57 protein-coding genes and 1 tRNA gene (1 of these 58 only partly in view) are annotated in these 57,671 nt (G+C 34.0%); 24 read left to right on the forward strand and 34 right to left on the reverse strand.

Annotation, left to right across the window (positions count from 1 at the left end):
* Window positions 1-616, forward strand: the 3' portion of a protein-coding gene (gene mtgA / locus GR162_RS16845) for a monofunctional biosynthetic peptidoglycan transglycosylase (RefSeq protein ID WP_160783085.1). It extends 176 nt beyond the left edge of the window; the window shows 616 of its 792 coding nt (coding positions 177-792); the start codon falls outside the window, past its left edge; its stop codon occupies window positions 614-616.
* Complete coding sequence (locus GR162_RS16850; RefSeq protein ID WP_237421385.1) at window positions 591-1,562, forward strand: lipid A deacylase LpxR family protein; 972 nt, start codon at window positions 591-593, stop codon at window positions 1,560-1,562. Before mtgA ends, GR162_RS16850 begins: the two co-directional genes overlap by 26 nt.
* Before the next feature lie 200 nt (window positions 1,563-1,762).
* Here GR162_RS16850 and tnpA read toward each other — a convergent pair whose 3' ends face one another.
* From tnpA to GR162_RS16875, 5 genes are all read right to left on the reverse strand, one after another.
* On the reverse strand, window positions 1,763-2,215 hold the full coding sequence (gene tnpA, locus GR162_RS16855; RefSeq protein WP_066033399.1) for an IS200/IS605 family transposase: 453 nt from the start codon (window positions 2,213-2,215) through the stop codon (window positions 1,763-1,765).
* A gap of 119 nt (window positions 2,216-2,334) precedes the next feature.
* The gene (locus GR162_RS16860; protein WP_160783087.1) at window positions 2,335-3,057 is read right to left on the reverse strand and encodes a hypothetical protein; all 723 of its coding nucleotides are present in this window, start codon (window positions 3,055-3,057) and stop codon (window positions 2,335-2,337) included.
* 198 nt (window positions 3,058-3,255) lie between these two features.
* The gene (locus GR162_RS16865; RefSeq protein ID WP_160783088.1) at window positions 3,256-3,816 is read right to left on the reverse strand and encodes a hypothetical protein; all 561 of its coding nucleotides are present in this window, start codon (window positions 3,814-3,816) and stop codon (window positions 3,256-3,258) included.
* Between the two features lie 7 nt (window positions 3,817-3,823).
* Entirely contained in the window at window positions 3,824-4,462 is a 639-nt protein-coding gene (locus GR162_RS16870) for a hypothetical protein (RefSeq protein WP_202393960.1), read from the reverse strand.
* Window positions 4,459-4,902, reverse strand: a complete 444-nt coding sequence (locus GR162_RS16875; RefSeq protein ID WP_160783089.1) for a hypothetical protein — start codon at window positions 4,900-4,902, stop codon at window positions 4,459-4,461. Before GR162_RS16875 ends, GR162_RS16870 begins: the two co-directional genes overlap by 4 nt.
* 152 nt (window positions 4,903-5,054) lie before the next feature.
* Between GR162_RS16875 and GR162_RS22175 the strand changes: the two genes are divergently transcribed.
* A complete protein-coding gene (locus GR162_RS22175) occupies window positions 5,055-5,276 on the forward strand; it encodes a hypothetical protein (RefSeq protein ID WP_202393962.1) in 222 nt (73 codons plus the stop codon).
* 66 nt (window positions 5,277-5,342) lie between these two features.
* Here GR162_RS22175 and GR162_RS16880 read toward each other — a convergent pair.
* Window positions 5,343-5,416 (reverse strand) — tRNA-Ala (locus tag GR162_RS16880).
* Between the two features lie 264 nt (window positions 5,417-5,680).
* Between GR162_RS16880 and GR162_RS16885 the strand changes: the two genes are divergently transcribed.
* From GR162_RS16885 to GR162_RS16895, 4 genes are all read left to right on the forward strand, one after another.
* Entirely contained in the window at window positions 5,681-6,445 is a 765-nt protein-coding gene (locus GR162_RS16885) for an enoyl-CoA hydratase/isomerase family protein (protein WP_160783090.1), read from the forward strand.
* A gap of 89 nt (window positions 6,446-6,534) precedes the next feature.
* Window positions 6,535-6,711, forward strand: coding sequence for a hypothetical protein (locus GR162_RS22180; protein ID WP_008465178.1), 177 nt, complete (start codon window positions 6,535-6,537; stop codon window positions 6,709-6,711).
* Window positions 6,712-6,744: 33 nt separating this feature from the next.
* Window positions 6,745-7,197 (forward strand): 6-carboxytetrahydropterin synthase, encoded by a 453-nt coding sequence (locus GR162_RS16890; protein ID WP_008465176.1) that lies wholly within the window; start codon window positions 6,745-6,747, stop codon window positions 7,195-7,197.
* An 82-nt stretch (window positions 7,198-7,279) separates the two neighbouring features.
* Window positions 7,280-8,023, forward strand: a complete 744-nt coding sequence (locus GR162_RS16895; RefSeq protein ID WP_160783091.1) for a UDP-2,3-diacylglucosamine diphosphatase — start codon at window positions 7,280-7,282, stop codon at window positions 8,021-8,023.
* Here GR162_RS16895 and GR162_RS16900 read toward each other — a convergent pair whose 3' ends face one another.
* The 10 genes from GR162_RS16900 to GR162_RS16945 all read right to left on the reverse strand — a co-directional run bounded on the left by GR162_RS16900 (window position 8,024) and on the right by GR162_RS16945 (window position 17,365).
* Window positions 8,024-9,232 carry a cytochrome c3 family protein gene (locus GR162_RS16900; protein ID WP_160783092.1) on the reverse strand — a complete coding sequence of 403 codons (1,209 nt, stop codon included), beginning with the start codon at window positions 9,230-9,232 and terminating at the stop codon, window positions 8,024-8,026. It abuts the gene before it with no gap.
* Between the two features lie 83 nt (window positions 9,233-9,315).
* Window positions 9,316-9,672, reverse strand: a complete 357-nt coding sequence (locus tag GR162_RS16905; RefSeq protein WP_160783093.1) for a hypothetical protein — start codon at window positions 9,670-9,672, stop codon at window positions 9,316-9,318.
* Window positions 9,673-9,769: 97 nt separating this feature from the next.
* Entirely contained in the window at window positions 9,770-10,126 is a 357-nt protein-coding gene (locus tag GR162_RS16910) for a hypothetical protein (protein WP_160783094.1), read from the reverse strand.
* A 151-nt stretch (window positions 10,127-10,277) separates the two neighbouring features.
* Window positions 10,278-11,192 (reverse strand): alpha/beta fold hydrolase, encoded by a 915-nt coding sequence (locus tag GR162_RS16915; protein WP_160783095.1) that lies wholly within the window; start codon window positions 11,190-11,192, stop codon window positions 10,278-10,280.
* Window positions 11,193-11,204: 12 nt separating this feature from the next.
* Window positions 11,205-11,540: a hypothetical protein gene (locus GR162_RS16920; protein ID WP_160783096.1), complete on the reverse strand. Its 336-nt coding sequence runs from the start codon at window positions 11,538-11,540 to the stop codon at window positions 11,205-11,207.
* A 247-nt stretch (window positions 11,541-11,787) separates the two neighbouring features.
* Window positions 11,788-13,071, reverse strand: a complete 1,284-nt coding sequence (locus GR162_RS16925; protein WP_160783097.1) for an MFS transporter — start codon at window positions 13,069-13,071, stop codon at window positions 11,788-11,790.
* Window positions 13,058-14,761 (reverse strand): single-stranded-DNA-specific exonuclease RecJ, encoded by a 1,704-nt coding sequence (gene recJ / locus GR162_RS16930; protein WP_160783098.1) that lies wholly within the window; start codon window positions 14,759-14,761, stop codon window positions 13,058-13,060. Before recJ ends, GR162_RS16925 begins: the two co-directional genes overlap by 14 nt.
* Before the next feature lie 256 nt (window positions 14,762-15,017).
* Window positions 15,018-15,362, reverse strand: coding sequence for a HopJ type III effector protein (locus tag GR162_RS16935; RefSeq protein WP_008465164.1), 345 nt, complete (start codon window positions 15,360-15,362; stop codon window positions 15,018-15,020).
* Window positions 15,363-15,527: 165 nt separating this feature from the next.
* Window positions 15,528-16,244, reverse strand: coding sequence for a 16S rRNA (cytidine(1402)-2'-O)-methyltransferase (gene rsmI, locus GR162_RS16940; RefSeq protein WP_160783099.1), 717 nt, complete (start codon window positions 16,242-16,244; stop codon window positions 15,528-15,530).
* A 98-nt stretch (window positions 16,245-16,342) separates the two neighbouring features.
* Window positions 16,343-17,365 (reverse strand): hypothetical protein, encoded by a 1,023-nt coding sequence (locus GR162_RS16945; protein WP_160783100.1) that lies wholly within the window; start codon window positions 17,363-17,365, stop codon window positions 16,343-16,345.
* Between the two features lie 236 nt (window positions 17,366-17,601).
* Here GR162_RS16945 and GR162_RS16950 point away from each other — a divergent pair, with 236 nt between their 5' ends.
* Window positions 17,602-18,192 carry a thymidine kinase gene (locus GR162_RS16950; protein WP_035691333.1) on the forward strand — a complete coding sequence of 197 codons (591 nt, stop codon included), beginning with the start codon at window positions 17,602-17,604 and terminating at the stop codon, window positions 18,190-18,192.
* A gap of 43 nt (window positions 18,193-18,235) precedes the next feature.
* A complete protein-coding gene (locus GR162_RS16955; RefSeq protein ID WP_008465155.1) occupies window positions 18,236-18,655 on the forward strand; it encodes a hypothetical protein in 420 nt (139 codons plus the stop codon).
* A 248-nt stretch (window positions 18,656-18,903) separates the two neighbouring features.
* On the opposite strand, the gene rpoN is transcribed toward GR162_RS16955, so the two are convergent.
* The 3 genes from rpoN to GR162_RS16970 form a co-directional block, all read right to left on the reverse strand.
* Entirely contained in the window at window positions 18,904-20,364 is a 1,461-nt protein-coding gene (gene rpoN, locus GR162_RS16960) for an RNA polymerase factor sigma-54 (protein WP_008465152.1), read from the reverse strand.
* A 142-nt stretch (window positions 20,365-20,506) separates the two neighbouring features.
* On the reverse strand, window positions 20,507-21,952 hold the full coding sequence (gene asnS, locus GR162_RS16965) for an asparagine--tRNA ligase (protein ID WP_066033413.1): 1,446 nt from the start codon (window positions 21,950-21,952) through the stop codon (window positions 20,507-20,509).
* A gap of 382 nt (window positions 21,953-22,334) precedes the next feature.
* Window positions 22,335-24,701: an RND family transporter gene (locus GR162_RS16970; RefSeq protein ID WP_091135419.1), complete on the reverse strand. Its 2,367-nt coding sequence runs from the start codon at window positions 24,699-24,701 to the stop codon at window positions 22,335-22,337.
* A gap of 287 nt (window positions 24,702-24,988) precedes the next feature.
* Between GR162_RS16970 and GR162_RS16975 the strand changes: the two genes are divergently transcribed.
* The 3 genes from GR162_RS16975 (at window position 24,989) to GR162_RS16985 (ending at window position 28,816) form a co-directional block, all read left to right on the forward strand.
* Window positions 24,989-25,750: a sensor histidine kinase gene (locus tag GR162_RS16975; protein ID WP_066033415.1), complete on the forward strand. Its 762-nt coding sequence runs from the start codon at window positions 24,989-24,991 to the stop codon at window positions 25,748-25,750.
* Entirely contained in the window at window positions 25,713-26,432 is a 720-nt protein-coding gene (locus GR162_RS16980; RefSeq protein WP_160783101.1) for a LytTR family DNA-binding domain-containing protein, read from the forward strand. The genes GR162_RS16975 and GR162_RS16980 overlap by 38 nt, the downstream gene beginning before the upstream one ends.
* 113 nt (window positions 26,433-26,545) lie before the next feature.
* On the forward strand, window positions 26,546-28,816 hold the full coding sequence (locus tag GR162_RS16985; protein WP_160783102.1) for a cation:proton antiporter: 2,271 nt from the start codon (window positions 26,546-26,548) through the stop codon (window positions 28,814-28,816).
* Between the two features lie 233 nt (window positions 28,817-29,049).
* Here the strand turns inward: GR162_RS16985 and GR162_RS16990 are convergent, their stop codons facing one another.
* The 3 genes from GR162_RS16990 to pyrH all read right to left on the reverse strand — a co-directional run bounded on the left by GR162_RS16990 (window position 29,050) and on the right by pyrH (window position 33,094).
* Window positions 29,050-31,545, reverse strand: a complete 2,496-nt coding sequence (locus tag GR162_RS16990; RefSeq protein WP_160783103.1) for a DUF5686 family protein — start codon at window positions 31,543-31,545, stop codon at window positions 29,050-29,052.
* A 119-nt stretch (window positions 31,546-31,664) separates the two neighbouring features.
* Complete coding sequence (gene frr / locus GR162_RS16995; protein ID WP_160783104.1) at window positions 31,665-32,228, reverse strand: ribosome recycling factor; 564 nt, start codon at window positions 32,226-32,228, stop codon at window positions 31,665-31,667.
* Between the two features lie 158 nt (window positions 32,229-32,386).
* Window positions 32,387-33,094, reverse strand: a complete 708-nt coding sequence (gene pyrH / locus GR162_RS17000) for a UMP kinase (protein WP_008465141.1) — start codon at window positions 33,092-33,094, stop codon at window positions 32,387-32,389.
* A gap of 193 nt (window positions 33,095-33,287) precedes the next feature.
* Here pyrH and GR162_RS17005 point away from each other — a divergent pair, with 193 nt between their 5' ends.
* Window positions 33,288-33,905, forward strand: coding sequence for a thioredoxin family protein (locus GR162_RS17005; RefSeq protein WP_160783105.1), 618 nt, complete (start codon window positions 33,288-33,290; stop codon window positions 33,903-33,905).
* A gap of 336 nt (window positions 33,906-34,241) precedes the next feature.
* Here the strand turns inward: GR162_RS17005 and truB are convergent, their stop codons facing one another.
* From truB to GR162_RS17025, 4 genes are all read right to left on the reverse strand, one after another.
* Window positions 34,242-34,931, reverse strand: a complete 690-nt coding sequence (gene truB, locus GR162_RS17010) for a tRNA pseudouridine(55) synthase TruB (protein ID WP_160783106.1) — start codon at window positions 34,929-34,931, stop codon at window positions 34,242-34,244.
* Entirely contained in the window at window positions 34,931-35,728 is a 798-nt protein-coding gene (locus GR162_RS17015; RefSeq protein ID WP_160783107.1) for an undecaprenyl-diphosphate phosphatase, read from the reverse strand. The genes truB and GR162_RS17015 overlap by 1 nt, the downstream gene beginning before the upstream one ends.
* 102 nt (window positions 35,729-35,830) lie before the next feature.
* On the reverse strand, window positions 35,831-36,088 hold the full coding sequence (locus GR162_RS17020) for a DUF3098 domain-containing protein (protein WP_035691391.1): 258 nt from the start codon (window positions 36,086-36,088) through the stop codon (window positions 35,831-35,833).
* 84 nt (window positions 36,089-36,172) lie between these two features.
* Window positions 36,173-37,048 (reverse strand): ABC transporter permease, encoded by an 876-nt coding sequence (locus GR162_RS17025; protein ID WP_008465135.1) that lies wholly within the window; start codon window positions 37,046-37,048, stop codon window positions 36,173-36,175.
* Window positions 37,049-37,490: 442 nt separating this feature from the next.
* Here GR162_RS17025 and leuS point away from each other — a divergent pair, with 442 nt between their 5' ends.
* The 4 genes from leuS to GR162_RS17045 all read left to right on the forward strand — a co-directional run bounded on the left by leuS (window position 37,491) and on the right by GR162_RS17045 (window position 42,722).
* A complete protein-coding gene (leuS, locus tag GR162_RS17030; RefSeq protein WP_160783108.1) occupies window positions 37,491-40,355 on the forward strand; it encodes a leucine--tRNA ligase in 2,865 nt (954 codons plus the stop codon).
* A 460-nt stretch (window positions 40,356-40,815) separates the two neighbouring features.
* Window positions 40,816-41,664 carry an alpha/beta fold hydrolase gene (locus GR162_RS17035; protein ID WP_160783109.1) on the forward strand — a complete coding sequence of 283 codons (849 nt, stop codon included), beginning with the start codon at window positions 40,816-40,818 and terminating at the stop codon, window positions 41,662-41,664.
* A 1-nt stretch (window position 41,665) separates the two neighbouring features.
* Window positions 41,666-42,139, forward strand: a complete 474-nt coding sequence (locus tag GR162_RS17040) for an RNA polymerase sigma factor (RefSeq protein WP_129746544.1) — start codon at window positions 41,666-41,668, stop codon at window positions 42,137-42,139.
* Window positions 42,126-42,722: a hypothetical protein gene (locus tag GR162_RS17045; RefSeq protein ID WP_160783110.1), complete on the forward strand. Its 597-nt coding sequence runs from the start codon at window positions 42,126-42,128 to the stop codon at window positions 42,720-42,722. Before GR162_RS17040 ends, GR162_RS17045 begins: the two co-directional genes overlap by 14 nt.
* 69 nt (window positions 42,723-42,791) lie before the next feature.
* Here GR162_RS17045 and GR162_RS17050 read toward each other — a convergent pair whose 3' ends face one another.
* A complete protein-coding gene (locus tag GR162_RS17050; RefSeq protein ID WP_160783111.1) occupies window positions 42,792-43,193 on the reverse strand; it encodes a hypothetical protein in 402 nt (133 codons plus the stop codon).
* A 168-nt stretch (window positions 43,194-43,361) separates the two neighbouring features.
* Here GR162_RS17050 and GR162_RS17055 point away from each other — a divergent pair, with 168 nt between their 5' ends.
* From GR162_RS17055 to GR162_RS17065, 3 genes are all read left to right on the forward strand, one after another.
* Entirely contained in the window at window positions 43,362-45,350 is a 1,989-nt protein-coding gene (locus GR162_RS17055) for a sensor histidine kinase (protein ID WP_160783112.1), read from the forward strand.
* Window positions 45,351-45,364: 14 nt separating this feature from the next.
* Entirely contained in the window at window positions 45,365-45,994 is a 630-nt protein-coding gene (locus GR162_RS17060) for a response regulator transcription factor (protein ID WP_236940436.1), read from the forward strand.
* Between the two features lie 102 nt (window positions 45,995-46,096).
* Complete coding sequence (locus GR162_RS17065) at window positions 46,097-46,783, forward strand: zinc metallopeptidase (protein ID WP_066033427.1); 687 nt, start codon at window positions 46,097-46,099, stop codon at window positions 46,781-46,783.
* A gap of 247 nt (window positions 46,784-47,030) precedes the next feature.
* On the opposite strand, the gene GR162_RS17070 is transcribed toward GR162_RS17065, so the two are convergent.
* The 3 genes from GR162_RS17070 to GR162_RS17080 all read right to left on the reverse strand — a co-directional run bounded on the left by GR162_RS17070 (window position 47,031) and on the right by GR162_RS17080 (window position 49,290).
* Complete coding sequence (locus tag GR162_RS17070) at window positions 47,031-47,501, reverse strand: Lrp/AsnC family transcriptional regulator (protein WP_008465121.1); 471 nt, start codon at window positions 47,499-47,501, stop codon at window positions 47,031-47,033.
* 356 nt (window positions 47,502-47,857) lie between these two features.
* Complete coding sequence (locus GR162_RS17075) at window positions 47,858-48,607, reverse strand: uroporphyrinogen-III synthase (protein WP_008465120.1); 750 nt, start codon at window positions 48,605-48,607, stop codon at window positions 47,858-47,860.
* A 14-nt stretch (window positions 48,608-48,621) separates the two neighbouring features.
* Window positions 48,622-49,290, reverse strand: coding sequence for a DUF4271 domain-containing protein (locus tag GR162_RS17080; protein WP_111365825.1), 669 nt, complete (start codon window positions 49,288-49,290; stop codon window positions 48,622-48,624).
* 106 nt (window positions 49,291-49,396) lie between these two features.
* Here GR162_RS17080 and GR162_RS17085 point away from each other — a divergent pair, with 106 nt between their 5' ends.
* From GR162_RS17085 to GR162_RS17095, 3 genes are read left to right on the forward strand one after another with little or no spacing between them, the layout of a single operon-like run.
* Window positions 49,397-50,122, forward strand: a complete 726-nt coding sequence (locus GR162_RS17085) for a polyprenol monophosphomannose synthase (protein ID WP_008465116.1) — start codon at window positions 49,397-49,399, stop codon at window positions 50,120-50,122.
* A 10-nt stretch (window positions 50,123-50,132) separates the two neighbouring features.
* Window positions 50,133-51,473, forward strand: a complete 1,341-nt coding sequence (locus GR162_RS17090; RefSeq protein WP_160783113.1) for a dihydroorotase — start codon at window positions 50,133-50,135, stop codon at window positions 51,471-51,473.
* Between the two features lie 9 nt (window positions 51,474-51,482).
* Window positions 51,483-51,971 carry a DUF4296 domain-containing protein gene (locus GR162_RS17095; protein WP_202393961.1) on the forward strand — a complete coding sequence of 163 codons (489 nt, stop codon included), beginning with the start codon at window positions 51,483-51,485 and terminating at the stop codon, window positions 51,969-51,971.
* Here the strand turns inward: GR162_RS17095 and GR162_RS17100 are convergent.
* Window positions 51,968-52,963, reverse strand: coding sequence for an NAD-dependent epimerase/dehydratase family protein (locus tag GR162_RS17100; RefSeq protein WP_160783114.1), 996 nt, complete (start codon window positions 52,961-52,963; stop codon window positions 51,968-51,970). The genes GR162_RS17095 and GR162_RS17100 overlap by 4 nt on opposite strands.
* 229 nt (window positions 52,964-53,192) lie before the next feature.
* Between GR162_RS17100 and tyrS the strand changes: the two genes are divergently transcribed.
* Complete coding sequence (gene tyrS / locus GR162_RS17105) at window positions 53,193-54,488, forward strand: tyrosine--tRNA ligase (protein WP_160783115.1); 1,296 nt, start codon at window positions 53,193-53,195, stop codon at window positions 54,486-54,488.
* A 176-nt stretch (window positions 54,489-54,664) separates the two neighbouring features.
* Here the strand turns inward: tyrS and GR162_RS17110 are convergent, their stop codons facing one another.
* From GR162_RS17110 to GR162_RS17120, 3 genes are all read right to left on the reverse strand, one after another.
* Complete coding sequence (locus GR162_RS17110; protein ID WP_160783171.1) at window positions 54,665-55,645, reverse strand: acyl transferase; 981 nt, start codon at window positions 55,643-55,645, stop codon at window positions 54,665-54,667.
* A 199-nt stretch (window positions 55,646-55,844) separates the two neighbouring features.
* Window positions 55,845-56,183 carry a T9SS type A sorting domain-containing protein gene (locus tag GR162_RS17115; protein WP_008465102.1) on the reverse strand — a complete coding sequence of 113 codons (339 nt, stop codon included), beginning with the start codon at window positions 56,181-56,183 and terminating at the stop codon, window positions 55,845-55,847.
* A gap of 208 nt (window positions 56,184-56,391) precedes the next feature.
* Window positions 56,392-57,522, reverse strand: a complete 1,131-nt coding sequence (locus GR162_RS17120) for a hypothetical protein (RefSeq protein ID WP_008465101.1) — start codon at window positions 57,520-57,522, stop codon at window positions 56,392-56,394.
* Window positions 57,523-57,671: the final 149 nt, after the last annotated feature.

Consider the following 57,671-nt stretch of genomic DNA (forward strand, 5'->3'; position numbering starts at 1 on the left):
TCCAGTGCCATTTACGCCATTAATGCTCATTCGTGCCATCGAAAATAAAATGGCTGGTAAAGAAGTTTATTTTGACCACGATTGGGAACCGATTGATAAAATCTCAATGAATTTGCAAAAAGCTGTAATTGCAAGTGAAGACGGAACTTTTTTAACCCACAATGGTTTTGATTTTAAAGCACTTCAAAAAGCGTATAAAAGTAACGAACGCGGACGCCGAATTAGAGGCGGAAGCACCATTTCGCAACAGACGGCCAAAAATGTCTTTTTATGGCAAGGAAAAAGTTATTTCCGTAAAGGTCTCGAAGCTTATTTTACGATTCTAATAGAATTGATCTGGGGCAAAGAGCGCATTATGGAAGTGTATTTGAACAGTATCGAAATGGGTGATGGTGTTTACGGTGCTTATGCAGCTACAGAACATTGGTACCGAAGAGACGCTTCGAGTTTGACTCCAATGCAAGCAGCTGGAATTGCGGCGATATTGCCAAACCCAAGAAAATTTAAAGCTACAGGTTCTTCAAGCTATATTAATAGAAGAAAGGAAAGAATTGTGCGAGAGATGCGTTATGTTGGAAAAATCAATTACAATGGAAAAGAAGAAAAGAAAAAGTAAAAAAGCGCTTTTTGCTTTTCTGATTTTGACTGTAACGTTAACTTTTGGGCAAGGAAAAACAACAGAAATAGGCTTTATATCGGATAACGATTTGTACACATCGTCTAAATACGATATGTATTATACCAATGGCTTGGAACTCTTTTATCGATTTTTATCTAAAAACAACAGTGAGAAAATCAATAAAGAAATTACCGAATTTAGAATTGGGCAATATCTTTATAATCCACGTTTTCTAAACAAAGAGGCCATTACGATAAACGATCGTCCTTTTGCGGGTTATCTTTTTGCAGAAGTTGGAAAAAGCTTTTTTTATCAGAGCGAATCAGTTTTAAAGACTGATTTTCAAATTGGCTTTCTTGGGCCAAATGCATTTGGAGAGGAATTGCAAGAGGGTTTTCATAAATTGATCGGCTACAAAAAAGTATATGGTTGGGAAAACCAGATTCATAATGCTTTAGGATTGCAGGCGCATGTTATTTATTCAAAAAAAATGTTTCTTTCAAAACATAATGATTTTGTAGATCTTCATTGGCAGTCAGAAGGCAATCTGGGAACTATTTTCTCAGAAGTTTCTACAGGATTTATGGTGAGATTTGGATTTAAAAAACTCCTTCCAATTTACGATTCTAATATGCATAATGCTTCGGTAAGTGCAAATGAACAGCTAAATATTAGAGAGTTTTATTTCTACGCAGCGCCAAGCGTCAATTATCAGTTTTATGATGCGACGATTGAAGGCAGTATGTTTAATGATACAAGTCCAATCACTTTCGATTTGGAACCGCTTCGCTTCAACGCCGAAGCTGGTTTGAAATACCGACACAACAACTTCAACATATCTTATTCTTTCCTCTATCGCGGAAGAGAATTGAATGATCCTGGAATTGATACGAATTCGGGATATTTTTATGGGTCGATAAGGATGGGGTTTTTGCTAAGATAGGCTAAGCTATATATTCTGTAGTGCCTCTAGTTCATAGTGCTCATAGTGCGTTGCACTATCTTGATGCTGATAGGCTTTCAGCCTATAAAAAGATAGCTCTGAAAGAGCGCAACCACTAGCATAACGCAACTCGTTATGAATATGAATATGAATACGAATGCAAATTAATACAGTTAATCCAGCCCTGAAAGGGCGAAAGCCTAATCCCAAAGATAGCGTTCGTCATATTCAACCTTATATTTGTTTAGAAAGGCTAGAAGTTCTTTTTTGAATGTCTTTTTTCTATGATGTTCTTCTTGGTTTTTAATGTACTTTATAACGATATCTAATTGTGAAGGATTAACAGAAAAAATGCCATAACCATCCTGCCAATAAAAGTTAGAGTAACGCGGATCTACCGTTTTTACCCATTTTGATGATCGTTTTTTTACTTCTTCAACCAATTTCATTTGTGTAATCTTTTTAGATAACAGACATAGAATATGAACATGGTCATTATATCCTCCTACTTGAATAGGATTGCATTCTAAACCTTTGCAAATTCCTCCAAGATAAGCCCATAATTTCTCTTTTAAATTGTCGTCAATAAACGGATTACGCTTTTTTGTGCTAAACACTAGATGCACATATACTTTGTATAACGATTGTGGCATATTTTTTTCTTTAGCTAATGGTTTGTTTCAATTGTGTAGTAATTCTTTTCATTCGCAATACTTTATAAAATCTGTAGTGCAGACGTATTTGCACAACTGTACTATCTTTCCTGATAGTTTTATAGAGAAAAGAGATAAATTAAGAAGGTGATTATTAAACTCAGCAATATAGAGAATAGGATAATGAGAAATATCATTTTATTTTCTTTTTTAATACCAATTTTATCCACTTCTAAAGTAATCGGATTAAGTCTATAGAGACCATATAGGAGTGGGTTTGTAGTGATTTCTGGTCTAAATGTGGCAATGCCTGATAAAAAAGCTTTTAAAAGATCTGCCTTGTTGGTAAATTTAACAAACATTAATGCAAATTTATTAGCAGACCAGTGAGGGATCTTAGAATTACTACTTTCTTTTAAACTCCACAAAAAGTAAATATTATAGATAGATCTACTTCTAAGTAAATAATCTATATCATATTTTTCATTGACCCTAGGCTGAATATTTTCCCATAAAATTTTTGCTATTATAGTCTCATTGTAGTGATTGCTAAATGTAATTCCAGTATTGTTAATGATTACTTTAGTATACTGACTTGTACTTTTTTTGAGGTAATATTTTTTCGCTTCGCAAATTATGAAGTTAAATATTAGTACGCCTAAAAATATAAACAACAATATTTTTTCTCCTTTTGCTGAAAGGATCAAATTGGGATAAAGAGTCATCAGTAATCCGAAGATTGTTAAAACAATTGTAAGACTAATAATTGTAGTAGCTACCCAAAGCTGTAAATAGGTAGCTTCTTTAGATTCTATTGATCGAAATATTGGTTTTTGAATCATAACAAACTGTGTAACTTAGTTTACCCTTCTATATTGTTGAAAACTATATTCAAAAAATAAATAACAAACATGAGAAAAAACCTGTAGTTACGTGGCTTGGAGAAGACAAAAAAGTATTATAATACGTTTAAAATCAAGATTAGAATAAAATCAAAAGTATAATAGTTTTTTACTCCGATTTAGGCTTGCTTTTTAGAATTAATCCCATTCCATATTTTTAGAAAATTCTTCCCATTTTCTGTTTAAAAACGCTTTGGTTTGTTCAACAAAATTCGAATCGACATCTTTTAAAGTTTGCACTTTCGGACTTAAGACTGCATTGCCATTTTCAAAAAATATATAAGCATTTACATCATCATCTCCCCAAAAGAATGGGAAAACAATTGCTTTGTTTTCAGCACTTTCGCTCACATATTTTTCTAAACTAATAATAAAAGCAAACATCGGAATCATTTCTACATAATTTTCACTAAAAAACATCATTCCCCAATGCCATTCTTCTTCTGTTTCATCATAATCAGAAAAAGCCATTGCTTCGCGATAATCAATCCAGCCGTTAATAACTTCTTGATTATTGCTGTCTTTATAAGTATAAAGATCGTCTTGGGTTAAAACTGATTTGGAGTACATTCTTCTGCTTTCCCAAAAATGTAGCCAATTTTCATTGAGTTGTGGTTCTTCTAGCGGACTGCTTAGAAATTTTTCTAGTTGTGGTTTTGTAATCTTGACTTTGCAGTATAGTGAGCTTAATTCAGACATAATTTTGTTATTTGTTAGCTGTTATTTTGATAACAGATAATGTATTATTGTGAATTTTATTAATGTCATTTTTTAAAATTTTTCCTGTCTTTTTATCGAAAGTGATAGTTTTGTTTGGTCCGCCATAAAAGAGGGTCAAAGTCAGCGTGCTATCGGTTTCATTTTTAAATAGAATATCTTTTGCTGTTCTAATTTTGATATCCAAATTATCATTCATAATCTCAGAATCGTTGCATTTGATAATTCTTTTTTCAAATAATCCTTTTTTCTCAATTACTTCCAACCACGGATGAACCATTACGCTGTAACCCACAATTTGCGCTCTGTAATTTTCGTTGAGATCTTTATTTTGGTACAAACCTAAAGATGTACTTGAAAGCAGTAAAGCATAAAAAGGAAGCATCATAGCCATAATACTAAGTGCAAATGTTACTAGTATTGCTACCAAAAAAAGTTTGGCGATGAGTTTTTTCCAAAAAGCAATAATAATTACAAAACTGCTTATGAGCCAAAGCCATGATAAAACAACGTCGCTATAATAACCACGCAGACTGATTTCTTTAAAGTAATATAAAAGGCAGTCAAGCAGAAAAAAAACGCAGATAATGAAATAAACTCGCAATATTATTTTTTTACTCGGACTCATAATTTTCCTAAAATATAGTGTAAAGCAAATACCAAAATAGTTGATAAAGCCAAAATAGGGAAGAAAGAGAATGAAAGGGTGTGCATTATTTCTTCATTCAAAAGATACGTGCTCCAAGAAGATTCGCGATCGACAAAAATGCCATAATCCCAAATAAACCAGACCAAAATCAAGCAAACGAATTCAAGTCCGATTTTTAAATAATTGTTTTTTATGAAAGTAAATAACAGAAAAATAATCGTTAGGAAAATCGTTGTGAATACTGACATTAAATAAACATCATCAAAAAAAGAACAATCTAAACAACCGCTTGACATTCTTTCAGAAAAGCTTCCCATTGCCCAATAGATTTCTACGAAAGTAAAAACGAAAAGAAAAACTGCAATTAGAATGACTTTTTTTAAGAGCGAAAATATTTTGTTTTTTAAGTTTTGATTCATTTTGAAAAGTTTAATAAGCTTTTGTAATGTCCTGTTTGGAATTTTATTTCGAACAAAAATAGAAAACAGTTTTTAAAGAAATATCTTTCAAAAAATATAATTGTATCAAAATAACTTTTATTAAAAAATAAAATACTTAACTGTTTGATAACATGAAAGATAATTTTGATTATTTACCTTTAATTAAAATTTTAATTATGGATATCAATTGGAACATAATAGCGATTGTCGCAATATTGGTAATTATTCTTGTTGTGCTGACAATCAGAAAAAATCAGCGAGAAAAAAAGAAATTAGAAAAGTTGCTAAACAACGATTTTAAAAAAGCTGAAAAAAAGAGAGTGGATGCAGATGATGCTGCAAATGAGAAATAATTAGAATTAGTTTTTCTAAAAAATGAAATCCTTGTAAAACAGAATTTACAAGGGTTTTTTGTTTTGTGGAGAATATCGGATTCGAACCGATCACCTCTACGCTGCCAGCGTAGCGCTCTAGCCAAATGAGCTAATCCCCCGTGTGTTTGGATTCGAGCATTCGAATCATCGCCTTCCCGATTTTTCATCGGGACGCTCTAGCCAAATGAGCTAATCCCCCGTGTGTTTGGATTTGAGCATTCGAATCATCGCCTTCCCGATTTTTCATCGGGACGTTCTAGCCAAATGAGCTAATCCCCCAAAGTGTTAACAAATAAAGTCAATTTATTCTCAAAAAACAAATTTCTAGAAGTTTCAGAGGAATTATTTTCAAAAGCGTAACTTTACCTTTAAATGTAATTTTTATGAGCCTAGAAAATACAAACGGAAGTTTAGAAACTTCTTTTCAAAATAATATTGCAACGGTGCAATTTGGTCATCCAGCCAGTAATTCTTTTCCGCGCACTTTGTTAGATGCTTTGACTGCTGAAATAAATAGTTTAAGCCGAAATGAAGAAGTTTCGGTTATTATTTTAAAAAGCGAAGGAGAAAAAACGTTTTGTTCTGGCGCTTCTTTTGATGAACTTTTGAAAGTCGAAAATGAAGAACAAGGTGTAGAATTCTTTTCGGGTTTTGCACATTTGCTGAATGCTATGCGAAATTGCAATAAAATTATAATCGGACGTGTACAAGGAAAAGCTGTTGGCGGCGGTGTCGGAATTATTTCGGCTTGCGATTATGTTTTTGCAACTCAGCAAGGTGATATTAAATTATCGGAACTAGCAATTGGAATTGGGCCTTTTGTAATTGAACCAGCCGTTTCTAGGAAAATCGGAAAAACGGCAATGACACAAATGACCTTAGCTGCTCACGAATGGAAATCGGCAGATTGGGCTTTCCAGAAAGGCCTTTATTCGGTTATAAGTGACTCCGAAAATTTAGATAAAGATGTCGAAAGTTTTGCCCAAAGATTAAGTTCTTATAATCCCGAAGCGCTTTACGAAATGAAAAAGATTATTTGGGAAGGAACAGAGCAATGGGAATCTCTTTTGTTTGAACGCGCAGCTATTACAGGGAAGCTAGTTTTATCTGATTTCACTAAAAATGCTTTGCTTCAGTTTAAAAAATAGGTATGATATAAGTCATTGATTTTAGAAAAATAGGAGCATAGCTTTGAAAAAGTTTTAAAATCAAATTTTCACTACATAAATTATTGAACATGACTATTATTTCGCTAATGCAAAAAGTTGACATTGCAGAGAAAATTAAAGACGCTCCAGACAGTGGTTATCAAATTGGGGTTGTCATCGGATCTTTTATTCCGTTTCTGGTTTTGGGCGGAATTGCTTTGTGGATGTATACTCGTGCTAAAAAAAGAGCTAAAAACGGCAATTAATTTGTAAATTTGCAAGCTTAAAATTAAAAATCGATGAGTAATATCAGAATTACAAAACAATTTAGTTTCGAAACCGGTCACGCTTTATACGGTTACGACGGAAAATGCAAGAACGTTCACGGACACAGTTATAAATTATCGGTAACGGTTATTGGTTCGCCAATTACAGACCGATCGAATGTAAAGTTCGGAATGGTGATTGACTTTTCTGATCTAAAGAAAATTGTAAAAGAAGAAATCGTCGATCAATTTGATCATGCTACTGTTTTCAACCAAACAACTCCGCATGTCGAATTGGCAAATGAATTGAAAAACCGTGGGCATCATGTTATTTTGGTAGATTATCAGCCAACAAGCGAAAATATGGTGGTTGATTTTGCTGAAAGAATTAAAAATCGTCTGCCTGCCGGAATTTCTCTTTTCTCATTAAAACTTCAAGAAACAGAATCGTCTTTCGCAGAATGGTACGCAAGTGATAATTTGTAAATTCCAAATTCCAAACTCTTCTGCATCGCTCAGAGAGACAAAAGTCTAAAATTCTAAGAAGTCTAACAATCTAAAATTCTAAATGAAAAAAATATATTTTGCTTCAGATCAGCATTTTGGTGCGCCAACTCCAGAAATGAGTTTGCCTCGCGAAAAAAAATTCGTGGCTTGGATTGATGAGGTTAAAGAAGATGCAGAAGCAATTTTTTTATTGGGAGATTTATTTGATTTTTGGTTTGAATATAAAACAGTTGTTCCAAAAGGTTTTGTGCGCATTTTAGGTAAGTTGGCTGAAATTCGCGACAGCGGAATTCCAATTTATTTTTTTGTTGGGAATCATGACCTTTGGATGAATGATTATTTCGAAACTGAGTTGAATATTCCGGTTTATCACGATAACAAAGAATTTACTTTTAACGGAAAAACGTTCCTAATTGGTCACGGAGACGGAAAAGGTCCAGGCGATAAAGGTTATAAACGAATGAAAAAGGTATTTACCAATCCGTTTTCAAAATGGCTTTTCCGTTGGCTGCATCCAGATGTTGGTGTAAGTTTAGCTCAATATTTATCTGTGAAAAACAAATTGATTTCTGGCGACGAAGATGTGAAGTTTCTTGGAGAAGAAAACGAATGGCTGGTTTTATATGCGAAACGCAAACTAGAATCCAAACATTACAATTATTTTATTTTCGGACACCGCCATTTACCTATGATTATTCCTGTTGGAGAAAATTCGGAATATGTAAATCTTGGCGATTGGATTGGATATTTTACTTACGGTGTTTTTGACGGCGAAAAATTCGAGCTTAAAAAATTCGAAAAATAATTACTTCGCATTCGGATAAATGCCAATTTTATGCGTTCGCAGAATATATTCTGAAAGTTGTTTGCTGTTTGAAAGCTGAAATTTAATTGCTCCAGATGCTTTTTTCGGCATATGGCATTCTACGCAATTGCTGGCCAATAACTTCTCAGGCATTGTTTTTAAAGTAGTTTCTTTGTGTTTTAAACCTTGATGGCAGCTCATACAGATTTTTGAATACGAAGCCATATTTTTAGAAGCATTTTCATGAGGATTATGGCAAGTAATGCAATCCATTTTATCGCTTTTGATGAAACATTTACTCTGCGCCATCAATCGATACTGATTGCCATGAACATCAAAATTTGCGGTATCAGTAATGCTTTTGGTTTCACGAAAGAATTCGGATAAATTATCTCCGGGTTTAAATTCAAAACGAGATTTCAATTTCATGCCGTCATTTCCTGCGTGACATAAAGCGCAAGCATCCAATTTTTGCTGTCTGTTTAAGGTTTTGAAACTCGCAATGCTATTGGCAACTTTTACGTTTGGATTTTTTAGATGAAATTCAACATGTTTTTTGGCGGGGCCGTGGCAACGTTCGCAATCAATTCCGTAAACTATTGTTTCCTTTCTAATGATATCTTCAACATCCATAGACAAGAAATTTTTATTTGCTGAACTCTGATCAACTGTTCTCGAACTTATATTCGAACTATGGCAAGAATAGCAATCTTTTACCACCATACGGTCAAAATACGGCTTATCGGCAGGAAAGCCTGGACTTGTTGCCCAATTGTTTATGGAGTGATAAAAAGAAACGGGAAGTTCGTAAGTATTGTTGTTTTTCCAATAAACAGAGGTTTGAGCATGTTTGGTCCCAAAAACAATTTCAAATTTATACTTTGAAACTTCCTTGTTGTTTTTATAAACAACTTGATACAAGCTATCTCCATGTTTTTCCATGACCAATTTGGTCTCTTTATCGTAAATGAAAGTATGGTTTTTAGAATCAAAATCGCCTGATACATTTCCTAGAATTGCTGGAGAAGTTGCCTTAAAATGCGAACTTTTGAATGCCATGTCAGATTGCACTTTATGGCATTGTATACAGCTTTCTGACCCCGCATAATCGGTTCCGCGCGGATCAATATATTCCTCTGATTTGTTGTTGCAGCTGACAAAGAGAATTGCCAGAAGTAATAAGGTAAGTAGAAATGCAGTTTTTTTCATTGCTGTAAATATACTTTTTTTTGAATGGAATCAAAATATATTTCAATAATGAAAAAATGCTGTTAAAATATTTAGAATACTTCTTAATTCATGCCAACTCCATAAACATATTCATCTAGTTCAATTTTGAATAAAGAACCTTCAACCAAATCTTTAATCGATTTCAATTCGGTCATGTTTACAGCTAAATCTATAGAATTGCAAGGTGTTTTCAATAAAAACTTATGGCATGAATATTTCATTTCGCATGCTTCACAACAGGAGTTTTCGATCATGCTATCTTCAATCAAATCGCAAAAATGATTTAATTCTTGAACTGTAAAATAAAAGCCAGTTTCCTTAAAAACCAATTGTACTTTGTCTGAAATTGTAGTGTTCTGATCTTTCCAGTAAAAAGCTATTCCAAAGTTATTATGATATATTTGTTCAATTTCTCTCATCGCAAATCCTTTTATTTCAACAAATATAAATATTATTTATATTAATTCTAAATAAAAAAATCATAAAAGTTTGAAAAAAATCTTTGCTCGTTTTGCTTTAGTTCATGCCCGAACCGTAAATGTATTCGTTGAGGTGAAGTCGAAATAAAGAACCATCAACCAAGTCTTTTATAGAATCTAATTCCTTTGGTGATATTTCTAAATCTATAGCAACATACGGTGTTTTCAATAAAAATTTATCGAAGGCGCGTTTTACGCCACGTGCATCATAATCATTGTGGTCGGTTACGCAGTCTTCAATTAAATGGTGAAATTCATTTAACTCTTGAACAGAAAAGTAAAATCCCATTTGTTTAAAAAGCAGTTGGATTTTATCTGATATAATTTCGTTGCCTTCTTTCCAATAAAATGAAATTCCAAAATCGTTTCGGTATATCTGCTCGATGTCTTTCATGGCAATTTTTTTAGGCCACAAAGGTACGGACTCTTTGTACTAATACTTGATTAAGAAAAGCATAAAAAAAAGCTAAAAATCAGAATTAGTGTTTTGATTTTTAGTTGTTTATGTAGGTTTGTGAATTTGCTTTTTTTACAAAATTCAATTGTTATTTCAACCAATATTTTAACTTGGAAAGAAAAGCAGCCTGTTGGTCAACAAATAAATAATGTGAGCAATTGTCTAGAAAAACAAAACGTTTTTCGCCAGTTATTGCCTTAAGAGAATTAATTTGTGCTGATGAAAAAATGCCATCTTGTTTTCCGTAAATTCCATAGATTGGAACTTCAGCGGTTTTGATTTTCTTTAAAATCGGACGCGTATCAATATTGTTTTGCTTTTCGTTTTGATAAAAAACTAGCGGAGCATTTTTATTTCGAATATTGGTTTTGAAAAATTCTCCAGCTTCATAATCGGAATATAATTTTTTAGATTCTGACGTTGGATTTGGCATTTTGAAGAAATTATTTTCTCCTGCCAGCTCAAAGCACTTTTTTCGATAATCAGCTGAATTTTTATCCAGATTCTCTACAATATTGATTCTTTTTAATTGTTCAGAATCGTTGCTGTATTTCTTTTTTAAAGTATCTAGAATATGGTTATAAGTTTCCTGTTGCGAAAATAAAGCTCCAGCCAAAACCAAAGCGCTCACATTCTTCGGATATTTATTAGTATAAAGTGTCGCAACCAAACCGCCAAAGCTATGCCCTAATATAATTGCTTTCTTTAAATGATATGTTGCATAAATAGAATTTAAATCCTGAAAAGCTTCGTCATAAGTAAACTTTGCATTTGGATCTGCAGATCTTCCTTCACCTCTTCGGTCATAAGCAATAACATAAAAACCTTGATCGGCCAATTTTTGAGCTGTTGTTCCTTCAAATAAAGTAGCGTTTCCACTTGGGCCACCGTGAATAAAAATTATGGCTTTATTCTTTTCGTTTCCGTAGGTTTTGATGTAAAGACTTTGTCCTTGTGCAAAAAGAGAAATTGTTAGGAATAAAGAAAGAAAAAATGATTTCATTTATTGGAAGACTTATTTTTTTAGAGGTATTCGCAGGATAGTGTCTTTTGCGATATAATGATTTTCAGTGTAATCGTAATCTTTTAAAACAAGATGTATTTGCACACAACTATCTTCAATTGTAACGTCTTTTTTTTTGAAATAAAGATCTTCTTCAAATTTAAATTCTGCCAGCTTCTTCTCAAACAAAAAGTGTTTCTTTTCAATTACTTCGTAGTTACAACATGCACCTAAGAAACCTGTAATTTTTTTGTTTATTTGAATTTGATCATTTTCAAATCTACAGTCAGCAGGAGCAAAAAACAGAAACAAAAAAGAAGAGATAATAGCACCTAAAATTCCGTCCATGAGCCATCCGAAAAATGCAAATATGGGATAGAAGAAATAAAACCCGAAATAGATAGCTTTCTTTTTAAATGGTTTTATGTAATAAAAGAAAAGAATAGCGGCCGAAACATAAAATAAAATTTTAAGAATTAAGCGAATATCAGAATTTAAGCTAATTCCAAAAGCGTCAAAAAATGGGACATTAATTATAAGTATAAGTAATGTCCCTAAATGAATTCTTAAAAGTATTTTTTTTTACTTTTTTCATCTATTCCAATTTATGATGTTCATCCATATCTCTTTTCAAATCTAAATTTCTAAAAGTAGGCGATATAAATCCGAAACCTAAAACGGTCAAAAGCGTAACACTTCCACCAAAAACAACAGAAGTGACAGCGCCCATTATTTTGGCAGTTGCGCCGCTTTCAAAAGCTCCTAATTCATTAGAAGAACCAACAAAAATTGAGTTTACAGCACCAACACGTCCACGCATATGATCGGGAGTTTTAAGCTGTAAAATAGTCTGACGGATAACTACTGAAATTCCGTCGGCCAATCCGCTTAAGAATAAAGCGAAAACAGAAAGCCAGAAATAAGTTGATAATCCGAACAAGATGATGGATAAACCAAAAACAAATATGGCAATTAAAAGTTTCTTCCCTGCATTTTCATACAAAGGCACATAAGCAGAAACTAGCATTGTGATAAAAGCTCCAACCGCAGGAGCGGCTCTTAAAATTCCGAAACCTTCAGAACCAACTTTCAAGATGTCTTGGGCAAAAACAGGTAATAATGCTACGGCTCCTCCAAAAAGTACTGCGATCATATCGAGTGATAAGGCTCCTAAAACTATTTTGTTTTTAAATACAAATGTCAAACCTTCCATAAGACTATCTTTTATAGATTCTCCCATTTTCGGATTGATAATTGGTTTCTGGCTGATTTGTGATAAGGCAATTAACGAAAGAATCGAGAATCCGAAAACCAAACACATTGACCAGTGAACGCCAATCCAATTAATTGAAAATCCCGCCAGCGCAGGTCCCATAACAGCTCCAATCTGCCAAACCGAACTGCTCCAAGTTGCCGCATTTGGGTATACTTTTTTTGGAATAATTAAAGACAAAAGCGAGAAAATAGTTGGTCCCATAAAAGAACGGACAATTCCGCCAAAAAATACAAGTGCATAAATCGAGTATAAAATGTAATCTTTAGATAGACCGCCAACTACTTTTGGCCAAGTCAATAAGAAAAGTCCAAAACTAATTACTGAAAAACCTAGAATACATTTCACCAATAAACCTTTTTTTTCTCTCTGATCTACAATATGTCCGGCAAACAAAGACATTGAAACGGCAGGGATAATTTCCATTAGACCAATAATTCCTAACGAAAGCGGGTTTTTAGTTAAGCTATAAACTTCCCATTCTATTACAATAAATTGCATTGACCAGGCAAAAACCATCGCAAAACGCAATAATAAAAATACGTTGAATTCTTTATAACGAAGTGCCTGATAGGGATCTGGCTTGTTGGATTTAATCTCTTCCATCTGTTCTAATGTCTTTCAGCATAAGCTGAGTTGAAATTGTACCGTTCCATTCATTTTCGGCAATGGTATACGCCAGCTGAAACGGATTCTGATTTTGTGCTATGTTTAATTTTTTTCCGAGTCCAAAGCCAATTGCGGCGATTCCATCAGAATTATTTTGTTTTACGAAAAGTCTTAAATGCTCTTCTTCTGCGCCTAAAGTTTTGGCATAACCTGTATCTATAAGATTTCGGGTCATAAAAACTGGTGTCATATTCTGCGGACCAAACGGTTCAAATTGTTTTAAAATGCGGATTAGTTTTGGCGTGATGTCTGAAAAATCAATTTCAGCATCGATTTCAATTTCTGGAGTTAGCATTTCGGGCTGAATAGTTTCTTGTACGCATTTCTCAAAAGCTTCTTTAAAAAGCTCATAGTTTTCGGCTTTCAAAGTCATTCCTGCGGCGTACATGTGTCCTCCAAATTGTTCCAAATGTTCTGAACAGGCATCCAAAGCATTGTAAACATCAAAACCTTTTACAGATCGGGCAGAAGCGGCATATTTATCTCCACTTTTTGTAAAAACCAACGTAGGACGATAATAGGTTTCAATTAATCTCGAAGCTACAATTCCGATTACGCCTTTGTGCCAATCTTCTTGAAAAACAACAGTAGAAAAACGTTCTTCTTCCTTGTTTTCTATAATTTGCTGAAAAGCTTCTTTGGTAATTTTTTTGTCTAAATCTTTTCGGTCTGCATTGTATTGTTCAATTTCTGAAGCGAATTGCTGAGCCTGTTCAAAATTGAATTCAGTTAACAATTCAACTGCGTGATTTCCGTGTTTTATTCTTCCAGCAGCATTAATTCTTGGTGAAATAATAAAAACAACGTCGGTAATATCGAGCACTTTCTTTTTTACCTGATGCGTCAAAGCTTTAATTCCAGGTCTTGGCTCGCTATTAATGACTTTTAAACCGAAGTAAGCCAATACACGATTTTCCCCTGTTATCGGAACAATATCGGCAGCAATTGCTGTAGCCACTAAATCCAAATACGGAACTAAATCTTCAATAGTTTCATTTCGATTTTGACCTAAAGCTTGAATCAATTTAAAACCAACACCGCAACCGCACAATTCATCGTAAGGGTAGGAGCAATCTTCTCTTTTCGGATCTAAAACTGCAACAGCATCAGGAAGGATTTCTCCAGGGCGGTGGTGATCACAAACAATAAAGTCAATGTTTTTCGCTTTCGCGTAAGCGATATGATCAATCGATTTGATGCCGCAGTCAAGAGCGATAATTAGGGAAATTCCGTTATCGTCTGCGTAATCAATTCCTTTATATGAAATTCCATAACCTTCGTCATACCGATCCGGAATATAAGTTGCAATATGAGGATAATACGATTTTAAATAAGAGGAAACCAAAGAAACCGCTGTTGTTCCGTCGACATCATAATCGCCGAAAATTAAAATGTTTTCTTCGTTCTGAATGGCTTGTTCTATTCTGGCAACGGCTTTATCCATATCTTTCATCAGATACGGATCATGAAGGTGTTCTAAAGATGGGCGAAAGAAATTCTTAGCTTCATCAAAAGTTTCAATTCCGCGTTGAATAAGTAATGTTGCTACAAAATCTTCTACATTTAAAGCTTGCGCTAAATGTTTAATTTTTTCTTCAGAAGGTTTTGGTTTTAATGTCCAACGCATTGTTGATTTTGGATTTTAGATTTTAGACTTCAGATTCGTGAAATCGTTTAATCTGATGGGTAATTTTTTTTGCCACAGATTAAAAGGATTATAATGATTATTTTTTTGCCACTAATTGGACGAATTTCCACTAATTTAATTCGTGATAATTTGCGCAATTCGCGGCAAACTTTTATTAATCTGTGTTAATCATTTTAATCTGTGGCGAAATATTTTGTACAAAAAAAGGCTTCGACTACGCTCAGCCTGACAAATGTTATTTTGCTTCTAAAGCATTTCCTTCAAACTGAATCCCGTCCCAACCTAAGTTGATGAAATTTCTAATGTTTTGGTGGTTCGTTCCGTTTGGATCTCCTAAAACTTCTTCGAAATAGAATGCTCCAAAACAAGCTAAAGTTTCTTCTTTGCTTAAGTTTTGCAATTTTGCGAAAGAAAACAATTTGCAAGAACCAGAATTTTCGCCTGCTGCGTTATGTTGAGTTCCGTTTTGGAAAGCAGTTGGAGTAAAGTTGTAATTTTCTTCGATTACTGCAATCGTTTCAGGAAATGTGATTTGTGTTGGAGTTTGTTTTACTTTTTCTAAAAAGGCTTGAATGCTCATGATTATAATTTGATTTTTTTTTGCCACAGATTAAAATGATTAACACAGATTAATAAAAGTTTGCCACGAATTACTCGAATTATCACGAATTAAATTAGTGGAAATTCGAGTAATTCGTGGCGGAAAAATAATCTTTTAAATCTTTTTAATCTGTGGCATAGATAATTATTCTTCGTCCTTAGAAAACTTACTTTTCTTAGGTTCTTTTGTTATTGTTTTTCCAGCAACGACAACGACGATTTCGCCGCGTGGTGCTGTTTTTTCAAAATGTTCTAAAACTTCTTTTGCTGTTCCGCGTACGTTTTCTTCGTGTAATTTTGATAATTCTCTCGAAACGCAAACTTGTCTGTCTTCTCCAAAATACTGAACAAATTCGCTAAGAGTTTTAACGAGTTTATGCGGAGAAACGTATAAAATCATCGTTCGGGTTTCTTCGGCTAAAGCCAAAAAACGAGTCTGACGTCCTTTTTTATCAGGCAAGAAACCTTCAAAAACAAATTTATCATTTGGAAGTCCGCTGTTTACAAGAGCTGGAACGAAAGCCGTTGCGCCTGGAAGACATTCGACTTCAATTTTATTTTCAACGCAAGCGCGCGTCAATAAAAAACCTGGATCTGAAATGGCTGGAGTTCCTGCATCTGAAATCAAAGCGATGGTTTCGCCAGCTTTCAAACGAGCAATTAAATTTTCAGTCGTTTTATGTTCGTTGTGCATATGATGGCTGTGCATGTGAGTGCCAATTTCAAAATGCTTCAACAGTTTTCCGCTTGTGCGGGTGTCTTCCGCCAAAATCAAATCGACTTCTTTCAAAACCCGAATGGCTCTGAAAGTCATGTCTTCAAGATTGCCAATTGGCGTTGGAACGATATATAATTTTGACATATTTTTTATTCGTGAAAAAGTAAAATTGTAAAAAGTAATTTGTAAAAAGTAATTTGTAAAAAGTAATTTGTGAAAAGTAATTTGTGAAAAGTGAAATGTTAAGAGAATTTTTTCTCGATAATTCCCATAAAACGTTCTGCGTAATCGTCTTTTCCTTCCCAGTTGTTGTAATCTGGTTTTACCATGTTTTCGATAAAATCTTTCGCTTCGCTATAAGAATCAAAAGTCATTAATTGGTTTAAAACGCGGCTATAATCTTCTGTACTGTTTCCAAAAAGATTTTTAGTAAATGCAATTCTGTCATTCAGATCGATATGAAAACCTCTCGCCAGTTTTTCATTCAAGCTTACGGCTTTTGGCTGAGTTGGAGTTTCAAGAATTGCAGTTTCAACTTTTTTATCTTCTTTGAAATCATTAATAGAAGGAGTTTTTGCAGGAGGAACAGCTTCAAAACTATCTACTTTTACAAACTGCGCGTCGGCATAATTAATTCCGAAATCTTCAAATTGAATCGTCGGCTGTGCAGGAGTTTCTTTCTTAGGTTCTTCTTTAACTTCTTCAATAAATGGTTCTGTTTCCAATTCAAAAGCTGGTTTGAAATCTGGAATCGGTTTCAACTCATTTACAGTTGTGAACGAAAGATCATCAATAGCTTTTTCTGTTTCTTCGGCCTTTTCAGCAACTGGCTCAACAATTTCTTCAATAACTGGCTTTTCAATTTCCGCAGCGATTGGTTCAACAGCTTCTTCGATTGCAGGTTCTACGACTTCAGCGATTGGTTCAGCAGTTTCAACAATTTCTGTTGGTTTTTGTTCCGAAATTTCATGTTCGTAAGATTCTTCAAGCGTGATAACTTTTTCTTCGGCTGGCGCTTCAAGTTCAATTATAGCAGGAATTGTCTCTTCTTCTTTTTCAAAAATGGTTTCCAATTCGGCTACAATATCGTTTTGCCCGATTGTTGGTTTTGCAGCGTCGAAATTCTCTTCTACAAATTTTAATACCGCTAATTTCTCGTATAATTTCTGAGTTTCAAGGTACAATTGATTGATATCGGATTTATTTTTTAGTTTTAAAATTCGATGTGCAATGCTAATTAAATCAGCTTCCAATTTTTTTTTCATAACTGTTGAAAATTATAGTGAATAAGGTATTTTAGTGTATTTAATGTCTGAATGTCTCTATTCTCAAGGAAATTCAAAAGATAATTTTTTATTTCTGTTAATACGCTTTCGCGAATCTAAGGTTTGGTAAAAATTTTCTACTTTTGAAAAAATGTAAAACAGTACATTTTTACATCAATTTATTGCCAGTACAAAGTAATAAAAACTATTCATTTTTAAAGGTAGAAAAATACAAAATGTTTCTCGAAAATACAGTAAATCACAAAGAACAATTTGGTTGGATTGAAGTTATTTGTGGATCAATGTTTTCGGGTAAAACCGAAGAGCTGATCCGAAGATTAAAGCGCGCCCAATTTGCCAAACAAAGAGTCGAAATCTTTAAACCAGCTATTGATACCCGTTATCATGACGAAATGGTGGTGTCTCATGATGCCAACGAAATTCGTTCAACTCCCGTTCCTGCCGCTGCCAATATTATGATTTTAGCTCAAGGCTGCGATGTAATCGGTATTGATGAAGCGCAGTTTTTTGATGATGAAATTATTACGGTTTGCAACGATTTGGCAAATCAGGGAATTCGCGTAATTGTTGCAGGATTGGATATGGATTTTAAAGGAAATCCGTTTGGGCCAATGCCTGGACTTATGGCAACCGCTGAATATGTAACTAAAGTTCATGCCGTTTGTACCAGAACAGGAAACTTAGCCAATTATAGTTTTAGAAAAACCGATAATGATAAATTGGTTATGCTTGGAGAAACAGAAGAATACGAGCCACTTAGCCGTGCAGCGTATTTTAAAGCGATGAAAAAGAATCACGAAAAATAGATTATTTTACTTAATATAAGCCTTGACAAAAACATTTTAAAATATGAGAAAATCGACTGTTTTATTGTTAATATTAATTGGAATTGCTGCCGCTTTTGTAGCTTATTTTCAATTTTACCTAGGCGAAAAAGAAGATGAAGTAAATACTGAAGTAGTAGAGTTAATTGCAAAATATAATAAAAGCTGTCCTTTAAATATTCAGGAAGGGATTCGTTTAGACAGCGTAAGTTTGCATGGAGAAAAAACAGTTCAATACAATTTAACATTATTGAATGTGACTAAAGAAACTGCTGAGGTAAATGTAATTCAAGAAGAAATAAGAAAAAGTCTTTTAAGCACTGCAAAAGCAAATACAGGACTTCAGGTTTTTAGAGAAAATGATTATACTCTGATTTATAGCTACAGTGATAAAAAGAAAGATTTTTTGTTTGATATAAAAATATTTCCTGATCAGTATAAATAAGGTTTAGAGGTATTATAAATTAAATCCGACAGGTTTCTGATACCTGGCGGGTTTATTGTTTTAAAGCAATTGTCAGGTTGAGCGGAATTGAAGCCTCATTTAGCCGAAGCTTTGACTCCGCTCAGCCTGAAAAGACGTAAACATTTAACATTATTGAAATGGTTTAAAAACAAAACCCGATAGCTTTAAAAACTATCGGGTTTGTTTATTTTAAATGAACTTACAGCTCTTATATGGTTTAAAAAACCTTAAATCTTCTTTCTCATTCTCGCCACCGGAATGTCCAATTGTTCACGATATTTAGCAATAGTTCTTCTCGCAATTGGGTATCCTTTTTCTTTTAAGATTTCAGCCAATTGATCGTCTGGAAGCGGTTTTCTCTTATCTTCTTCTTCAATCGTATTTTGAAGAATTTTTTTGATTTCAAGAGTGGAAACATCTTCTCCCTGATCATTTTTCATCGCTTCAGAGAAGAATTCTTTAATCAGTTTGGTTCCGTATGGCGTTTCTACATATTTGCTGTTTGCCACACGCGAAATGGTCGAAATGTCCAAACCAACCATATCTGCAATATCTTTTAAGATCATTGGTTTAAGTTTGGTTTCGTCGCCATCTAAGAAATATTCTTCTTGATAATGCATGATTGCATTCATTGTTACAAAAAGAGTTTCCTGACGCTGTCTAATGGCATCAATAAACCATTTAGCAGAATCTAATTTTTGCTTGATAAACTGAACCGCATCTTTCTGTGCAGTCGATTTGTCTTTAGATTCTTTATAAGTCTGCATCATTTCCTGATAATCTTTAGAAACGTGCAGGGAAGGAGCATTTCTTCCGTTTAAAGTCAATTCCAATTCGCCGTCCACAATTCTAATGGCAAAGTCGGGAACAATGTTTTCTGTTACTTTATTGTTTCCAGCAAAAGAACCGCCCGGTTTAGGGTTTAATCTTTCAATTTCGTGAATTGCTTTTTTAAGCTGTTCGTTAGACACGCTATACTTCTGTAACAGTTTATCGTAATGTTTTTTCGTAAAAGCATCAAACTGATTTTCGATGATGTCAATCGCTAAATCAACATATTCAGTTGGTGTTTTATGTTTCAATTGGAGCAATAAACATTCCTGTAAATCACGCGCGCCAACTCCAGAAGGTTCAAGCTCATGAATTACGGTCAACATTTTTTCGACCATTGCTTCATCAGTATAAATTCCCTGAGTAAAAGCCATATCGTCTACAATGTCAGGAATACTTCTGCGGATGTAACCCATATCATCAATACTTCCCACAAGGAATTCGGCGATTTCGCGTTCTTCATCATTCAAAATAAAAGTATTCAGCTGATTGATTAAATCCTGATGAAAACTGATCGGAGCCGCAAAAGGAGTTTCGCGTTCCTCGTCATCACTGTAATTATTAACCTGAGTTTTGTAATCAGGCGTGTCATCGTCGCTTAGATATTCGTCAATGTTAATGTCGTCTGCTTCGATTCTGTCAGATTCGTTATCATCATAATCATCGTAGTCGTCATTAGCATATTCATCAGCTTCGTAATCGTCTTCTTTACCCGCTTCAAGAGCCGGATTTTCGTTCATTTCTTCTAATAAACGCTGTTCAAAAGCTTGCGTAGGCAATTGAATTAACTTCATCAGCTGAATTTGCTGCGGAGATAATTTTTGGGATAATTTTAAATTTAAAAATTGCTTTAGCATATTTTGAGTTAAGAGTTATAAGTTATGAATTATGGGTTTTAGACTCACGAATTAGTAACTTATAACAGTTAAATATTTCTCTTAAATGATTATGAGTTAAGATTTAACTCTTAACTCATAACTTATAATTTATAACTTTCTATTAAAATTCCGCGCTACCAGGAGTTCTTGGGAAAGGAATTACGTCTCTGATGTTTGTCATTCCTGTTACAAACAATACTAAACGCTCAAATCCTAAACCGAAACCTGCGTGAGTTGCAGAACCAAATCTTCTGGTGTCTAAGTACCAGTATAATTCTTCTTTGTCGATTCCAAGTTTTTCCATTTTTTCAACCAAAACATCGTAACGCTCTTCTCTTTCAGAACCACCAACGATTTCTCCGATTCCAGGGAAAAGGATGTCCATGGCGCGAACTGTTTCTCTTCCAGGTTCTGTGTTGTCGTTCAAACGCATGTAAAACGCTTTAATGTTTGCTGGGTAATCGTATAAAATTACTGGACATTTAAAGTGTTTTTCTACTAAATAACGCTCGTGTTCTGACTGTAAGTCAGCTCCCCATTCGTTAATTAGGTATTGGAATTTCTTCTTTTTATTTGGAGTTGAATCTCTTAAAATGTCAATTGCCTCAGTATAAGAAACGCGTTTGAAGTTGTTTTCTAAAACGAAGTTCAATTTCTCTAACAAACTCATTTCGCTTCTTTCGGCCTGTGGTTTTGATTTTTCTTCTTCAAGAAGTCTTCCTTCTAAGAATTTCAAATCGTCTCCACAATTATCTAAAGCATATTTAATAACGTACTGAATAAAATCTTCAGCCAAATCCATGTTGTCGTCCAAGTCGTTGAAAGCCACTTCTGGCTCGATCATCCAGAATTCTGCCAAGTGGCGAGAAGTGTTTGAGTTTTCTGCTCTAAACGTTGGTCCAAAAGTATAAATCTGACCTAAAGCCATTGCAAAAGTTTCTCCTTCTAATTGTCCAGAAACTGTTAAGTTGGTATGTTTTCCGAAGAAATCTTTTTTGAAATCAATGTTTCCTTCTTCATTTTTAGGAAGATTATCCAAAGGCAATGAAGTCACTTGGAACATTTCTCCAGCACCTTCAGCATCAGCTCCAGTGATAATTGGCGTGTTTACATATACGAAACCTTTATCTTGGAAATATTTGTGAACTGCATAAGACAATACTGAACGCACACGCATAATCGCACCAAAAGCATTTGTACGTACACGCAAGTGAGCGTTTTCACGTAAAAATTCTAGAGAGTGTTTTTTAGGTTGCATTGGGAATTTCTCAGCATCAGAATCTCCAAGGATTTCCAATTTAGAAACCTGAATTTCATATTTCTGACCCGCACCTTTACTTTCAACCAAAGTTCCAATTACAGAAACTGCTGCTCCAGTAGTGATTCTTTTTAAAGTCTCTTCTGGTGTATTTTCAAAATCAACAACACATTGAATATTATTAATTGTAGAACCGTCATTTAAAGCGATGAACTGATTATTTCTAAAAGTTCTCACCCAACCTTTTGCATTCACTTCCTGTAACGTTGTCGTACTGTTTAATAAGTCTCTAACTTTTGTGTGTTTCATTTTTATATAATTGATATTAAATAATATTCGTTTTGAACAACTGCAAATATAATCGATAATAATTAATTTTTGAAGCTGTTTCCTGCTATCCGCTATATCTTTTTCTTGCTAAAGGAGCAAGAAAAAGGATGTCGCTTCTATCAGGGCTAGGGCAATCGGTTTCAAAAGAAGCAATTTCTCTTGTTTTTGTCATTCCGAGGAACGAGGAATCACACTAGTAATTCCGTAAAGAAAGTCGCCAATCTTTGTCGATTTCCGAGTGCGATTCCTCGTTCCTCGGAATGACAAACTGTGCGTTAATAATCTTTGTCAAAGTTTTAAACTTTGACAAAGATTTATGTTTTTTAAATTCGTGTCAATTCGTGAAATTCGTTGCAAAAAATTACTTCTCTAAACTCTCCAATTCCTCTTTTCTCGTTTTCTTCTTTTCAAAAGTTAAAACCAATGAAGGTAATACAACCAAGTTAGCAAACATTGCAAAAACCAAAGTACAAGAAATTAATCCTCCTAAAGCAATAGTTCCGCTGAAGCTTGATAAAGTGAAAGTCGCAAAACCTAAAATTAAAACAACAGAAGTATAGAACGTACTTACTCCAGTTTCTCTTAAAGCGCTGAAAACAGATTTCTTTACTTTTCCTTTGTTTTGTATCAGATCATGTTTGTATTTCGCCATAAACTGAATTGCATTATCAACCGAGATTCCGAAAGCAATACTGAATACCAGAATCGTTGAAGGTTTTAACGGAATTCCGAAATACCCCATTAATCCAGAAGTGATGCAAAGCGGTAAAATATTCGTAATCAAAGATGCCGCTACCATTTTGAACGATCTAAACAAATACAGCATCAAAATTGCAATTGTTAATATGGCAAAAAGCAATGATTCGATTAAGTTGTGTGCCAAGTAAGTTGTTCCTTTTTGGAAAACCAATGCTTTTCCTGTAATTGTAACTTCATAACGGTCTTTTGGGAAAATCTCATCAATTTTTTCGCGCAATTTCCCTTCTACTTTTGCCATTTCATCCGTTCCAATATCTTTCATGAAAGTCGTAATTCTGGCATATTGCCCAGTTGAATCTACATACGCTTTCATCAAATTTTCTTTGCTGTTTTTGGTTGCATTTTTAGCATAACCCAAAATAAAAGTCTGTTCCTGAGAAGTAGGCAATTGGTAATATTCAGGATTTCCGTTGTAGAAAGCCTGTTTTGCATATTTAACCAAGTTTACAACAGAAACTGGTTTTGCCAATTCTGGAATTTCAGAAATAGTATTCTGTAATTCGTCCATTTTGCGAATTGTAGATGGTTTCATAACACCTTTTTTCTTTTTGGTGTCAATCATGATTTCCAATGGCATTACACCGTTGAATTCTTTTTCGTAAAATAAAATATCTTTAAAGAAAGAAGCCGTTTTTGGCATTTCACCAATTAAACTTCCTGAAACTTTCATTTGTCTAACTCCATTTAAACTTACTACAAAAAGTACCGCGTAAATGATATAAACGATAGTTTTTTTGCCTTTCACTACAGTTGCAACCGTATTTAAAAGTGTCGAAATATATGTTTTGTCTAAATGGTATAAATGTTTTGCTTTTGGCAACGGCATAAAACTGTAGATAATTGGCACGATAAAAAGTGTCAATGTATAAACAGAAAGCACGTTGATAGAAGTTACCAATCCAAACTCAAAAAGTAATTCGTTTCCTGTAATCATCAAAGTTGCAAAACCAATTGCAGCTGTTAAATTGGTCATCAAAGTCGAAGATCCAATTTTTGAAATCACACGCTGTAATGCTTTTGCCTGATTGTTGTGCAGTTTAATTTCCTGCTGATATTTATTAATCAGGAAAATACAGTTAGTAATTCCGATTACGATAATCAGTGGCGGAATAATTGCTGTTAAAATCGTGATTTTATAACCAAATAACCCAAGCGTTCCAAACGACCAAGTTACGCCGACAATTAAGATGCAAATCGAAATAAAAGTGGCTCTGAACGAACGGAAGAAGAAAAAGAAAATCAAAGAAACCGTCAATAAAGACGCTCCAATAAAAAGCCCGATTTCGCCTTTCATATTATCCGCATTGATCGTACGGATGTAAGGCATTCCCGAAACTTTAAGATCGATTCCAGTTGTTTTTTCGAATTTATCGATTTTCGGAACTAAATCTTTTAAGATAAAAGTCTTTCTCTCAGCCGTGTTTACCAGCGCTTTGTTCATATAGATTGCAGAACGAACACTTCCGCTTTCTTTGTTAAACAGCAAACCTTCGTAAAAAGGCAGATTGTGAAACAAATCATACTGAACACTTTTTAAATAATTAGCGTCAAGCGCTTTGCTTTCGTCAATAAATGGCGCTAAAACAAACTTTTGATTTACAGTATCTTTTTCAAGTTTCTTTAAATCATTCAAAGAAATAACCAAATCAACTTCTTTTGCTTTTTTCAAACCGTTCATTAATTCGGTCCAAGCCGCATAATTTTTTGGTGTAAAGAATTTAGGATCTTTGAAACCAATAACTATTAGGTTTCCTTCCTCGCCAAATTTGTCTAGGAATTTTTGATAATCTTTATTTGCAATATGATTTTTCGGAAGCAAGTTAGCTTCAGTATAAGTCATAGAAAGATTCTTCCACTGATAACCAAAGAAAATAGTTAAAGCAGAAAGTATAACCAGAATCGTAATTCTGTTTTTAAGTATGATTCGGGCTAATTTTTCCCAAAATCCAACTTGGACAGTGTTTTTCATAAAATCTTTAAAAATGGATGCAAATGTAGTGAAAAGTGCTCGAAATCATAAATATTCGAATCTATTTTACTTAACGTTAACACAAAATTGATAGTGCTATTTTTGTCATAATTTGCCTTGTTTTAGCTGTAAACCATAACGTTTTCCCATATTTGCAAATAATTTCGATTTTAAGAAAATTTAGATTAGATAGTTTTCTTAACGAAAAAGCCTCATGCAGATTCAACAGATTGAATCGGATTCAGTAATTTTATTCGTGAATTTGACTTAAATATAAAACCACGCAAATGCAGCAAAACAATACAACTACTTTTATTTTTTTAGCAATTCTGTTGCTTTTAATTGTTATCATTTGTTTTATGATTTATCAATTAATGCAAACCAAAAAAGCTAAGGAAGATGCAGAAAAAAGTTTTTATGCCTTAGAATCAAAAGTCAACGATTTGCAATTGGAGAATTTGGAATCAAAACTGAATCCGCATTTGTTTAAGAATATTCTAAATTCGATTCAGTCGCATGCGTATCAGACTTATTTTGCTTTAGATAAACTTGCAAATGTTCTGGATTATATTTTGTACGAAAGCAAAAAGAAGTTTGTAACGGCCAAAGAAGAAATTGATTTTGCGATGAATTTAATCGAAATCAATAAAATTAAAATTAGTCCGCTTTTTGAACTTAAAGTCAAAACCAATATCAATCAGGAAGATAAATTGTACGATCAGCCTTTGCTGGCGCCTTTAATTTCGATTGATTTAATTGAAAATGCTTTTAAACATGCTGATCTTCAGAGTGCAGATGCTTTTATTTCGGTAGTTTTTGAGTTTAAAAATAATGCTTTTTTTATGACGGTTTCCAATAAAATTTCCGATAAAAAAGTATTGAAAAAGGAACGAAGCGGTTTTGGACACGCAACGCTTGAGCACCGTCTTCGCATCATTTATAAAAATAATTTTAAACTCGATAAGTTTATAGAAAACGACGTTTATATTGCTCATCTAAAAATTGATTTACTTGAATACAAAACTGAAATGCTTGCTTCTGGACGATGAGATTCCAGGATTAACGTATCTTAAAATGCTTTGCGAACAAATTCCAGAATTGGAAATCGTGAAAACATTTAATAATCCTGAAAAACTTTTGTCTGATATTCGTGAGTTAGATTTTGATCTGCTGATTTCGGATATTGAAATGCCCGGAATTGACGGGTTGCATCTGGCAGAAAAACTGCAGGACAAATTGGTGATTTTTTGTACGGCCTATAAAGAGTATGCGGCTGAAGCGTTTAATATAGATGCTGTAGATTATATTACAAAACCTGTAAAATTAGAACGTTTGCAAAAAGCCATCACAAAGGCTTTTGAGCGTTTTGAGAAATCAAATTCTGATAAAAAGTTTATACAGCTCAACACTGATAAAGGAAAAACGTTATTGTATTTTAATACAATTCAATACATAAAAACGGCTGCGAGCGATAGTCGCGATAAAACTGTTCTGCTTACTGATGGCAGTTTTTTGAATTTAAAAAATGTAAAATTCGACACGCTATTAAACGAATTGCCTGATGCTGATTTCTGCCGAATCAATAAAAAAGAAATTGTAGCGGTGAAGGCAATAAAGTTTTTTAATCATAATGAAATTGTGCTTCATCATTTGGAAGAAACTAATAAAAATACAACTTTAATTTTAAGTGAAACATATCGTTCTGATTTTTTGAGAAAGGTAAAATTATAACTTATTACAAAGTTTTTCCGACTTGTTACATACATTTAAAATTAGCAGGAAATTTGCTTTTTCACTTAAAACTCAGTTCTGATATTTGCTGCAATAAATCTAAAGAACGAGTTATGAATAACATTAAGAACTCTCTATTCTACGTAACAATTATTGGTGGTTTTACAGCGCTGATATATTGGGTAATTTCAAAAGGCGCCGCATTAGAAGTGGGGCGAAATATTGTAAAGAAAAGTGTTGAAAGCAACCATTGGAAAGACTTTCTGCATTCTATGGTCGATAACCTGCAGCATCCTTTGGCTATTTTATTGGCGCAGATTGTTACCATTATTTTAGTTGCACGTTTATTTGGATGGTTTTTTAGAAAAATAGGACAACCGTCTGTAATTGGCGAAATGATTGCGGGAATTGTGTTGGGGCCATCTTTGGTCGGAATGTATTTTCCGGAGTTTTCAGCGGCTTTATTTCCAAAAGAATCTTTAGGCAATTTACAGTTTTTAAGCCAAATCGGTTTAATCCTTTTCATGTTTGTTATCGGAATGGAACTGGATTTAAAAGTCCTAAAAAATAAAGCACACGATGCAGTTGTTATCAGTCACGCTAGTATTGTTATTCCGTTTGCTTTAGGATTGTCATTGGCTTATTTTATTTACGAAATCTATGCTCCGATGGGAGTAGAATTTTCTTCTTTCGGATTGTTTATGGGGATTGCCATGAGTATTACTGCTTTTCCTGTTTTAGCCAGAATTGTTCAAGAACGCGGCATGCAGAAAACCAAACTTGGTACTATTGCCATTACTTGTGCCGCTGCAGATGATATTACGGCTTGGTGTATTTTGGCAGTTGTTATTGCAATTGTAAAAGCAGGTTCGCTTGCAAGTTCACTGTATGTAATTGCAATGGCGATTTTGTATGTCATTATCATGCTGAAAATCGTTCGTCCATTCTTAAAAAGAGTAGGAGATTTGAATGCGACACGCGAAAGTTTAAATAAACCAGTAGTTGCCATTTTCTTTATTACGCTTTTAATTTCTGCTTATGCGTCAGAATTAATTGGAATTCACGCTTTGTTTGGGGCTTTTTTAGCGGGAGCAATTATGCCAGAAAACAACAAATTCAGAAACATATTTATTGAAAAAGTTGAAGACGTTTCGATTATTGTGCTATTGCCATTGTTTTTCGTATTTACAGGTTTACGTACCCAAATCGGATTATTGAATGACCCTGAATTATGGAAAATTACCGGTCTGATTATTTTAGTTGCCGTAGTTGGAAAATTCTTCGGAAGCGCATTGGCAGCAAAATTCATGGGGCAAAACTGGAAAGACAGTTTGTCAATCGGTGCTTTGATGAATACTAGAGGTCTGATGGAATTGGTGGTCTTGAATATTGGTTATGATCTAGGGGTATTGTCGACAGAGATTTTTACTATGATGGTCATTATGGCTTTGGTGACCACTTTTATGACAGGTCCGGCATTAGATTTTATCGGATTTATTTTTAAAGATAAAACTACAGCAGTTCCAGAAGAAATTGGAACTAAAAGCAAGTATAAAATTCTGCTTTCGTTTGCAACTCCAGAAAAGGGAAAAAAATTGCTTCAAATTGCCAATAGTTTAGTTAAAAAGCAAGGGGATAATTCTATTGTAACCGCAATGCATTTGTCTTTAAGTACAGAAGTGCATTCTTTTGACATTAAAGAACATGAACGCAAAATGTTGGTTCCTGTAATTGAAGAGTCACAGCGTCTGAATCAGAATGTGGTAAGTTTGTTTAAAGTTTCAAATGATATTGACTCGGATATTATCGATACTGCAAATCAAGGAGAGTATGATTTACTGTTGATTGGTTTAGGACAATCTATTTTTGACGGAACGCTGCTTGGAAAAATTCTTGGGTTTACAACCAGAATTGTAAATCCAGACCGTTTGATTGATAAATTTACAGGAAAAGAAGGATTGTTTGAGAATTCTCCATTTGATGAAAGAACACGACATATTATTGCTAAAGCAAAAATGCCAGTTGGAATTTTCATCGAAAAAAATCTAGAAGAGGTTAATCAAGTTTTGATACCTGTTTTTAATAAAGAAGATGCTTTTTTAATTGATTATGCTAAAAAACTAATCAATAATAACGGTTCTCAGATTACCGTTTTAGATGCCGGTGGAGAAGTGAAAAATACAAGAGAGATCCAGGAAACCATTCGTTCTATTGAACAGATTGCGCCAAATCATATCATGATTATGCACGACAGAACATTGAAGAAAGAATTTTTAGAAAGCCAGGACTTGATGATTATAAGTCTGGAAAGCTGGAAAAAACTAATAGAATCTCAAAGTATTTGGCTGAATAATTCGCCTTCGGTTTTAATTTTGAAACCATAAGCTTTTTGAAATTCCAAAATTTTAAAATCCCAAAATCCAATTTTACTGATTGGAATTTGGGATTTTTTTTTAGCCACGAATTCACGAATTTTAATGAATTTCTTTATGCGGTACTTGTCAATAAATTTCACAAATTAACCTAGAGGTAATTCGTGAAATTCATCGGTAAAATTTTCGTAAAGTTTTAGTGGGTAAATTTGTGAATTCGTGGCGAAAAAAAATGAATTTTAAAATTAAAGTCCCAGGTCAAGAACATAAGAAATCTTAACCGCGATATTGTCTTCAAACCTCATTAACTGATTTGGTCCGTATCTGTAGAATCCGCCCAAACCAAAACCTTTAAAGATTCGGTTCAATTCTAATCCCGATTCAAAATAACCTTTGTCAAGCGTTTTGTATGCTGGACCAACATGCTGTTCTGGTTTTTCCATGTTTCCCCAGGCCATTCTAGTAACTAAAACCAATGACGGACGAACTTGTTTCATAATTTTGATTCGGTCAAAACCATGTTTAATTTGAAACATTAAATATTGGCTCGAAAAGAACTCGTTAAAAAACATGGTTTCAAAAGCATTTCTTCCCGCAAAAGTGATACGCTGTACGACAGTTTCTTTTGTTAAGTTGTTTGGTGCTGTATTGTACAAATGCGTAATAGGCACATCTCCCATTGCCAAACCTCCCTGTAAAAGTAAACTTGTTTTCTGACGGTTTAGGTACTGTTTTTCGTATTCGACCTTAAAATCTATTTTGCTAAAAGTAAAATCATTGTCAAAAACATTTGGCAAAGATTGTGTGTATTGGAAAGTAAACCTCGGAAATTTTTTATCGCTTTCAGTTCTTCCAGTTGGAGTTTGCATATAATTACTAAATGGCGCCCAAACAATAGAAAGCATTGCCGTGGTCATGGTATAATTAGAATACAGTTTTCCGTTTAGGTTATAGAGATAATCAAATTTTGGTTCAATATAATTTCTCGAAAGTTCTAAAACAGCCTCGGTTTTCGGAATAAATTTGGTTTGAATATTGGTACGCCATCCTATATACTCGTAAAAGGTACTAATGTTTATTGGGCGCGGATCATAAATTTTAAAAACACGTTTGTCAACAGAAAAAACAGTACTTGCAATTTCTCGCACATCGTCAGTATAATAACCGTTAAACCAAGTGTTGGTGTGTTTGTCTAATAAAACGCCACCACCGACGCTATATTTAAAAACACCATCTTTTGTTCCGTAAGCGCCGTAGCCTTCAACACGAAAATACTTATACAAGCGGTCATTTGTGATACCGCCTACACCAAGACGAAAGCCTTCGTAATTGTTATAACTTATAATCTTTTTCAGATCCAAATCGACAGGACCAATCGGATAGAAACCATTAATAATTTTTCGGCCAATGCCTAAACGTTTTTCAATTCTATTTCGAACAGAAAGGCTGTCGAGCAATAAATAGGTTTTTTGGCTTTTTTGATCGAGATTTTCTTTTCGGTAAGCTTCCCAGAAACTTTCAGGCTTTTTGGCCGCATCGTCTTTTATTTCAATATAAAGCGAAGGATTTTTTATGGGAGTGTCGGTATTTACACGAACATCAAAACTATTGCTTTCAGAAAGCAGATAGGTGAAATCTGAAGCTACTTTTTTTCTGCGTTCGTAATTATCTTCAACATCTCCGTCAAATTGAATGGTTCCTCCTAAAATACGAATATCGTCGTCATTTTTTCCTTTGACGATTTTAAAAGTGGTATTGCTCTGAAACCAGATTTTTTCTTTCGGAATATATTCAAATTCATGAATACCGCTAATGTCCAAAACGCTTTTAATTCTCATTACGGCTTTCGCGACAGCGTAATTTTCTTTGTCAATATATAAAACCCCTTCCAGTCCAGAAGCTCTGTGTTTTGATTTGTTTTTAAAATAAATCATGTACGCATCACGACCTTTTATACTTACGGTATCTAACAGTTTGTAATTGTAGCTTAAAGGAGCATTTTTAGAAATCGGATTTTCGTACTTGGTTTCGAACAATTCGTATTTAGGATCGTAAATCGAAATAGATTGAAGGTTGAAAGCAAGTACTTCGTAAATCGGCTGTTTGAAGCCAGCGATTTTTGTGCCTAGAACCGTTTCTTTTAGTTTGTTATTTCCGAACTGATATTGAGAAACTTTTTCGGTCTGAAATAAGTGCTGTTTGCTTACAATTTCTTTAAACTTATAATCGGAAGAATCTATGTTGATGATTTTTTTGTTTAAATCTTTGTACGCAGCTGAAGTGTCAATGCGCCCATCAATCGAATCTGGATTGGCGGTTACGATGAGCTTGTTATAGGTTTTGTATTCAAAATTGTTGAGCTTTTTCTGCGGATCGTTCGTTGCTTTATTGGCAATAACTTTTTTTATTATCGAAAGTGCTGGATTTTCATTAGAAACCACCACTTCCTTTAAATCATCGGTCTGCTGTAAAAGCGAAATCGAATAAAAGGTTTTGCTGTTGATTAAAGCAATAGTTTTCGGCTGGAAACCTATATAAGAAACCGTAAGTGATGTCGCAGAGGAACTGATTTTAAAAATAAATTTTCCGTCAACATCTGTAATTGTATTATTGTTTTCTGAGGTGGTAATGGTGGCAAACGGAAGAGGTTTGCTGTTTGAATCGGTTACGATTCCGTTTATTTGAATTTGCGCCTGAAGAGTAAGCGTAAAAAACAAAGTCAAAAAACAAAATAGCTTCATACAGAATGATATAGTTTCAAAAACGAAAAGAAATTAATTTTCGTATGCAAAAATAGCAATAAAAAAATCCGTCTAGTGCAATAAACCAGACGGATTTTTATTTTATAATCAAAACTTACTTATACTTTCATGATTTCAGCTTCTTTTGCAGCCAATAACTCATCAATTTTTTTAATGTAAGCATTTGTCAAGTTCTGAACTTCTTCTTCTGCAGATTTACAGATGTCTTCTGAAGTTCCTTCTTTTTCCAATTTTTTGATATCAGTATTCGCATCTTTACGAGAATTGCGGATACCAATTTTAGCATCTTCAGCTTCAGCTTTTGCTTGTTTTGCTAAATCACGGCGACGCTCTTCTGTCAAAGGCGGAACACTGATGATGATAACGTCTCCGTTATTCATTGGGTTAAAACCAATGTTAGCGATTAAGATTGCTTTTTCAATAACAGAAAGCATATTTTTTTCAAATGGCTGTAATGTAATTGTTCTAGCATCTGGAACGCTGATTTTAGATACTTGAGAAAGTGGTGTAGAAGAACCGTAATAATCTACAAAAACACCTCCAAGCATAGCTGGAGAAGCTTTCCCTGCACGAATATTCAGAAATTCTTTCTCTAAGTGTGCAATAGTACCATTCATTGATTCCTCAGTACTTTCTAAAATAAAGTCTATTTCTTCAGTCATTTTGTTTAGATTTTTAGATTGTTAGAAGATTAGATTTTTAGACTATAAAAATAATTTCTTCTAATTTACTAACTAATATTATTTGTTTTTTGATTGCTTTAATGTTGTGACGAATTTAGAAAATCTAATTATTCTAAAATTCTAACAGTCTAAGCAGTCTAGATATTTACTACAGTTCCGATGTTTTCGCCTTCGCAGATTTTCAAAAGGTTTCCGATTTTATTCATATCAAAAACAACGATTGGCAATTTGTTTTCCTGGCTTAATGTAAATGCAGTGGTATCCATTACATTTAATCCTTTTTTGATGACATCGTCAAACGAAATAAAATCAAATTTTACCGCCGAAGCATTTTTTTCTGGATCAGAATCGTAAACACCATCAACACGAGTTCCCTTTAGGATAACATCAGCATTGATTTCGATACCTCTTAAAACTGCTGCAGTATCAGTTGTAAAATATGGATTTCCAGTTCCGGCACCAAAAATTACAATTCTACCTTTTTCAAGGTGGCGGTCAGCTCTTCTTTTGATATATGGTTCTGCAATAGATTCCATCTTCAAAGCCGTCTGCAGACGCGTTTTCATTCCTTTATCTTCAAGAGCGCCCTGCAAAGCCATTCCGTTTATTACAGTTGCAAGCATTCCCATATAATCTCCTTGCACTCTGTCCATTCCTGAGCTTGCTCCGGCAACGCCTCTAAAAATATTTCCTCCTCCAATAACAATAGCAATTTCTACTCCTTTGTCGTGAATCTGCTTGATTTCATCTGCATATTCGCCTAATCTTTTCGGGTCAATACCGTATTGTAAATCACCCATTAGGGCTTCGCCGCTAAGTTTTAGAAGAATTCTTTTATATTTCATGTGTGTGTTGCGTTAATTTGTGCAAATATAGACATATTCTGATTTTTAAAAATAATGTTTGCAAAAAATTAATTCTTGCTTCAATTTAAGGTTTAAAACGGCATTATGGCTATTTAATTTTAAATGTGACAAATGTCATTTTTACAGTCTTTCGAAAATTCGTATTTTTATTGTATCCTAAAAATGAAAAAATATGAAAAGCATCGTAGCCAAAGCATTATTCAATAGCCATTCTTATGCTGAATACAGAAAATTAGTAACCGATTTGTTGACCGAGGGAAAATCAACAGGAAACGAACAATCTGAAAGTCTTACCAATTATTCTAAATTGAATGAAGCCAGAATGAACAGGCTGGAAAAAACGATTACTATTTCAGATGCCATTTCAGAGAAACTTCAACACTTAGACAATCATTACATCTGGCTTGTGCTTTCAGAAGGGTGGTGTGGAGATGCAGCGCAGATACTTCCAATTTTAAACAAAATGGCTTTGGCTTCTAATAAAAGAATCGATTTGAGAATTGCATTGCGCGATGAAAATGACGATTTGATGAGCCATTATTTGACCAACGGCGGAAGAGCAATTCCAAAAGTAATTGTAATTTGCAAAGAAGCTGGAATTGTACGCGCTGATTGGGGACCAAGACCAAAAGGAGCAACCGAATTAATGGAAAAACATAAAAGAGAGGTTGGCGCTATCGACGAAAAAATAAAAACCGATCTACAATTATGGTATTTAGCCGATAAAGGAATTTCGGTTCAGGAAGAACTAGTCGAAATCATGGAAAATATCAAATATAATCGCCTTTAATTAGATTAATGTGTTGATAAACAGTATTATTGGTTGATAAAATTATCTTAAAGTCTTTTTGTCTTCATAAGAATTTCGTAACTTAGTGAAAGTAACCCACTTCTATTATAACTTTCAGATTTACTCTTTTTATTGGTGTTTATTTAATGTCTCACAATTAAAAAATGCTATTATGAAAAAGTTATTCGAAAGGTTTTATGATTTCTTTTCTAAATTTTTGTTTGGAGGGAAAAATGTGCCTCACTATTAAAATGAGATGAGTATGGAATAAAATTACTTTCTTAAGAGCTTGGCACATTACTTTCAAACAATGTAATGTGCTTTTTTATTTTTTAGCTATTTAAAACTTTCTTCAAACAAAGTAATGTCAATAGCATTTTTTACATCGTACTCGCCAATTTTAGTTCGGCGTAAAACGGTTAAATGCGAACCTGAATTCATTGCTTTTCCAAAATCGTAAGCAAGAGAACGAATGTAAGTTCCTTTAGAACAAACTACTCTAAAATCGACTTCTGGTAATGCAATTCTCGTGATTTCAAATTCGTGAATAGTAGTTTTTCTGCTTTCAATTTCTATTGATTCTCCCGCACGCGCATGTTCATATAGACGAACACCATCTTTTTTAATGGCAGAAAAGATTGGTGGTTTTTGGTCGATTTCACCTAAAAATTGCTTTACAGTTTCATGAATCAAATCTTCATTGATATGGTCTGTTGGAAAAGTTTGATCGATTTCAGTTTCCAAATCATACGATGGAGTAGTAGCACCGATATAAAACGTTCCTGTGTATTCTTTTGCTTGACCTTGAAGTTCAGAAATCTTTTTAGTGAATTTTCCAGTGCAGATCAATAAAAGACCGGTAGCCAAAGGATCTAAAGTTCCCGCATGGCCAATTTTGAACTTTTTCGGAAGTCCGACTTTATTAATTAAAAGGTATTTTAATTTGTTGACAGCTTGAAATGAACTCCATTTTAAAGGTTTGTCAATCAATAAAACCTGCCCTTCTAAATATTCTTCGGGTGTCATTATATAATAGTAAGCGGATGAATGAAAAAGTGAATCAATAATAAAATGATTCCGGCAATGATTCGGTAATAACCAAAAACTTTGAATCCGTTTTTAGTCAAAAATCCGATGAAAGTTTTTATGGCTAATAATGCTACAGCAAAAGCAACAATATTACCAATAACCAACATGTTTACTTGATCATGAGACAATTCAAAACCTGCTTTGTAATAGTCATAACATTTTTTTGCAGTCGCGCCCAACATAGTTGGAACCGCTAAGAAAAATGAAAATTCTGCTGCAGAAGTTCTAGTCAGTTTTTGCGCCATACCCCCAACAATACTTGCTCCGCTTCGAGAAACTCCAGGAATCATAGCAAGACATTGGAATAAACCAATTTTTAAAGCTTTGGCATACGTAATTTCAGTTGAAACTTCTGGATCGTTTGGTTTGTTAAACCATTCGTCTACTTTTAATAAAATTAAACCTCCAATTAATAGTGAAATTGCAACTGTAACTGGGTTTTCTAGTAAACCATCAATAAAATCGCTTAATAACAATCCTAAAACTACTGCAGGGATAAACGCAACTAAAAGTTTAAAATAGAAATCAAAAGTTTGAAAGAAACGTTTGAAGTATAAGATTACAACCGAAAGTATCGCGCCAAGCTGAATTACAATGGTAAAAAGTTTAGTGAAATCGTCATGTGCGATTCCGAAAAAAGAAGAAGCAATAATCATATGTCCTGTAGAAGAAACAGGCAAAAATTCTGTGATTCCTTCAATAATAGCAAGAACAATAGCTTGTAATGTGTTCATGTAATTGAGATTGTTAGATTTTAGACTTCTTAGACTTCTTAGATTTAAAAAGATTAATTTAATAATCTAAAGATCTAAGAAGTCTAAGCTGTCTAAGAAAGTCTATTTAGATTTTTTGAAGATAGAATAAATCGTGATGCCAAAACCGATAAGAACGGTTGTTGGTGCTAAACGAATGCGTCTAAAGCTGAAAATGTCTTCATTAAAAACATTTGGATCTTTACTTCCTCCGCCAGACATTAAAATAAATCCAAGTGCTATAACCGCAATTCCGATTAATAAGATTTTGTAATTAATGGCATCAAAAAGGAATTCCTGTTTTTGAACTTGTTGTTCTTCTTTATTTTTATTGTTTTTCATTTTTATGTGTTTGTCAGCCTGAGCGAAATCGAAGGCATTTTTTTTTAAATCTAAAATCTGCAATCTAAAATCTGCAATCAAAAATTAATAAAGATCGTCAGTTCTTAAATTCAAGAAACGCTGTGTTGCAAAATGTGTGCTTACCCAAGTAATTAAAACTCCTAATCCGAAAACAGCAACCAAAACCAAACCGGTTAAAGCTTTGTCTTCGAGAATTCCTAAACCAGGGAAATTAGTGTCTACATATAGTAATAGTGCGATTAAAGCAATAATTGCCAGACCAGCACCCAGCATTCCTAATTTTACGCTTCGCATTACAAAAGGCTTTCGGATAAATGCTTTTGTCGCACCAACCATTTGCATGGTTTTGATAATAAAACGATTTGAATGTATAGATAAACGTAGTGAACTATTGATTAATAAAACCGCAATTACTGTCAAGAAACCGCTAATAATCAGGATCCACATACTTACTTTTCTGATATTGTCATTTACAAGATTTACCAATTGTTTGTCGTAAACAATATCTGAAATCATAGCATTTTTGCGAAAGTTGCTTTCAATCTTAACGATACTGTCTCTTTCTACATAGTCTGCTTTTAAGTGGATGTCGTATGAATTCAATAACGGATTTTCTCCCAAAAAGGTTAAAAAGTCTTCTCCGATAATATCAGTATGTTCTTTTGCCGCTTTTTCTTTCGTTACATAAACAAAAGATTTAGCAAAAGGTGCTCTTTTAAGTTCGGTATTAAATGCTTTGATAATACTATCATTAGCTTCATTTTTGAAGAAAACCGTCATGGCGATTTTTTCTTTAAAATCGTCTGCCAATTGTTTAGAATTAATAATGAATAATCCCAGTACTCCCAATAGGAATAAAACCAAGAATACACTTAATACTACCGAAAAATAAGAGGAAATTAACCTGCGCTTTTGAAATTTATCAAAGTTAGAACTCATACTGTGCTTAAATTATGTGGTAAAAATAATAAACAATTTCTTTATTTAAAGTTAATAACAAACTTTTATACTTAAAAGTACGATTTAAATATAGAAAAGAAGTTTTATTTGATGCAAAGTGTTACATGAATAATTAAAGCAAAGAACGCAAAGTTTTGCTTAAGGTCCGCAAAGTAAAAAGTTTGCCACAGATTAAAAAGATTAAAAATTGATTTTTAAGTCTGCTTAAATTCTTTAATCTGTGGCAAAAAAGGAATCTAAGTACATATTTTTAATCGTAATAATTCGTGTTTTTACTTAACCCTAAACAAGTAATTCATTATTTTATTTGTTTGCCAATGAAATAGCTTTGCTACAATGCACAATAAATGTAAATTTGCGGCTAAATTAATTTAGTGAAAAGCTTAGAACCTTAGTAACTTAGAATCTTAGTCACTTAGAAATGAAGTACAATCCAAACGAAATTGAAGCCAAATGGCAAAAATATTGGGCAGAAAATCAAACTTTTGCAGCAAAAAACAACTCTGAAAAGCCGAAACATTATGTTCTCGACATGTTTCCTTATCCGTCTGGAGCAGGATTACACGTTGGGCATCCACTGGGCTATATTGCTTCAGATGTGTATTCTCGTTTCAAAAGACATCAGGGTTTCAATGTTTTGCATCCAATGGGGTATGATAGTTTCGGATTACCTGCAGAACAATATGCAATTCAGACAGGGCAACGCCCAGAAGATACTACACGTGTAAACATTGACGGTGGTGTTGACAAAGAAGGAAAACAAATTGCTGGATACAGAAAACAATTAGATAAAATCGGATTCTCATTTGACTGGGCGCGTGAAGTGCGTACCTCAAATCCAGATTACTATAAGCACACACAGTGGATTTTTATCCAATTGTTTAATTCTTGGTATTGCAGAAAACAAGGAAAAGCATTTGATATTTCAGAGCTTGTGACTGTTTTTGAAGAAAGCGGAAATGCATTAGTAGAAGCAGTTTGCGATGATAACGTAGCAATTTTTACGGCTGATGAATGGAATTCTTATTCTGCAGATCAAAAAGAGAAAATCCTTTTACAATATAGATTAACCTATTTGGCAGAAACCGAAGTAAACTGGTGTCCAGGCTTAGGTACTGTTTTGGCAAATGACGAAATTGTAAACGGAGTTTCTGAGCGTGGAGGCTTTCCTGTTATAAGAAAAAAAATGACACAATGGAGCATGCGAATTTCTGCTTATGCCGAACGCTTGCTTGAAGGCTTAAATGATATTGATTGGAGTGAGTCTATCAAAGAATCTCAAAGAAACTGGATTGGAAAATCAGTAGGAGCATTGGTAACTTTTAATGTGAAAGATCACAATGAAGTAATCGAGGTTTTTACGACAAGACCTGATACTATTTTTGGTGTAACTTTTATGACTTTGGCTCCAGAACATGATTTGGTTGCTAAAATTACAACTCCAGAACAAAAAGCAGAAGTTGAAGCCTATATTGAAAAAACAGCGAAACGTTCCGAGCGTGAGCGTATGGCTGATGTAAAAACGATTTCTGGAGTATTTACAGGAGCGTATGCTGAACACCCATTTACAAAAGAACCAATTCCTGTTTGGATTGGTGATTATGTTTTGGCTGGTTACGGAACTGGTGCTGTAATGGCGGTTCCTTGCGGAGACGAAAGAGATTACGCATTTGCAAATTTCTTTAAAGGCCAGAAAGGAATGCCTGAAATTAAAAATATCTTCGCAAATGTTGATATTTCTGAAGCGGCGTATGGATCAAAAGATAACGTTGAAATCGCAAATTCTGATTTCTTAAACGGATTAAATTATAAAGAAGGAACTAAAACAGCAATTGCAAAATTAGAAGAAATCGGTCAGGGAACGGGTAAAACAAATTACCGTTTGCGTGATGCAGTTTTCTCTCGTCAGCGCTATTGGGGTGAGCCATTCCCAGTTTATTATGTGAACGGATTGCCAAAAATGATCGAGTCTCAGCATTTACCAATTATTTTGCCAGAAGTAGAGAAATATTTACCAACTGAAGACGGTTTGCCACCATTAGGAAATGCTGCGGTTTGGGCTTGGGATACTAAACAAAACAAAGTTGTCAATACAGATTTAGTTGACAATGTTTCAGTCTTTCCTTTAGAATTAAACACAATGCCAGGTTGGGCAGGAAGTTCATGGTATTGGATGCGTTATATGGATGCGCACAATGAAAATGAATTTGCGTCTAAAGAAGCTTTGGCTTACTGGGAAAATGTAGATTTATACATTGGAGGAAGTGAGCACGCAACAGGTCACTTGTTGTATTCTCGTTTCTGGAATAAATTCTTAAAAGACAAAGGTTTTGCTCCAACTGAAGAACCATTTAAAAAACTGATCAATCAGGGAATGATTTTGGGAACTAGTGCTTTTGTTTATAGATTAGAAGGAACAAATATTTTTGTGTCTAAAAATAAAATTGGAGATCAAAAAGTACAGCCAATTCATGCTGATGTTTCAATGGTTAATTCTTCTGATGAATTAGATGTTGAAAAATTCAAAGCTTGGAGAGAAGATTATGCTGATGCGGAATTTATTTTAGATGATAACGGAAAATACATTGTAGGCCGTGAAGTCGAAAAAATGTCGAAATCGAAGTACAACGTAGTTACTCCAGATGATATCTGCGCAGAATACGGAGCTGATACATTGCGTTTGTACGAAATGTTCTTAGGGCCTTTAGAACAAGCAAAACCTTGGAATACTGCTGGAATTTCAGGAGTTTTTGGTTTCTTGAAAAAATTATGGAGATTGTATTTTGATGATAACGGTTTAATCGTAAACAATGATGAGCCAACAAAAGACAACTTGAAATCGTTACATAAAACAATCAAAAAAGTTGCAGAAGATATCGAGAATTTCTCTTTCAATACTTCAGTTTCTCAGTTTATGATTTGTGTAAATGAATTGTCTTCTCAAAACTGTCATTCAAGAGCCATTTTAGAGCCATTAGCGATTTTGGTTTCGCCTTATGCGCCTCATATTGCAGAAGAATTATGGTCGCAGTTAGGGCATACGACTTCAATTTCTGAAGTTGCTTTCCCTGTTTTTGAAGAAAAACATTTAGTTGAAACTAATAAAGAATACCCAGTTTCTTTCAACGGAAAAATGCGTTTCACTATCGAATTGCCTTTGGATTTAACCGCAGCGCAAATCGAAGAAATCGTAATGAAAGACGAAAGAACTCAAAAACACTTAGACGGTAGAACTCCAAATAAAGTGATTATCGTTCCTGGGAAGATTATCAATTTGGTAGGATAGCCAAATAAATTCCAAATATGAAAATCCCAAATTCCGAATTGTTGGAGTTTGGGATTTTTTGCTTTTAGTAATTAGCTCATTTTATGTCATTGCGAGGAGTGAAGCAATCTTACGTTGCGTATTGAAGTGTGGTTGCTTCATTCCTCGCAAAGACTAACTTTGCGACCTTGCGCCTTTGCGAGCAAAAAAAAATCGTTCTTTGTGTAAATCTTCGCGCACTTTGCGGTTAAAAAAAACATAAAGCAAATATTGGAATTTGGAATTTCAGCATTGGAATTTTTATTTTTTTTTATTGAAATTTTCCCCGCCAACATTGGGATTTGGTTCCGATACCTATTGGGATTTATTGAAAATTTCATTTCAGTTGTAACATTTTAATAGTTGTCGTATCAAAAGCATGGATCCGATTTAATTAACAATTTATTGCTATTAGAATTTTAACAACTTAAAACTATTAAAAATGAAAAAGTATATCATCTTAATTATCGCATTCTTATTCTCAGCATTATGTCTAAATGTTTTTGCACAAACAAAACAATATCCTTTTGAAGTAATTAAAACTGGTAAAGGAAAACAATCTATAATCTTCATTCCGGGATTTGCTTCTTCTGGCGAAGTTTGGAAAGACACTAAAATCGCATTCGAAAAAGACTTCACTTGTTATACACTTACAATGTCGGGTTTCGCTGGAATACAACCACAGCCGAATCCATCATTTGAAAACTGGAAAAACGAAATCGCTGCTTATATAAAAGACAATAAAATCGAAAAGCCAATCTTAATAGGTCATAGTATGGGCGGAGGATTGGCACTTGCCATTGCAGCCGATTATCCAGAATTGATAGGAAAAATTGTTGTTGTCGATGCGATTCCGTGTCTGGCGGCTTTGAGCGATCCTTCTTTTAAATCAAAAGAAAATAATGATTGTTCGCCAATGGTAGCTCAAATGACGGGTATGAACGAAACTCAATTTTACGATATGCAGAAACAAATGATGCCGAGACTTCTGCAAGATCAATCTAAATTGGAGATGGTTATTGGCTGGAGCGTAAAATCAGACCGATATACTTTTGGGCAAATGTATTGTGACTTTTACAATACCGATTTAAGAGCGAAAATCGCACAGGTAAAATGTCCGTCTTTAGTTTTATTAGAATCTTATTTTATAAATTTAAAACCCGCAATTGAAACACAATATGCAAATTTGAAAACAGCTAATTTTAAGTACGCTAACAAAGGGCTTCATTTTATTATGTACGACGATACCGCTTGGTACATGGAGCAGTTAAACAATTTTATAAAAGCATAAGATGGAATTCGAACAAATATATAAAACCTATTGGGATCGAATTTTCAGGCTTTGCATGGGTTTCGTAAACGATTATGACGCCGCTCAGGATTTGGCTCAGGAAACTTTTATAATTGTCTGGCAGAAATTGGAAACGTTTAGAAATGAATCTTCTATTGGAACCTGGATTTTTAGAATTGCTTCCAACAATTGTCTGAGGCAGATAGAAAAGCAAAAACGTTTTCCGAAATCTGAACTTCCTGTTCATCTCTCAGAAGAAAAACTAACCTCATTAGAACCTCAGATTCAATTCTTGTATAAATGTATCGCTGAGCTTCCAGAAACCGATCGTATTATAATTTCGCTAGAGTTAGAAGATATCAAACAAAATGAAATTGCTAAAATTGTAGGTCTTTCTGAGGCAAATGTTAGAGTGAAAATTCATAGAATTAAAGAAAAACTGACTCAAAAATTTAAAGAAAATGGACAACGATAATAATATAGATTTTAAAGATTTATGGAAAAAACAATCCGTAAGTCAGCCAGATATAACCGATTTGCTGGCGAGAGTAGGCAAGTTTAAAAAAGCAGCTTTACGCAGTTTATGGATCAGTAATATTCTGCTTTGTTTAACAAGTACATTTATAATTTTTGTTTGGGTATATTATCAGCCGCAATTTATTTCGACAAAAATCGGAATTGTTCTAGTGATCCTTGCTATGGCAATTTATTTATTGGTGTATAATAAATTATTGGAAAATTATAAGAATATAGATGCTACAGCGACAAATCAGGAATATCTTCAAAAACTGATTTCGATAAAAAAGAAACAGCAATTTCTGCAGACTAAAATGATGAGCCTTTACTTTTTGCTTTTAACGGCTGGAATTTGTTTGTACATGTATGAATATGCAAGCAGAATGAGCGCTTTAGGAGCGAGTTTGACGTATGGAATTACCTTGCTTTGGATTTTGTTTAACTGGTTTTATATCCGCCCAAAACAGACCAGAAAACAGCAAGAAAAAATTAATAGTCTGATTGAGAAATTTGAAGAAATAAACAATCAATTTGAATCATAAAAAAAGAAGCTTCGCAATTGCGAAGCTTTCTTTTACCAAAAACAAAAATCTAAAATTTTGAAGTAAGATTTATCTGGGAAAAATGTATGTTTTAGGATGTACTACAATGATTCCTTCACTATCTGCTTTTCCTGTTAACTCAGAAACTACTTTTCCTCCTACATAAATTTTAGCTGTCACAGTTTGTCCAGCAACTCCTCCGTAACCGCCTGTGTGCACTAACGCACCATCAGAATCTGCATCGGCAGTAAATTCTTTAGTCCATGGTAATGAAGGAACATCTTCGATAAGCGGAGCACCGCTTTTTTCCATATAGGTTACATCAAGTTGTCCAGTATAATTCCCAGTAATTTCATATTTTACATCTCTTGATGCCGGAGCAGAGTTGTTATCTTCATTATCGCTGCTGCAAGAAACTGCTGTAAAAGCAAGAGTCATTACAACAGCTAAGGTTTTCAAAATTGATTTCATAATATATTCTTTTAATTAATAATCTGATTCATAACAAAATTAGACCCTAACTTACGGGACGGCAATACCTGATAAAATGTATTTTTTATTACCTGATATCAGGTAAAAGCAAGCGATTTCTTTTTGAAAGTCATTAAGCTTTAATAACTTTGAGTAAATGCCACATTTATGAAGAAACTCTACGCCTTTTTATTTTTTTTGTTTTTTACTTCAATTTCCAATTCGCAAGTAATTCTTTCATTAGATGATGATACTGTTTATATTGACAGTATTGTTAAAATCACAAAAAGCACAAAATCCGATAGTGTCAAAAGTTTGAATAGTTTCAGATTGTCCAAACTGTTTTTAATGGCGCAGGATGCAAAAAAATCTAAAGAATATCTAGAACAGGCTAATAAGCTTAAAGCTAAATTTCCTTTTCTGAAAGATGCATCTGTTTTTTATAATGCCTACAGTTTTATAGAAAAAGGTGATTTGGAAGGTTTTGAAAAAGCTTTGCTTGAGGCAAATGCAAAACTGAAAAAATACCGAAATAAAGAAGCCTATAAACTTCGTGCCGTGATACTTCAGAATTATGGTATTATGCAGCAGCGCAAGAATAATGAAAACGCTTATATGAGATTGCTGGTAAATGAGGCGATTCCGATTGCTAAAAAAAGTGGCGATTACGAATTAATCAGTGCACTAAACAAAGCGGTCGCTATTATTTTTATGAATAATAATGAACGCGAAAAAGCAGCTGAATATCTGGATCAAGCACAGAAGTATATTGAAAGTGCCACGAAAAAATCGGCAACCTTAGCAGAATCTAAAATGGAAACGTATATTATAAATGCTGAGAATTTAGTTGAGCTGAAGCATTTTTACGACGCCAAAGAAATTCTGGACAAAGCGTATGCTACTTTAGAAAAATACCCAACATCAAACTTAAACGATTCTTATTTTTACTCGGAAGGAATTTATTATGCCAAGCAAAACAAACACAATGAAGCACTGGTAAGTTTTGAAAAAGGAATAAAATCGGCAGAAAGCCATCAGAATGCCATTGCGGTAAACCGATTGAAATTTGCCGAATATGAAGTGCTTTTCAAACTAAAAAATTACGAAAAAGCCAAAAGCAATCTCGAGTATTTGATACAAAAAACGCCTTTTATTATCGACAAAAAGAATTATTACAAAGAGCTATCTAAGGTTTATAATGCCACTAAAGAATATCCGAAAGCGTATTATTATTCCAATAAATACAATATAATAAATGACAGTTTAAACGATGCTAAACTGAAAAGCGAAATTGTAGAGCTTGAAGCGAAGTATAAAAAAGCCGAAAGTGAAAAGAAAATTGGTCTGCTGCAGTCGGAAAATGAAAAAGCGGTTTTGCAGGTCAATAACAACCGTTTGAATATGCTGCTTTTTGCGGTGCTTTCGTTTGTTTTGTTTTTGGCAGTTTTGTTTTTATGGAGCTGGAATAATTATCAGAAAAAAATAAGTTTCCAAAAAGAAGTCAATCACAAACAAGAACTGGAAGCATTAGAAAATCAGCAAAAATTATCGATTTCAAATGCTTTGATTGAAGGGGAAGAAATCGAAAGGAAAAGAATTGCAAGAGATCTACATGACGGGCTCGGAAGTATGCTTTCGGGGCTTAAAATGCATTTGAATCTTGCCGATCGCGAGAATAAAGAAAATGCTCCGAATATTAATGGTTTATTGAATGATTCGATCAAAGAACTTCGTAATATCTCTCAGAATTTAATGCCAGAAAGTTTGATGAAACTTGGACTTGAGCATGCGCTTCGAGATTTATGCGCTTCACATTCAACAGCTGAAACAGCAATAGAATTTCAGTATTTAAATAAAAAGACAACTTTGCCGCAACATTTTAAAATTATGATTTTCAGAATCATTCAAGAACTTCTGAATAATGCTTTAAAATACGCTAAAGCATCACAAATTCTGGTTTCCTGTTCGCAGAATAAAGATGTGTTTTTTATTACGGTAGAAGACAACGGAATTGGTTTTAATGTTGAACATGCAGAAAAAAGAGATGGAATGGGCTTGCGAAATATAAAAAACCGAGTGGCATTTTTAAATGGAAAACTGGAAATTGATTCTGTGATTGGCAAAGGAACTTCAACTTATATCGAAATAAAAATATAACTCAAATCATGATTATGAAGTATAAAACGGTAATAGTAGACGATCATCCGATTGTGATTTCTGGAATTTCAGGTTTGCTGTCGGATTTAGATAATATAGAAATTGTAGAGAAATTTGAATCTGGAATTGCGCTTTTAGATTATATCGAAGACCATAAAGTCGATTTGATTTTGATGGATATTTTTCTACCTGTAATTAATGGAGTTGATTTGTGTAAAACCATCAAGCAGAAACATCCGAAAATTGTAATTATTGGTATGAGCAGCCAGTCTGAAAGAAGTTTGGTCATGCAGTTTATCCAGAATGGAGGAAACGGATATATACTCAAAAATGCTTCTTTTGATGAGTTTAAAGAATGCATTTACAAAGCAATTGATGGCGAAATTGTCTTTAGTGAAGAAGTGAAAACTATAATTAGCCAGCCATTGTCTGAAGATTTAGAAAGAATTCCAGGTTTGAGCCGAAGAGAGCGTGATATTGCTCTGTTGCTTTCGCAAGGAAAATCGACTCAGGAAATTGCCGATGATTTGTTTTTGAGTTTTTTAACTGTTCAAACACACCGACGCAATATTCTTCAGAAATATAAAATGAAAAATGTGGCAGAGTTAATCGCTTTTCTGCTCAAAAACAACATGCTGAATTAAGTCAAAAGTGCTGAAATGATGTCAAAATGGCATTTTGTTAAAATGGTTCGCAATTTGCAGTTTGTTTTGTAAATTTAAAAATCAATCTAAAAACAGAAAAAAATGGGATCAGGATATTTAATTCTTGCCGGAGCTATAATGTTGTTCAGCTGGCTGGTAAGTTCGCAGCTGAAGAGCAAATTTGAGTTGTATTCGAAATTGCAATTGAGAAACGGAATGAGTGGCCGTGAAATCGCTGAAAAAATGCTTGCCGATAACGGAATTACAGATGTTCGCGTAATTTCAACACCAGGTCAGTTAACAGATCATTATAATCCATCAGATAAAACAGTAAATTTAAGTGAAGCGGTTTATAACCATCGTAACGCAGCTGCGGCCGCAGTTGCAGCGCACGAATGTGGTCACGCAGTTCAGCATGCAATTGGTTACGAGTGGCTCACTATGCGTTCGAAGCTAGTGCCGATTGTAAGCGTTGCTTCCAATTTTGTACAATGGATTTTAATTGCGGGAATTCTTATGATTAAAGTTTTTCCTGGATTATTATTAATTGGAATTATCATTTTTGCCGCAACAACTTTGTTTTCGATCATTACGCTTCCTGTAGAATATGATGCAAGTAACCGTGCTTTGGCTTGGTTAGAAAATAAACACATGTTGACTCAAGAGGAACAAGCTGGAGCAAAAGATGCTTTAAAATGGGCAGCAAGAACTTATGTAGTAGCGGCAATTGGTTCTATTGCAACGTTGCTGTACTATATATCGATTTATTCAGGAAGCAGGAGAAACTAAATAGTTTAAATTTTCAATATTTAAAAATTCCAAATTCCAAATTTGTTGGGTTTGGAATTTTTTTTATGCACATCTGATACGAAATTAAACCCGACAGGTTTTAAAAACCTGTCGGGTTTGTTTTTTTATCAAGTTTGTCTGGCTGAGCGGAGTCGAAGCCTTTATAGGTAATTAAGCCCTTCGACTCCGCTCAGGGTGACAGCAGGCATAAAATTATCTAATTTTCAAATTGGCACATTATCTAATTCTAAAGCTGTATTTGTCTATCAATCTGCTGATCAAGAGAAATGAACGTTTCAGTTCTAGAAACCCCTTCAATGGCTTGGATTTTTGTGTTCAAAAGTTGCATTAAATGTTCGTTGTCGCGACAGATAATTTTAATCAAAACTGACCAGTTTCCTGTTGTATAGTGGCACTCTAAAACTTCTGGAATTTTTCTAAGTTCTTTTACAGCTTCAGAGTTTCGAGAAGCTTTGTCTAAATAAACACCAACAAAGGCCATGGTGTTATATCCGAGGACTTTTGGGTTTACGGTAAATTTAGATCCGGAAATAACGCCAGATTGCTCTAGCTTTTTTAATCTCTGATGAATTGCTGCGCCTGAAATTCCTATTTTATTAGCAATTTGTAAGATTGGCTTTCGGGCATCGTCCATGAGATAGCGGAGTATTTCTTTGTCGATTCCGTCAATTTCAATTAAAAGGGAGTTGATTTTCATAACTTATAATTTGAAACTATTTTTTACGATTTGGGTTTTGAATAGAAATCAAATGTAGTTAAAATGCTGTAGAAAAGAAAATTCCAATTTTTTTAAATTCCAAATTCCAAAAAGAAATCCCGATTAATAATTCCAAATCAAGCTGATCAATAGGAATTTGAAATTTAATAATTATATATTTTAAAGAATATAGCCCCAAGGTTTCAATCTTGGGTATGCAGAGTTGTTTAGGTTGGAATTTGGAATTTGAGATTTGGAATTTGAGATTTGAAATTCTCGCAAAAAAGAAAAATTCCAAACTCCAAGCGATTAACTTGGAATTTGGAATTTTAAAAATTGAATATTTTTAAAAAGGATTATTTTCCTTTGTTTGCTTCTGCAACGTATTTTTCTAAAGCCATTGTCATAGAAGGTGTTTCAGGAGTTGGAGCAAGAATATCAATTCTTAAACCATGATCTAGAGCCTCTTTCTGCGTTGTGCTTCCGAATACGGCGATTCTGGTGTTGTTTTGTTTAAAATCTGGGAAATTTTTAAACAATGATTTAATTCCTGTCGGACTGAAAAAAGCTAAAACGTCATAGTAAACATCTGCTAAATCAGATAAATCACTCATTACAGTTCTGTAGAAAATTGCTTGTGCCCAATCTACTTTTAGACTGTTTAATGTAACAGGAGCATCTGCATTTAATTGGTCAGATGCAGGAAGTAAAAACTTCTCGTCTTTGTACTTCTTAATCAGCGGAGATAAATCTGCAAAATCTTTTGCTCCAACGTAAATCTTACGTTTTCTGTACACAACATACTTTTGAAGGTAAAACGCAACAGCCTCAGATTGGCAAAAATACTTCAACCCTTCTGGAACTTTGTAACGCATTTCATCAGCCACTCTAAAAAAATGATCTACAGCATTTCTACTTGTTAAAATGATCGCAGTGTAATGATTAAGATCGATTTTTTGTAATCGAATCTCTTTTGCGCTAACCCCTTCTACATGAATAAATGGTCTGAAATCAATTTTTATTTTGTGTTTTTGTTGGAGCTCAAAGTAAGGAGAATTCTCCACTTTAGGTTCAGGCTGTGACACCAAAATTGTTTTCACTTTCATATTATAAATATTTTCTAAGCACTCCCTTTTGTTATCCAATAATAGAGAAAATAATAAGGGGCTATTTCAAGAGCGCAAAGATACAAAATAAAATAAAATAACTTACCGATTATTACGTTTTGATACGTTTTAATTGAAATAAAGTAAGAGTATACGCTAATACACAGGGAAATGCCTATGATTGCTAGAGGAATAATCTGCGGAATATTATTGTAATAGAACAAAACAGCATTAATAGGAAGGATTAAAACGCCTATATACGTTCTGTAGGTTACTTTTTGTAAGTTAAAAAGCTCTACAAATTCATCAATGTTGAAAGAAGCTGCTACAATTTTTTCGATTAAATATTTTCCTAAAATGAAATAAAGCAGAAAAGTTGCAATTCGGATAAATAAAAGCCAATCGGTTTTTGAAGCATAACCAAAAATATTCATCGTTAGCAGAATAAAAAAGGCAAACGACACAACCTGCACAAAAAATAAACCAACGGTAAAGCTGTTTTTCATGTGGCTGTTGTCTCGATAAATTTTGGCGTATTTATCAGAAAAAATAAGTTTACTAAATTCACTAAATCTTGTTTCGTAAGCCGATTTTGTCATGGCAACAACAGCAAAGGTCAGCACAAATAAAAGTGTTGCCCAGTCTTTGTTTTCAAGAATTCGAGGATGTAATTGTTCAATCATAGCGTTACAAAATTAGTAATTTTTTGGTGCAATACTTTTATTATATATTTATTATGAATCAAATGCTATAAAAAGTTTACTTTTGCGGTGAAATTACCGAGAAAAAATGAATGATAGCATTGTCATAATTCCCACATATAACGAAATTGAAAACATAGAAAGTATAGTTAGGGCCGTACTTTCGCAGCATAAATCTTTTCATCTGCTGATTATTGATGATAATTCTCCTGATCATACCGCAAAAAAAGTAATTGCATTGCAGGAAGAATATCCGGGAAAATTGTTTTTAGAGCAAAGAACTAAAAAGTCAGGATTGGGAACGGCGTATGTTCATGGCTTTAAATGGGCTTTGGAGCGCGATTATCAATTTATTTTTGAAATGGATGCCGATTTTTCGCATAACCCAAACGATTTAGAAAAATTGTATGATGCTTGCCATTTTGGTGGAGCAGATCTTGCAATTGGATCTCGTTATGTAAAAGGCGTAAATGTAGTTAACTGGCCTTTAAGCCGAGTTCTGATGTCTTATTTTGCATCTGTTTATGTAAAATTCATCACCGGAATGAAAATTCACGACGCAACTGCAGGTTTTGTGTGTTATAAAAGAGAAGTTTTGGAGAAAATCAATCTCAATAAAATAAAGTTTGTTGGGTATGCGTTTCAAATTGAAATGAAGTACAGAACGTACTGTGCTAAATTCCAAATTACAGAAGTCCCGATTATATTTACAGACCGAACAAAAGGAGTTTCTAAAATGAGCAACGCTATTATCAAAGAAGCTATACTTGGAGTAATTTCACTTAGATTGCGAAAATTAGTCAATTCATTATAAACCAACCGAAATGAATAGGATTTTAATAAAAAATGCCAAAATTGTAAACGAAGGGACAATTTTTGAAGGTGATGTTTTAATTGAAAACGATCTGATTGTTGAAATTGCAGACAGCATTTCATTAAAAACTTCAGATTGTATTGTCATCGATGCTGAAGGAAATTATTTAATGCCTGGTGCGATAGACGATCAAGTGCATTTTAGAGAGCCGGGATTGACGCACAAAGGCGATATCGAATCAGAATCCCGTGCAGCTGTTGCGGGAGGAATTACTTCTTTTATCGAGCAGCCCAATACGGTTCCGAATGCGGTTACTCAAGAAATTTTAGAAGATAAATATGAAATTGCGTCAAAAAAATCATTTGCAAATTATTCGTTTATGATGGGTGCAACAAACGATAATTTGGAAGAAGTTTTAAAGACCAATCCAAAAAATGTTGCTGGTATCAAGATTTTCTTAGGTTCATCAACTGGAAATATGCTGGTGGATAATGAAGCGGTTTTAGAAAAAATATTTTCTAGCACTCCAATGTTGATTGCAGTTCACTGTGAAGACGAAACTACAATTAAAAATAATCTTGCGGCTTTTAAAGAACAATACGACGACGATGTTCCAGTAACAGCTCACAATTTAATTAGAAGTGCAGAAGCTTGTTACATTTCTTCTTCAAAAGCAGTGGCTTTGGCAAAAAGAACAGGAGCGAGATTGCATATTTTCCATCTTTCTACTGCGAAAGAAATGGAATTGTTTACGAATAAAATTCCGTTAGAAGAGAAAAAAATCACTGCTGAGGTTTGCGTACACCACCTTTGGTTTACAGATGAAGATTATAAAACAAAAGGAAATTTCATTAAATGGAATCCTGCGGTTAAAACGGCTGATGATCGTGCAGAACTTTGGAAAGCTTTGAATGACGGAAGAATTGACGTAATTGCAACAGATCACGCACCTCATACCAAAGAAGAAAAGCAACAGTCATACCTGAATGCGCCTTCTGGAGGTCCGTTGGTACAGCATGCTGTTGTGGCAATGTTTGAAGCGCATCATCAAGGAAAAATTAGCGTGGAGAAAATCGTGGAGAAGATGTGCCACAATCCAGCTAAACTTTTCAAAATTGAAAAAAGAGGATTTATTAGAGAAGGATATCATGCCGATTTAGTAATCGTTAATCCGAGTCTGCCTTGGAGCGTGAAACCAGAAAATATTTTATACAAATGCGGATGGTCTCCGTTTGAAGGATATACTTTCAAATCTAGAATTACGCATACTTTTGTAAACGGCGAATTGGTCTACAACAATTTCAAAGTAAAAGATACCAGACCGGGTAAAAGATTATTGTTTGACAGATAAAAAATAACTATGAAGAATTTTGTAGTCATACTATTGGTTTTATTTCTTTCTATAAGCTGTAAAAATGATGTGGTAAAAGAGCCTGCAAAGCTTATTGATAAAGAAAAAATGATTGATATTATGTATGATTTATCTCTTTTGGAAGCAATGAGATATCAGAAACCATTGTCTTTGGATTCGATAGACAACGATCCGACCAAGTTTATTTTGAAAAAATATAAAGTTGACAGTCTTCAATTTGCACAGAACAACATGTATTATGCTTCTGATTATGAGAATTATAAAGATATGTTCGATCAGGTCAATAAAAGAATTGAAGTCAATCAAAGGGCCGCGGATTCATTAGCTAAAATTGATGAGAAAAAAGCAGCTAAAGCGGATAAAAATAAACCAAAAGAATTGAAAGAGGTTTCAAAAGATTCAGTTCGAAAAACAATTCCGAAAATTAATATTGACTCAATTAGATTGGCGCAAAGAAAACACAGAAGAGAGATTTAAGCTTCTCTTTTAATATAAAGATGAATATCAGTAAAAACCGTTCCTAGAGCGGTTTTTATTTTTTCGTTACTATATAGATTTTTCGAGTATGAAGCTTTTGCTGTGGCTTTGGTAATGCTTCTTTTTCTAAAGAATAAAGTTGAAAATATTCCGTCAGCAATCCACAACAGATTCATTAAAAAAGGTTTGGCATGAATATGAGGTCTTTTTATTTTAAAAACATCAGAAATCGTATTTAAAAGATCTTTAAAAACAATATTTTCAGCGATAAGCGTGAAACGTTCATTTTTAATTTCGCTTTTCATCAATTGAATGGTTATTTTGACTACATCATCAACTGAAATGAAGCCAGTGCTCCCGAGCGTATAGAACGAAAGGCCTTTTGAAACTTTTCGATAAATTTCACTGCTGCCTTCATTAAAAATATCCATCATTTTTGGAGGACCTAAAATTACTCCCGGATTTACAACAATAACGTTTAAGCCTTCCTGTTGCCCTCGCCAAACTTCCATTTCGGCGCCATATTTAGAAATGGCATAATCGCTGTGCGGTTTTTCGGGATTCCAGTCTGTTTCTTCTGTAATATACGTTTCGTGAGCAGCAATATCTCCTAAAGCCGCAATCGAACTGATATAGCAAAATTTTTCTACATCTTTGGCAATAGCAAAATTGACCATGTTTGCAGTTCCTTCGATATTGGTTTTTCTAAGGATTTCTTCGTCTTTCGGATCAAACGAAATAAAAGCGGCACTGTGATACACTTGTTTGATATCGATAAAAGCAGTTTCAAGTGAAGGTACGTCTAGAATATCCGCTTCAAGCCAATTGATTTTTTCAAACAAGTGGGCTTTTTTATAAAAATCAAAAACCGATTTTGTTTTCTGAATATTCTTTTCGGTTCTGTAAATTGCCCGAACATTTTCTCCATTTTCGATTAAATGAAGCAATAAATGCGCGCCTACTAAACCAGTTCCTCCAGTTACTAATATCATGTTGTAAAGATAAGTTTTTGTTTTTTTGCCGCAAAGTCGCAAAGTCGCAAAGTTCTTGTTTTTTGTTGGAAAGTTGCAAAAGCACAAAGGCAATAAGATTGAAAAAACCTTTGCATCTTAGCGACTTTGCAATAAACTATTTGTGAATCTTCGTGTCTTTGTGCCTTAGTAGTAGACTTTTTTGTCATTACCATTGACATTGATTACATTTGCGCAAATTATTTAAAAAATGAAGAATCTAGTTGAAGAATTAAAATGGCGCGGGTTATACCATGATAGTATGCCTGGAACGGAAGAACAATTGCTAAAAGAAGCAACCACTGCCTATATCGGTTTTGATCCAACTGCAGATTCACTGCACATCGGAAGTATGGTTCAGATTATTTTGTTGGTTCACCTAAAGAATTTTGGTCACAGACCAATCGCTTTAGTAGGTGGAGCAACAGGAATGATTGGAGATCCTTCTGGTAAATCTGATGAAAGAAACTTGCTTGACGAAGAGGCTTTGGCTAAAAACGTAGCCGGAATCAAAAGCGTTTTGTCTCGTTTCTTAGATTTTAATTCAACCGAAGCAAATGCACCGGTAATGGTGAATAACTACGATTGGATGAAAGAATTCTCTTTTATCGATTTTGCACGTGAAGTTGGAAAAAGAATTACCGTAAACTATATGATGGCTAAAGATTCTGTAAAAAAGAGATTTAGCGGAGAAGGTGAGGGAATGTCTTTTACAGAATTTACATATCAGTTAATTCAAGGTTACGATTTCTATCATTTATATAAAAACAACAATTGTATTCTGCAGATGGGTGGTTCTGATCAATGGGGTAACATTACTACTGGTACCGAATTAGTGCGTAGAATGGGAGGAGAAAATGCGAAAGCTTACGCCTTAACAACTCCTTTGATTACAAAAGCAGACGGATCTAAATTTGGAAAATCTGAAGGTGGAAACGTTTGGCTAGATGCTGATAAAACTTCTGTATACAAATTCTACCAATTTTGGGTAAACACAACAGATGCAGATGCTGAGAAATACATTAAAATCTTTACTTTCTTAGATAAAGATACTATTGATGCCTTAATTGAAGAGCATAAAACAGCTCCGCATTTAAGAGTTTTACAAAAGAAATTAGCAGAAGAAATTACTGTTTTTGTTCACAATAAAGAAGAATTAGAGAAAGCAATTCAGGCTTCAAACATTTTGTTTGGAAATTCTACTGCAGAAGATTTGAAAAAATTGGATGAAGCAACCTTTTTAGAAGTTTTTGACGGAGTCCCTCAAGCTGAAATCGCAAAAGCGGATTTAGAAAACGGATTGGATATTATTACTGTTTTAAACGAAAAAACAGGTTTCTTTAAATCGAACGGAGAAGCGAGAAGAGCTTTAACAGCAAACTCGATTTCTGTAAACAGAGAAAAAATAAAAGAAGATTTCGTTTTAACGGCAAATGATTTAATCAACAATCAGTTTGTATTGTTGCAAAGTGGAAAGAAGAATTACTTTGTAATTAGAGTGGTTTAACTGTTTAATCGGTTAATTGTTTAATCGATTTAGCACAAATCTTTTACAATAAATATATAAATCCCAATGTTCGAAAGAATGTTGGGATTTTTTTATTGAAAAAAACATTCCGTAGGAATGTCTCGTTGGTAGAAACGTTTGAACAGCACAGTGAATATATCGATTAACCGATTAAACTATAAGACCATCAAATTACACCCACGAATATCAGAATTATCAAAACGTCCCAATACCTCGAAAGAGTTGTTCGAATATTTTTTGCCTAAATCCTGCGTAGCTATAAAAGAACATGAATTGATATTGGCTAAATCAATTACGTTTATTCCGCCAGTTTTTCCATCATTCACGTAAGTAAGAGCGTCTTCAGGATCGCGAACTAAAATATGCATCCAAGAAGGACATTCAAAAACACCTTCGCCAAGAGAATAGGCTTGCGCTAAAAGTTCGGTCATTCCATATTCTGAATGAATAGATGAAACGCCAAAACCTTTGCATAAAATGTCGTGCAATTCTTCACGAATCATTTCTTTGCGTTTCCCCTTCATTCCTCCAGTTTCCATAATAATGGTATTTTGAAGATTGAATTGATGTTTTTCGATTAAATCTAACAAAGCATAAGTGACCCCAATTAAGATTACATTTTTACCAGCTTCGTCCAATTCAAGAAGTTTTTTGATTAAGTCGTCATGATTGTGCAAATAAAACCCGCTTTCAGGCTGATTAGAGAGTTTTATCAGATCTTCGACCATATAAATTAACGAAGAGCCTTCTCGTTCTAAATAAGACGGCAAAAGGGCTAAAACAACGTAATCCTCTATATTGCCGTAAAATTGAGAGAATCCTTTGCGGTAACTTTCCTCATATAGGGAAATATCGGTCACTAAATGTTTGCTGGTAATCATTCCGGTTGTACCACTGCTGGTAAAAGTTACTTGTGCAGGATCTGTATTAGAAACCACATTGTGACTTTTGAAAAACTGAATGGGTAAAAAAGGAATTTGCTGCAGTGATTTTACCTGCTGTGGGTTGATTTTTAAAAAATCACAAAAATCGCGATAGACTTTATTGTTCTCATGCTGAAAACGAAACACTTTTAGTGCTATTTTTTCAAATTGTTTCTGACTTGAAATGGTAAAGATATCGTTGGCTGTGATCAAAACTTTTTTTTGCAAAGATATTTATTTTTTAGTTTTCGGTCTCAGTTTTCAGTCTCAGTTTTCGGTGAGGATTTTTACTAAAAGGTATAATTGAAAGAAGTGTTTAGTCACGGTTTTCGGTCGCATTGTTAGACAAAGTTTATAAACTGAAAACTGAGACTGCGACTGTAAACCGAAAAAAGCTCCAAAGGAGCTTTTTTTATCTTATAATGAGTTTTCGTGTTGCCGATGCGTTCTGTTCGCTTATTTTGATGATATAAACACCAGGAGGCAGTTCTGAAACACTTAATTCTTTTGATACTAAATGCGCCTGCAATACTTTTTTGCCCAAAAGATCGAACACAATAATTTCTTTCTCTAAATCGTTTTTAGATGATATGTACACTTTTCCGTTTGTCACTGGGTTAGGATACAAGCTGAGACCCTCAATAGAAGTAGATTCTTGAGGTTTTGGTAATTGCTTACTATCTTGCGCCGCGACGCTAAGAGTAAAGAAAAATGCCAATAAGAAAGTAATATAAAAGTAGTTTTTTGCCATCGCATGTATTTGATTACCGTAAATATACAAAAAAAATTACAAAAATGACGCCAAAAAAAAACATCCTAAATATTTAGGATGTTTTTAACATTATGGACTCTAGGTGATTAGGAATAAACTGTAATTTCAGGGGAACAACAAGCGGTAAAATGAAAAAGCTGCCTGAAATATTCAGGCAGCTTTTCTATTTTTTAGAATCTAATTTTTATTATTTAGTCCAGTTAGCCCAAGTTGGTAACTCAGCTCCGTTACCAGCTCCAAGGTTTCCTGTAGTTGTTCCAGCTAATTTAGGACCCGTAAAATCAGTTACAGAAGCTCCAAAAGTATAGTTTGTGATAGTAAAGTTACCAGCAGCAAGATTTGCAGTTACACCTGCGTCTGCAGATAATTTAGCAAGAGCAGCAGGCATTCCGTCAGCAACATATACGTTAGTGTAAGTTTGTTTTCCACCACCTTCTTTGTAATTGATTGCTTTTTCGTCAGCTAAGAAAGTAGCCCCACCTTTAACGATAGAGATGTTGTTGATTTTAGCGTTTGTCATTGGAGTAGCTCCACTTGGATCTTTAGCGTTAGTAGACCCTTCAACACCAGCTTTAGAAACACCTTTAATGTATACGTTTGTAGCAGTACCTTGCCACCCGTCAGCAAAATCTAATGAATCATCATAAGAGTTAATGATTGTTAAGTTAGAAGCATTTACAGCTCCTCCAAAGAACTCAATTCCGTCATCACCACTTTCGAAAGCGTAAATATCAGATACTATAGTTCCAGAACCTACTCCGAAGAAAGAAATTCCATTGTATTCTTTTTCAGCAGTATATTTAGAACCTGTGTAAGAAATTTTTAAGAAGTTAATGTTTCCAGAAGAATCTGCATTGTCATTTCCTCCGTAGCTTAAACCACCTACTTCAGAAGTACCATTATCTCCAGTATTTACTTTACCATTACCAGCAATGATCAATCCACCCCAGTCACTTTGAGCAGGAGATGCTTTTCCAGAAGTCATAACAACTGGTTTAGCAGCAGTCCCATTGATGTTAATTTTAGCGTTTCTTTCTACAGCGATATATAAAGAAGTTGCTTCAGCAGTAGGAGAACTTTTGATTACTGTTCCAGCAGGAATTACTAAAGTAGCTCCACCTTTAACCACTAAGCCTCCAGTTAAAGTATAAGTTTGAGTAGGATCTAAAGTTACTGTACCGTCTTTAATTTCTCCTTTTAAATCGTCAACTTTTAAAACAAAAGAACTATTGTTAGTGTTTTTGTTATTATCATCAGAACTACAGCTTGTCAAAGTAAGTCCTAATATTGCAGCCATTGCAAATAAACTTTTTTTCATTTTGTTGTGTTTTATTGTTTTATTTATTCAAGGCAAAGTAAACGAACATATGTTTTTGCTGAGTTAAGATGATATTAACAATCCATTAAGTATACTGGGGTAAAAATGCATTGTCTTAATATAAAATTTACATTTCAATTTTGGATAAA

The organism is Flavobacterium sp. HBTb2-11-1, from assembly GCF_009826975.1.
Lineage (GTDB): Bacteria > Bacteroidota > Bacteroidia > Flavobacteriales > Flavobacteriaceae > Flavobacterium.

What these genes read in the sequence shown, in the direction of transcription:
- GR162_RS16850 (WP_237421385.1), top strand. Translation starts at nt 591, where the DNA reads ATGGAAAAGAAGAAAAGAAAAAGTAAAAAAGCGCTTTTTGCTTTTCTG.
- tnpA (WP_066033399.1), bottom strand. Translation starts at nt 2,215, where the DNA reads ATGCCACAATCGTTATACAAAGTATATGTGCATCTAGTGTTTAGCACA.
- GR162_RS16860 (WP_160783087.1), bottom strand. Translation starts at nt 3,057, where the DNA reads ATGATTCAAAAACCAATATTTCGATCAATAGAATCTAAAGAAGCTACC.
- GR162_RS16865 (WP_160783088.1), bottom strand. Translation starts at nt 3,816, where the DNA reads ATGTCTGAATTAAGCTCACTATACTGCAAAGTCAAGATTACAAAACCA.
- GR162_RS16870 (WP_202393960.1), bottom strand. Translation starts at nt 4,462, where the DNA reads ATGAGTCCGAGTAAAAAAATAATATTGCGAGTTTATTTCATTATCTGC.
- GR162_RS16875 (WP_160783089.1), bottom strand. Translation starts at nt 4,902, where the DNA reads ATGAATCAAAACTTAAAAAACAAAATATTTTCGCTCTTAAAAAAAGTC.
- GR162_RS22175 (WP_202393962.1), top strand. Translation starts at nt 5,055, where the DNA reads ATGAAAGATAATTTTGATTATTTACCTTTAATTAAAATTTTAATTATG.
- GR162_RS16885 (WP_160783090.1), top strand. Translation starts at nt 5,681, where the DNA reads ATGAGCCTAGAAAATACAAACGGAAGTTTAGAAACTTCTTTTCAAAAT.
- GR162_RS22180 (WP_008465178.1), top strand. Translation starts at nt 6,535, where the DNA reads ATGACTATTATTTCGCTAATGCAAAAAGTTGACATTGCAGAGAAAATT.
- GR162_RS16890 (WP_008465176.1), top strand. Translation starts at nt 6,745, where the DNA reads ATGAGTAATATCAGAATTACAAAACAATTTAGTTTCGAAACCGGTCAC.
- GR162_RS16895 (WP_160783091.1), top strand. Translation starts at nt 7,280, where the DNA reads ATGAAAAAAATATATTTTGCTTCAGATCAGCATTTTGGTGCGCCAACT.
- GR162_RS16900 (WP_160783092.1), bottom strand. Translation starts at nt 9,232, where the DNA reads ATGAAAAAAACTGCATTTCTACTTACCTTATTACTTCTGGCAATTCTC.
- GR162_RS16905 (WP_160783093.1), bottom strand. Translation starts at nt 9,672, where the DNA reads ATGAGAGAAATTGAACAAATATATCATAATAACTTTGGAATAGCTTTT.
- GR162_RS16910 (WP_160783094.1), bottom strand. Translation starts at nt 10,126, where the DNA reads ATGAAAGACATCGAGCAGATATACCGAAACGATTTTGGAATTTCATTT.
- GR162_RS16915 (WP_160783095.1), bottom strand. Translation starts at nt 11,192, where the DNA reads ATGAAATCATTTTTTCTTTCTTTATTCCTAACAATTTCTCTTTTTGCA.
- GR162_RS16920 (WP_160783096.1), bottom strand. Translation starts at nt 11,540, where the DNA reads ATGGACGGAATTTTAGGTGCTATTATCTCTTCTTTTTTGTTTCTGTTT.
- GR162_RS16925 (WP_160783097.1), bottom strand. Translation starts at nt 13,071, where the DNA reads ATGGAAGAGATTAAATCCAACAAGCCAGATCCCTATCAGGCACTTCGT.
- recJ (WP_160783098.1), bottom strand. Translation starts at nt 14,761, where the DNA reads ATGCGTTGGACATTAAAACCAAAACCTTCTGAAGAAAAAATTAAACAT.
- GR162_RS16935 (WP_008465164.1), bottom strand. Translation starts at nt 15,362, where the DNA reads ATGAGCATTCAAGCCTTTTTAGAAAAAGTAAAACAAACTCCAACACAA.
- rsmI (WP_160783099.1), bottom strand. Translation starts at nt 16,244, where the DNA reads ATGTCAAAATTATATATCGTTCCAACGCCAATTGGCAATCTTGAAGAC.
- GR162_RS16945 (WP_160783100.1), bottom strand. Translation starts at nt 17,365, where the DNA reads ATGAAAAAAAAATTGGAAGCTGATTTAATTAGCATTGCACATCGAATT.
- GR162_RS16950 (WP_035691333.1), top strand. Translation starts at nt 17,602, where the DNA reads ATGTTTCTCGAAAATACAGTAAATCACAAAGAACAATTTGGTTGGATT.
- GR162_RS16955 (WP_008465155.1), top strand. Translation starts at nt 18,236, where the DNA reads ATGAGAAAATCGACTGTTTTATTGTTAATATTAATTGGAATTGCTGCC.
- rpoN (WP_008465152.1), bottom strand. Translation starts at nt 20,364, where the DNA reads ATGCTAAAGCAATTTTTAAATTTAAAATTATCCCAAAAATTATCTCCG.
- asnS (WP_066033413.1), bottom strand. Translation starts at nt 21,952, where the DNA reads ATGAAACACACAAAAGTTAGAGACTTATTAAACAGTACGACAACGTTA.
- GR162_RS16970 (WP_091135419.1), bottom strand. Translation starts at nt 24,701, where the DNA reads ATGAAAAACACTGTCCAAGTTGGATTTTGGGAAAAATTAGCCCGAATC.
- GR162_RS16975 (WP_066033415.1), top strand. Translation starts at nt 24,989, where the DNA reads ATGCAGCAAAACAATACAACTACTTTTATTTTTTTAGCAATTCTGTTG.
- GR162_RS16985 (WP_160783102.1), top strand. Translation starts at nt 26,546, where the DNA reads ATGAATAACATTAAGAACTCTCTATTCTACGTAACAATTATTGGTGGT.
- GR162_RS16990 (WP_160783103.1), bottom strand. Translation starts at nt 31,545, where the DNA reads ATGAAGCTATTTTGTTTTTTGACTTTGTTTTTTACGCTTACTCTTCAG.
- frr (WP_160783104.1), bottom strand. Translation starts at nt 32,228, where the DNA reads ATGACTGAAGAAATAGACTTTATTTTAGAAAGTACTGAGGAATCAATG.
- pyrH (WP_008465141.1), bottom strand. Translation starts at nt 33,094, where the DNA reads ATGAAATATAAAAGAATTCTTCTAAAACTTAGCGGCGAAGCCCTAATG.
- GR162_RS17005 (WP_160783105.1), top strand. Translation starts at nt 33,288, where the DNA reads ATGAAAAGCATCGTAGCCAAAGCATTATTCAATAGCCATTCTTATGCT.
- truB (WP_160783106.1), bottom strand. Translation starts at nt 34,931, where the DNA reads ATGACACCCGAAGAATATTTAGAAGGGCAGGTTTTATTGATTGACAAA.
- GR162_RS17015 (WP_160783107.1), bottom strand. Translation starts at nt 35,728, where the DNA reads ATGAACACATTACAAGCTATTGTTCTTGCTATTATTGAAGGAATCACA.
- GR162_RS17020 (WP_035691391.1), bottom strand. Translation starts at nt 36,088, where the DNA reads ATGAAAAACAATAAAAATAAAGAAGAACAACAAGTTCAAAAACAGGAA.
- GR162_RS17025 (WP_008465135.1), bottom strand. Translation starts at nt 37,048, where the DNA reads ATGAGTTCTAACTTTGATAAATTTCAAAAGCGCAGGTTAATTTCCTCT.
- leuS (WP_160783108.1), top strand. Translation starts at nt 37,491, where the DNA reads ATGAAGTACAATCCAAACGAAATTGAAGCCAAATGGCAAAAATATTGG.
- GR162_RS17035 (WP_160783109.1), top strand. Translation starts at nt 40,816, where the DNA reads ATGAAAAAGTATATCATCTTAATTATCGCATTCTTATTCTCAGCATTA.
- GR162_RS17040 (WP_129746544.1), top strand. Translation starts at nt 41,666, where the DNA reads ATGGAATTCGAACAAATATATAAAACCTATTGGGATCGAATTTTCAGG.
- GR162_RS17045 (WP_160783110.1), top strand. Translation starts at nt 42,126, where the DNA reads ATGGACAACGATAATAATATAGATTTTAAAGATTTATGGAAAAAACAA.
- GR162_RS17050 (WP_160783111.1), bottom strand. Translation starts at nt 43,193, where the DNA reads ATGAAATCAATTTTGAAAACCTTAGCTGTTGTAATGACTCTTGCTTTT.
- GR162_RS17055 (WP_160783112.1), top strand. Translation starts at nt 43,362, where the DNA reads ATGAAGAAACTCTACGCCTTTTTATTTTTTTTGTTTTTTACTTCAATT.
- GR162_RS17060 (WP_236940436.1), top strand. Translation starts at nt 45,365, where the DNA reads ATGAAGTATAAAACGGTAATAGTAGACGATCATCCGATTGTGATTTCT.
- GR162_RS17065 (WP_066033427.1), top strand. Translation starts at nt 46,097, where the DNA reads ATGGGATCAGGATATTTAATTCTTGCCGGAGCTATAATGTTGTTCAGC.
- GR162_RS17070 (WP_008465121.1), bottom strand. Translation starts at nt 47,501, where the DNA reads ATGAAAATCAACTCCCTTTTAATTGAAATTGACGGAATCGACAAAGAA.
- GR162_RS17075 (WP_008465120.1), bottom strand. Translation starts at nt 48,607, where the DNA reads ATGAAAGTGAAAACAATTTTGGTGTCACAGCCTGAACCTAAAGTGGAG.
- GR162_RS17080 (WP_111365825.1), bottom strand. Translation starts at nt 49,290, where the DNA reads ATGATTGAACAATTACATCCTCGAATTCTTGAAAACAAAGACTGGGCA.
- GR162_RS17085 (WP_008465116.1), top strand. Translation starts at nt 49,397, where the DNA reads ATGAATGATAGCATTGTCATAATTCCCACATATAACGAAATTGAAAAC.
- GR162_RS17090 (WP_160783113.1), top strand. Translation starts at nt 50,133, where the DNA reads ATGAATAGGATTTTAATAAAAAATGCCAAAATTGTAAACGAAGGGACA.
- GR162_RS17095 (WP_202393961.1), top strand. Translation starts at nt 51,483, where the DNA reads ATGAAGAATTTTGTAGTCATACTATTGGTTTTATTTCTTTCTATAAGC.
- GR162_RS17100 (WP_160783114.1), bottom strand. Translation starts at nt 52,963, where the DNA reads ATGATATTAGTAACTGGAGGAACTGGTTTAGTAGGCGCGCATTTATTG.
- tyrS (WP_160783115.1), top strand. Translation starts at nt 53,193, where the DNA reads ATGAAGAATCTAGTTGAAGAATTAAAATGGCGCGGGTTATACCATGAT.
- GR162_RS17115 (WP_008465102.1), bottom strand. Translation starts at nt 56,183, where the DNA reads ATGGCAAAAAACTACTTTTATATTACTTTCTTATTGGCATTTTTCTTT.
- GR162_RS17120 (WP_008465101.1), bottom strand. Translation starts at nt 57,522, where the DNA reads ATGAAAAAAAGTTTATTTGCAATGGCTGCAATATTAGGACTTACTTTG.